A 57,671-nucleotide genomic window follows, 5' to 3' on the forward strand; every position below is an offset into this window, starting at 1 on the left:
ATATAATAGAAGTCACTATAAAAAATTGTTTGTTGACGCTTGTTTGTTTAGTTTTCAAAGAGCAATTTCTTGCATCGTCGCCCAGAAGCGACTTTAATAATATAACATTTACTAACTGTCTAAGTCAATAACTATTTTCAAAAACTCTTTATTAGAATTTCTCGTTTCGTTACTGACTTTGAAGATTATATCAGGCAAATTATCTTTATGCAATACATTTTAACCACTTTCTCAAATCTTTATAGTTTTTACTCATATCCCTTATTCTTAACTCCAAGAGACAGAGGTCTATTCTCCTAAACATTGCTTAATAGATAGAAAAACAAAAGCCGGCATTGTAGCCGGCTTATTGGATGATTTCCTCGATATGCAAGTACCTGTTCTTCTCCAATGCTAGAATCTGGTCTGTTTCTAGCAATTTAACCAACGGTCTTGCCGGATTCTTTTCTTCTACAAAAATGATTTCAGCTGCCTGTCCATCCGAAAGGCGGATTTTAGTACCAACTGAATAATTCATGATTGCAGAACTCAATGCTTTCAGAGCAGTAATGTCGAATTCTCCAAATTGCTCCTCATTGATCATCTCGATCACTTTAAATGGAGAATGTTTCGGCTTATATATTCTTTCCGATGTCATTGCATGGAAAGAATCAGCTACAGCAAGGATTTTTGCAAAAGGATGAATCCTGTTTGCCTTTTCACCAAATGGATAGCCGCTGCCATCCATTCTTTCATGATGATGAAGAATCGCAATTTTTGTGGCTTCCTTCAGCAATGGACTATTTTTCACCATCTGGTAGCTGTAAGTAGGGTGCTTTTTGATTTCCTCAAATTCATCTACTGTCAGAGTCGTGTTTTTATTTAGTAGTGTTGGACTGACCTTTGCCATGCCGCAGTCCGATAAACATCCAGCCAGTGCAATCTGGGTTATATCCCCTTTGCTGTAATTCAGCTTTTTGGCAATGAAGGCGCTGATAATTCCTACAGCCAAAGGATGATCATATATGTATTCAGCCTTGGTTGAATAATGATGAAGATTGAATATATCCGACGAAGTCAATTCAACCTGCTCAATCAATGTGACAATAATGGATCTCAATTTAGCAACGTCTATCTGCATTCCTGATTGCCAGGAGATAAACTCTTTTTTGAAGTTCTGTCTCTCCTGTAAAAACAAGTCGATAAAAGTTTCTCCACCCTCATTTGTCTTCAAGCCCGACTTCTTATCACTGCCTGTCGAAGGTGCAAGGAAAGGCATCCCATTCACTAACGTTTTCTCAACATCCACTTCTTTAACCAAAAAAACTTTCAGTATATCGATTAGATACTCAGATAATACTGTTTTTTTGTTCATGATAGGTCTATTGGTTTTACTTAGAACATCATCAGTAAGGATACAGCCCTCTTTAAGGTTGTCTACGAGTACGCGCAAGGCTTTCCACCCCAGAATTTTAATTTTCTTACAATTATTTTACTTTATTTTACCAAAAAAGAGGAACACATTTTTGTGTTCCTCTCAAAAAGTTTATTCTTCTCCATCTTCAGCTGGTGTTTCAGTCACTTCTGCTTCTTCACTGCCAACTTCTTCAGGATCAATAATTGTTGCTTCAGCATTTTCATCGAGTTCGAGGTCTTCAGGTTTCTCTTCTTCCTTATCGACTTTAGCCACTGTTGCAACATATTCATTTTCCGCTTTATTAAGGCTGATTAATTTTACCCCTTGCGTATTACGCCCTGTCATTGAGATAGAGCTTACAGGAATCCGGATCAGGACACCGCCTGTTGTGATCAGCATGAGGTCTTCCTCACCAGTCACGACTTTCATCGTCACTAGGTCGCCGTTTTTATCGGTGATGTTACAAGTCTTGATGCCTTTACCGCCGCGTCCTTGCCTTCTGTACTCTTCGGAAGGTGTTCTTTTACCGTATCCGTTCTTAGTTACGACGAGGATCTCAGCACTTTCATCAAGTACTTCCATGCCGACAACTTCATCGTCACCAGATAGGGAAATACCCTTTACTCCGGTGGCAGTACGGCCCATGGAGCGGACATCGGTTTCAGGGAAGCGGATCAATAAGCCGTTCTTCGTGCCGATGATCATTTCTTTGCTGCCGTCTGTCATCCGGACAGAAATCAATTCATCACCTTCACGCAGGTTCAGGGCAATCAAACCATTGTTGCGGATATTCGCAAATGATGAAAGTGGTGAACGTTTCGAAATTCCTTCTTTCGTTGTGAAGAACAGGAACCAGTCATCCACGAATTCTGAAACAGGAATGATGGCGTTGACCCATTCACCTTTCTCGATTTCCAACAGGTTAATGATTGGGATTCCCTTCGCTGTTCGGCTGAACTCAGGGATTTCGTAACCCTTCGAACGATATACCTTACCCTTATTCGTAAAGAACAGGATGGTATCGTGCGTTGAAGTGGTGATCAAATGTTCAACGAAATCATCTTCATTCGTTCCCATACCCTGGATACCGCGTCCTCCGCGGCGCTGTGCTCTATATGTCGATACAGGCAGGCGCTTTACGTAGCCGTTATGTGTAAGGGTGATGACGATATTTTCACGAGGAATCAAGTCTTCATCCTCGATCATTTCCAAACCACCCGAAACGATTTCCGTACGGCGCTCATCGTTGAAGCGCTCTTTGATTTCAGTGAGCTCTTCACGGATAATTTCTAGAACTTTTTCCTTATCAGCAAGGATCGCTTTTAATTCTGAGATCAGCTGCATAAGATTTTGGAATTCTTCTTCGATCTTTTCGCGTTCCAGGCCTGTAAGCCTCTGGAGACGCATATCAAGGATCGCCTGTGCTTGCTTTTCGGATAACTTGAACTGTGTCATCAAGCCTTCTCTGGCGATATCCGTCGTGCGTGAGCTTCTGATCAGGCTGATGACCGCATCAAGGTTATCAAGCGCGATTCGCAGCCCTTCTAGAATGTGGGCACGTGCTTCTGCCTTCCTCAGTTCAAACTCTGTGCGGCGTCGTATGACGACTACCTGATGGTCAAGATAATATACTAGGCATTGCTTCAGGTTCAGAACCTTCGGCTGTCCATCCACTAAAGCGAGGAGGTTGATACCAAAGCTTGTCTGCAATGCAGTTTGTTTATAAAGGTTATTTAAAAGGACATTGGCATTCGCATCCTTGCGAACCTCAATGACAACCCTCATACCCTTACGGTCAGATTCATCCCTGAGGTCTGTAATACCGTCAAGCCTTTTGTCGCGGACTAATTCAGCGATCTTTTCAATCAGCTTGGCTTTATTGACCTGGTAAGGAAGTTCCCTGACGATAATGACTTCTTTGCCATTTGATTTCTGTTCGATTTCCACCTTCGCACGCAGGGTAATTGAACCGCGGCCAGTTTCATAAGCTTTGCGGATGCCACTGCGCCCTAATATCAATCCCGCTGTCGGGAAGTCAGGTCCTGTGATGATTTCCATCAATTCCATAATTGTTAGGTCAGGATCCTTACTGATTGCCAATACGCCATCTATCACCTCGCCAAGCTGGTGAGGTGGAATGTTGGTCGCCATACCGACCGCGATACCGGAAGTACCGTTGACGAGCAGGTTCGGGAACCTTGATGGCATGACAATTGGTTCTCTTTCAGAACCGTCATAGTTATCCTGATAGTCGATTGTATCTTTATTGATATCACGTAAAAGCTCCATCGAAATTTTCGACATACGGGCTTCTGTGTAACGCATCGCAGCTGCTGCGTCGCCATCGACAGAACCAAAGTTTCCATGTCCATCGACCAGCATATAACGGTAGTTGAAATCCTGCGCCATACGAACCATTGTGTCGTATACAGCAGAGTCACCGTGCGGGTGATACTTACCGATAACTTCACCGACGATTCTCGCTGATTTTTTATAGGCCTTGTCTGAATGCATGCCAAGGTCATGCATTGCGTAAAGGATCCTTCTATGTACAGGCTTCAGGCCGTCACGGACATCTGGTAACGCACGTGCCACAATAACACTCATGGCATAATCCAGGAAGGATGAACGCATTTCCTGGCTAATATTAATCTCTTTCACACGTGGATTTGGTGTTTCAGCCATTTAAGAGAGACCTCCTTTAGGAACTCTGTTCAGCACGGCCATATAGGGGCAAAGCGCTCTGCGCGGCCCCTTGGCCATTTCAGAAAAAGCAGGATAGAGGCAGAACCTTCTATCCTGAGCATATATTTTTAGATATCCAGGTTCTTTACATATTGCGCATTCTGCTCGATGAAATTGCGTCGTGGCTCTACCTTGTCACCCATAAGGATCTCAAAGGTTTCATCAGATTCAATCGCATCTTCAAGGCTCACCTGAAGAAGCGTTCTCGTTTCAGGATCCATCGTTGTTTCCCATAACTGCTCAGGGTTCATCTCACCAAGCCCCTTATAGCGCTGGATACCTGGCTTCGGCTGCTGTGGAAGCTCCGCGAGAATCTGTTCAAGCTGCTTGTCGTTATAAGCATACTCAATTTTTTTGCCCTGCTGGATTTTGTATAAAGGCGGCTGGGCAATATAAATGTATCCTGCTTCAAGGATCTTTCTCATATATCGGTAGAAGAACGTCAATAATAAAGTTCGGATATGAGCGCCGTCGACATCGGCATCGGTCATGATGACGATTTTTTGGTAACGAGCTTTTGAAAGGTCGAAGTCTTCGCCGATTCCTGTACCAATCGCCGTAATGATTGCTCTTACCTCATTATTGGATAAAATTTTATCAAGACGTGATTTTTCAACGTTCAGTATTTTACCTCGCAGTGGCAAAATCGCCTGGAAGTGACGGTCACGGCCCTGCTTGGCAGATCCGCCTGCAGAGTCACCCTCAACGACATATATTTCACTGATGGCTGGATCCTTTGAAGAACAGTCAGCCAGTTTGCCTGGCAAGCTTGAAATTTCAAGTGCACTCTTTCTTCTAGTCAGTTCACGTGCCTTCTTCGCTGCAAGTCTTGCTCTAGCAGCCATTAGTCCTTTATCGACGATCTTTCTGGCGACATTCGGATTTTCAAGCATGAATTTCTCAAAGTGATCCGAAAAGAGTGTGTCAGTTACCGTACGGACCTCAGAATTCCCAAGCTTTGTTTTCGTTTGGCCTTCGAACTGCGGATCAGGGTGCTTGATCGACACGATTGCAGTCAAGCCTTCTCGAACGTCATCTCCTGAGAGATTGGAATCACTTTCCTTGAAAATCCCGTGCTTACGGGCATAATCGTTAATCACACGAGTCAAAGCTGTTTTAAAGCCAAACTCATGCGTACCACCTTCATAAGTGTGGATATTGTTCGCAAAAGAGTAGATGTTTCCTGTGTAGCTGTCGTTGTATTGGATAGCTACCTCTACAGTAATGCCCTCTTTTTCACCCTCAATATAGATTGGCTCTTCATGAAGGACTTCTCTCGTACGGTTTAAATGCTCAACATAGGACTTAATTCCGCCCTCGTAATAATACTCATTCTTTTTGCCTTCTCCTCGCTTATCCTCAATCGTGATCTTGATTGCTCTGTTCAAGAAGGCAAGCTCACGCAGACGGTTTGCGAGTGTATCATACTCATATTCCAATGTCTCGGTGAAAATCTCCGGGTCAGGCTTGAAGTGGACAGTCGTGCCCGTATGGTCAGTTTCGCCAATGACCTTCAAGGGATCCCCAACTATGCCTCGCTCGAATTTTTGATAATGGACTTTGCCATCACGGTGGACAAATACTTCAAGATAAGTGGACAGGGCATTAACAACGGATGCACCAACACCGTGGAGACCTCCTGAAACCTTATAGCCTCCTCCGCCGAATTTACCGCCGGCGTGAAGTACCGTCATGATGACTTCAACCGCTGGCCTTCCCATCTTTTCATGGATACCGACTGGGATACCACGGCCATTATCCTTGACAGTGATGCTATTGTCTTCCTCGATAATGACATTAATTTCGTCACAGAAGCCGGCAAGTGCTTCATCTATACTATTATCAACGATTTCCCATACAAGATGGTGCAAGCCTTTTCCGCTCGTTGATCCGATATACATCCCTGGACGTTTGCGTACAGCTTCCAGGCCCTCAAGCACTTGTATCTGGTTTTCATCGTACGCTTGTCCTTGCATGGATTGTTCCTCCATTGCCATATCGATCACCTACTCTTTCATTTTCACTTAACTTATTTTAAAATTGGCAATTCCGCATATATCGTTGTTTTTCGACATTTTTTGCGAATACGCCGATCTATTAAAATTCCTGGACGGATAATTTTTGGGAGCGTTTCTTTAATGTTCCTGATGCAAGTGGGGAATAATATATATGATTTCCTGTTACCACGATTGACTTGACCGTTCCTTTGGCCAAATGGACAATCTGCTGGTCCTGGCGCGTTATGAACTCTTCCATGAACGGAGAAGAGCTGGCGCTTTCGATATCTAATATAGCTATAATTTCTTTTGTCCTGACAAGGACTTCTTCACCAACATGCAAATACATCGAGTCCACCTCATTGGATTCTTGACATTTCGCCGGTTTTCACGTTATAAGTCGCTGCTTCCCTTAATGTCTGATGGTCGATCCCATCCACACTTGTTGTGGTGACGAATGTTTGAACTTTGCCCTGGATGGTATTCAATAAATGGGATTGGCGATAATCATCTAACTCAGACAGGACATCATCAAGCAGCAAGATTGGATATTCCCCAATTTCTGAATTGATCAATTCGATTTCTGCCAATTTTACCGAAAGTGCCGTCGTCCTCTGCTGGCCCTGCGAACCAAATGTCTGAACATCGCGCCCATTCACGAAAAATTGGAGGTCATCCCGGTGCGGCCCGAACATGGTGGTACCGCGATCAATTTCCCTTGTCTTTATTTTAGCAAATTTTTCTTCATACACTGCTATCATTTTCGACAAATCATCATCTTCTGATACGTCTGCAGAAGGTTTATACACGATTTTCAAGTCCTCAAGCCCTCTGGATATTCCCTGATGGATCGGCAATGCCCATTGTTCAAGCAAATGAAGGAATTCAAAACGCTTCACAATGATCCTCGCAGCTGCCTGGATAAATTGCTCCGTCAGTATATCTAGCATCGTATGGTCACTTGTTTTTTTGATTTGCAGCTGTTTCAAATAATGATTGCGCTGCTGGAGAATTTTGTTGTACTGTCCCATATCATGCAAATATATCGCGGAAACCTGTCCGATTTCCATATCGACAAATCGTCTTCTTACTTGAGGGCTCCCTTTTACCAGGTTAAGGTCCTCAGGTGCAAACATGACGACATTCATATTGCCGACATACTGGCTAAGCTTCCGCTGTTCAAGATGATTGACTTTGGCCTTCTTGCCTTTTTTCGATATGACAAGCTGCATTGGCAATGATCCGTTGCTTTTTTTAATCCGTCCTTCTATTTTAGCATATTCCTCATCCCAGCGAATCAAATCTTTATCATTGGAGGTCCGGTGCGATTTTGCCATTGCCAATACATAGATGGACTCCATGACATTGGTTTTCCCCTGGGCATTCTCTCCGAGGATGACATTGACCTTATTTTCAAATGTCGCCTCTAATCCCTGGTAATTGCGGTAATTCCTTAACTGCAGTTCCTCTATATACATGAACAGTTCATCCTCTGGATTATTGCGTTATGCTGAACTCACCAAAACCGGGAATCGATACCTGGTCTCCGGAACGAAGCTTCCTTCCTCTTCGCTGATCTTGTTCACCATTGATAAAAACATCATGTTCACTTAAAAACCACTTTGCCATTCCGCCGGATTGAATTACATCGGCAAGTTTCAGGAATTGGCCAAGCGTGATATATTCCGTATCAATTTTTATTTCCTCATTCACGTCTCTCACCCTTTTCTTCCAAAAGGACTTAATACTTTATTTTACTAAATTTTTTCCATAGAAACAAATTTTCTTATATTTTTTAGCCTGTGGCCTTGGCCTGTTGATTTCCGTTCCAGGCGCTTCGCTTTCCGCGGGTGGCTCGTGAAGCCTCCTCGTCGTTTCACTCCTGCGGGGTCTCCACTGACCCATCCTCCCGCAGGAGTCTTCGCGCCTTCCACTCCAATCAACAGGGTGCTAAGCATCATTACCGGCAAAAATAAAATCTATTTTCCATTTATAAGAAAAAAACCACCAGTAAAAACTGGTGGCAATATAGATCTTAGTACGTTCTTACCGGCAGGATTAGCTGCAGGATGGAGTCGTCGTGAAGCGGACGGATGACGAATGGTCTCATTGCGCCTGTGAAGCTGATTTGGATTTCGGTTCCTTCCAGTGCTTTCAGGGCATCCATCATATACTTCGCGCTAAAAGAAATTTTCAGGTCTTCACCATCGATTGATTGGCTTTGAATTTCTTCGACAACAGTACCGATTTCCGGTGTGTTTGACGAAATTTCGATTGCACCGCCTTCGATTGTGGAGAACTTGACGACATTGTTTCGGCCTTCTCTGGCAAGCAGGGATGCACGATCGATCGCATGAAGGAATTCCTTGGTGTTTACAACTACATCCGTTTTGCTCTCATTTGGGATCAATCTTCCTGTATCAGGATAGTTTCCTTCAAGCAGTCTTGAGAAGAATAATAAATGCTTTGCTTTAAACAATACCTGGTTTTCTGTAATGACGATATCCACTGATTCTGAGCTGTCATCAAGAATCTTGCTCAATTCCGTTAAACTTTTACCAGGGATGACCACATTATAGCTGCCAGTGTTGTCAGCCTCGAGTTTCGCTTTTCTCAATGCCAGCCTGTGGCTATCTGTTGCAATACAGATTAGTTCGTTATTTTCGACCTTCCAGTTTACACCTGTCAAGATGGGGCGTGTTTCTGAGGTGGACACTGAAAAGACAGTCTGGCGGATTAGGCCTTTCAATAAGTCTGTGGGGATTTTGAATATATGTTCTTCCGAAATTTGCGGAAGGTGTGGATATTCTTCAGCATCAAGGCCATTCAGATTGAATTCTGATCTCCCAGAGCGGATGACGGTCTGCAGATTGTTATGGACTTCGATTTCTACTGTGTCTGTAGGAAGCTTTTTAACGATTTCACTAAAGAAACGCGCCTGCAAAACAATGGATCCTGGCTGTTTGATTTCAACGATTTCATCCCCAGCTTCTTCTTTAGGGATGAAAGATTCGATGGATATATCAGAATCGCTGCCTGTAAGAGTTACTCCCTCTTCATTCGCAACTATTTTTATACCTGTCAAAATAGGGATTGTTGTTCTGCTGGTCACTGCCTTCATTACGTCCTGGACGCTTTGAAGCAATGAATCACGCTGGATAATAAATCTCATTTTTTAGCCTCCGATTAGGAATATTTTTTTCTTAAAAGCATATATTAATATGTTTTAAAAAAGAGTAGAAGTACTAGTAGGGCCTGTGGATTTGTGGATAAGTGGCTTTGTTCAAAGGAAACACAGCCTATCCACATGTGGATAGGCTGTGCGTAACCAATGGAGAGTTATTCACACTTTCCTAAACCCTTAATTGTTCATTTATATCTTTCAGCTGCCTTTGCAAGTTCGCATCAACTGAAACCATTTTAGAAATTTTTTCATGGGCATGGATGACCGTCGTATGGTCACGGCCCCCGAATTCTTCACCAATCTTAGGCAGAGAGAAATCTGTCAGCTCTCTTGATAAATACATAGCGATTTGCCTAGGATATGCTACGGATTTCGTCCTTTTCTTCGCTTTAAAGTCCTCTAGCTTCACATTGAAGTGCTGTCCGACAACCCTCTGAATGTCGAGAATGGTAATGACCTTCGGCTTGGAGCTCGGGATTATATCCTTTAGCGCTTCAGCTGCCAGGTCTGCATTGATATCCTTATTGATCAGTGAAGAATAAGCGACGACACGGATCAAAGCTCCTTCAAGCTCGCGGATGTTAGAGTCGATTTGGTTCGCGATATAAAGCATAACCTCATTAGGAATATCAAGGCCCTCTGCTTTTGCTTTTTTACGGAGGATCGCAATCCTCGTCTCGAGGTCCGGCGGAGTAATATCAGTAATCAAACCCCATTCAAAGCGGGATCTCAGCCTGTCTTCAAGTGTTGGAATTTCTTTTGGCGGACGGTCACTGGAGATGACAATCTGCTTGCTTTCCTCATGCAAAGTATTGAAAGTATGGAAAAATTCCTCTTGCGTTTGTTCTTTCCCTGCCAGGAATTGAATATCATCAATGAGCAGGACATCGACATTGCGGTATTTATTGCGGAAATCTCCCGCTTTATTGTCCCTGATCGAGTTGATGAATTCATTCGTGAATTTTTCAGATGACAAATAAACCACTTTGGCATTCGGATTATGATCTTGGACGTAATGCCCGATTGCATGCATCAAGTGGGTTTTGCCAAGTCCAACGCCCCCATAAATGAATAATGGGTTGTAGGCTTTTGCCGGCGCTTCAGCTACTGCAAGCGACGCAGCGTGGGCGAAACGGTTGCCTGAACCAATGACAAAAGTATCGAATGTATACTTTGGGTTCAGCATGCTGACAGGCAGATCAGGAATATCATCATCCCTCTTCACTCTTCTTGGCGGCAAGGGAATGTCGAGATCTTCTTCGTTCTGATTCTGGGGAATAATAAATTTTACAGAAAGCTCTTCACCAGTGATTTCATACAATATACCGCTGATTAACTGGGAATAACGTTCCTCCAGCCAGTCACGGGCAAACTCATTCGGGGCTGTAATCGTAAGGACATCACCCTGCAAGGAATGTGCCTTTGTTGATTTAAGCCATGTATCGAAACTAGGCTTGCTGATCTTTTTCTCGATTTTAGCGAGAGCGTTGTTCCAGAGATCTGCAATGTTCTCCAACAATTATCCCTCCTTTTCTCGTCGTTTTTACGCTTTTTTCTCTATATCTGGCTGCATTTGCACTCGCAATTTCAAACAAGTCTTCTGGCCTTCAGGAAAATAGTCTGCTCGAAAAGCATAAAATCAAAGGTTATACATGCTGTACAACCCCTGAATTAATAAATATACAAAACTATTAATGTGGAAAAATATATAATAAGGAAGAAAGGAAGCTTTTCGACAATATCCACTTTCTGTGGACAAAGTTTTACAACAGGCCTGAATAACCTATCCACAGCTTATCCACAATTTGTGGATAAATATATTTTCGGTATCGAATTATTAAGAGTGAAAACACAAATATAATATCAGATAATCTAGCATGGCGCAACGCTTTTTAATACATTATCCACAATACACTATCACTGTGGAGATTAATTGTCCACAGGCACTTGTGTTGTGTAAAAGCTGTCAGTAAGCCTTGTGGATAATAAAAATCATGTCGATTTTTGTCCACAGGGCGCGTCGAGAGAGAAAATAACCAATAAAAATATATCGATTAACATTTCTATTTAAAGCGAAAAATATTCTTAGAAAATTTTTATTGGATGATTACTTAGCAAATTTTTCTTTATTAAATTTTTAAATGAGACTGCCTTCTGGATTTTCTAAATCTTAATAGATCATAAAGTTCGGAAAGGGTTCCGAAAGTTAGAAAAATGGTAATGGTCCAGGTTAGAGAAAACAGAAATATAAAGAGATAGAAGAAATCAAAGTGGAAATGAATTTTAAATTCTGGTAATGCAGCTGATTTCCGAATAGGCACTTGACAATATACGCTGCCCCTCTTTATAATTACAAAGACTGTCTGTAACAGCTATTCCTCAGGGAGGTGTAACATATATGAAACGCACTTATCAACCAAATAAGCGTAAACACAGCAAAGTTCACGGATTCCGTGCCCGCATGAGCAGTGCAAATGGCCGTAAGGTTCTTGCTCGTCGTCGTCGCAAAGGAAGAAAAGTATTATCAGCTTAGGCCACTGAAATGTCAGTGGTCTTTTTTCTCTTTGGGCAATACTATTTTGGGGGCTCTATATGCTGGCAAAGTGGCTTTTTAGGGGATTTATTTTTGGCAATACTGAAAGAATAAATTCCTTTGCCCGCCTTTTTAAAAGAACCCCAAAGAAAAATTCAGATCCATAGAGAATTGAAGGTGCTATAGATGAAAAAAGACTTCAGAGTAAAAAAAAATAAAGAATTCCAAGAGGCTTTCAAAAAAGGAAGATCGGTTGCGAACCGGCAATTTGTTGTCTATATTTTAAAAAAACCTGATCAGGAGAATTTCCGCATCGGGCTTTCCGTCAGCAAAAAAATTGGCAATGCTGTCATGCGCAACCAGATCAAACGATATATCCGGCAGTCATTCCATGAACTGCAGGACCGGGTCCATAACGGAAACGACTATATTATCATTGCCAGAAAACCAACCGCTGAAATGGATATGCATGAAGTGAAGAAAAGCCTGGAGCATGTCTTGAAGGTCGGTAAGGTTTTGAAGAAGCCAAAACATGGAGATAATGATTGAGGCAAAAATATTTGCCGAATTGTAATTTTTAAAAGCGCTTCCCTATAAAAGATGTTAAAATACTCTTGATTGCATTGCCATAATAAGGCTAAATGTACATAAATTTTGGGACAAACTTTTGAAAATAAATGAACGTACGGGAAGTTAGGAGGAAATGAAGCTTGAAAAAAAGAATATTATTGATAATGGGCTTGATTTTAGTGATGACCTTGCTGACAGGCTGTATGGAGTACGACCAGCCAATCACTGAGGAGAGCAAGGGTTTTTGGAATGAATATATCGTTTATCCATTGTCCTTGTTAATCGTCAAGATGGCTGAATGGCTTGGAGGCAGTTTCGGTTTATCGATTATTGCTGTTACATTAATCATCCGTTTGGCAATCTTGCCGCTTATGATAAAGCAAACGAGAAGCTCCAAAGCTATGCAGGCATTGCAGCCGGAAATGGCAAAGTTAAAAGAAAAATACAGTTCAAAAGACCAAAAAACCCAGCAGAAGCTCCAACAGGAAACGATGGCACTTTTCCAGAAGCATGGTGTCAATCCGCTTGCAGGATGTTTCCCGCTGATCGTTCAGATGCCGATCTTGATTGGTTTTTACCACGCGATTTCAAGAACGCGGGAGATTGCGGAGCATAACTTTATGTGGTTTGACCTTGGTTCACCGGATCCATACTATATCCTGCCTTTAGTCGCAGGTGCGACAACCTTCATCCAGCAAAAAATGATGATGGCTGGCCAGGAAGCAAACCCGCAAATGGCAATGATGCTTTGGCTGATGCCAATCATGATCATTGTATTCGCGATCAACTTCCCAGCAGCACTTTCATTGTACTGGGTAGTCGGTAACTTATTCATGATTGTTCAAACTTACTTTATTAAAGGGCCGGATCTTAAGGCAACTGCTGCCGGCAATGCGGGAGGAGCAAAAAAGTGAAACAGGTAACTGCTACAGGACAAAATGTCGACGAAGCAGTAGAATCCGCTTTAGCTCAATTAAAAACAACCAAAGACCGCACAGAAATTGATGTAATTGATGAAGGCAAAAAGGGGATTTTCGGACTTTTCGGCGTACGACCGGCTGTCGTCAAGGTGACAGTGAAAATCGATGCTTTAGAAGAAGCCGTAAATTATTTGAAGTCGGTTGGCTTGCAAATGGGAGCTCCAATTGAAATTGATGTGAAAAAGGAAGGGAAAACAGTACTCTTTACGATGTCTGGTGAGAAAATCGCTTTGCTGATCGGAAAAAGAGGACAAACGCTGAATTCCTTGCAATTTTTAACTCAGCTCGTGGTGAACCGTTATTCTGAACAGTATGCTACTGTGTTGCTTGATGCCAAGGACTATCGCCAGCGCAGGAATGATACACTCGTGCAATTGGCTGAACGCCTTGCGCAAAAAGCAGTCAGAACCGGCCAGACCGTCGCGCTTGAACCTATGCCTTCGTATGAACGCAAAGTGATTCATACTGCATTAATGAAAAATAAGAAAATCAAGACCTATTCCGATGGCACAGAACCACATAGACATATTGTGATCGCGCCTTCGAAGTAATAAGTAATGAAAAACCCCGAACCAGGAGCTGGTTCGGGGTTTTTCATTACTTATTTTAAAGTTTTGAGCTCAACAGTGGCTCAAGAAGAGTAGAAACAATAGTATTTTCCGACCCAGCAATGTTCAATAAATAATTTAATGGCGGTTTTCACAATTTATTGGCGAAAAACCAAATATATTGGAGAAAAAACAGTTTTATTGGCGATAATGAACAGTATATTGGCGAAAATCAAATTTTATTGGCGACTTGGAAATTATCATGTTTTTTTTCCAGTTCACCAGGCAGCAGCTGGCTACCAGTTTATTCAAATCACATTTCTCCATCTATTCCTCCAATTCACTCAAATTACAATTCGTAACCAACTTCCTCTATTAGTTCACTCAACTCTCAATTCTGTTTTCCACAACCTAATTAAAAATCATTTATTTCCTCGTTTGGTTTTATTGTTATTCACATGTGGATAAGTTAAAATTAAATAAGTTTATTTTATCAGTTGTGGATAAATTCTAAGTTCCGAGGATTCCTTTCTTTTTTTCACTAAAGTGATGTGGTATTCTAGTAATTTGTAGAAAACAAACTTTAATCTTTTGATATATATATCTTTTTGCAGAAATGTGGGGTGAGCAAATGGAATTTGATACGATTGCAGCGATTTCTACGCCGATGGGTGAAGGTGCGATTGCGATAGTCCGTTTGAGCGGGGATCAGGCTTTTGAAATAGCAGATCGTCTTTTCAAAGGTGTTGGCAGCAAGAGGCTTAGTGAAGTGGCTTCGCATACAATCCATTACGGCCATCTGATCGATCCGAAAACTGGACAAGTTGCCGAAGAGGTAATGGTCTCTGTTATGAGAGGGCCGAAAACATTCACAAAAGAGGATGTAGTCGAAATCAACTGCCATGGGGGTCTTGTTTCTGTAAACCGTGTGCTTCAGCTTGTTCTGAATCAGGGAGCGAGACTGGCGGAGCCGGGGGAATTTACAAAACGGGCTTTTTTAAATGGCCGAATTGATCTTTCACAGGCTGAGGCAGTCATCGACTTGATCAGGGCGAAAACGGACCGTGCGATGAATCTGGCGCTTGGCCAGATGGAGGGACGCCTATCAAGGCTCATTCAAAAGCTGCGCCAGGAAATTCTCGAAATTCTTGCGCATGTGGAAGTGAACATTGATTATCCGGAGTATGATGATGTAGAGGAAATGACGCATAACATGCTTTTGGAAAAGGCGAAGTATGTAAAAGGGGAGCTGGAAAAGCTTCTGCAAACTTCACAGCAAGGAAAAATCCTTCGTGAAGGTCTGTCAACCGTCATTGTTGGCCGCCCGAATGTCGGGAAGTCTTCATTGCTTAACAGCCTTGTGCATGAAAATAAAGCGATTGTTACTGATATACCAGGAACCACCCGCGATGTCATCGAAGAATATGTGAACGTCCGCGGTGTTCCTTTAAGACTGCTTGATACAGCGGGAATCCGTGAAACGGAAGATATCGTCGAACGGATTGGGGTCGAACGATCTCGCCAGGTTTTGAAGGAAGCGGATTTGATTTTACTGGTTCTGAACTATTCGGATGAGCTTTCGGAAGAGGATCGGAACATTTTCAGAGCGGTGGAAGGCATGGATGTCATTGTCATCGTCAATAAAACCGATCTTCCGAAAAAAATTGATTTGGATGCAGTGAAAGAACTTGCAAAGGATTATTCGCTCGTGACGACCTCCTTGCTAGAGGACGAGGGTGTCGATGAGCTTGAAGAAGCGATTTCGAGCCTGTTCTTCTCAGGTGGTATTGAATCAGGCGACCTGACATATGTATCGAACAGCCGGCATATCGCACTCCTCAACCAGGCTGTTCATTCAATTGAGGAAGCGATCAGCGGTGTCGAAATGGGAACACCAATTGATATTGTCCAAATAGATTTGACTCGTTCCTGGGAGCTGCTTGGCGAAGTAATAGGTGAAAGCGTGCATGAAAGCTTGATTGACCAGTTATTCTCGCAGTTCTGTTTAGGGAAATAAAAAACATAAAAATTATTTTCGAAAAACTTTCTATAATGATACGGAAAATAGAGATGTAGCGCTTTTGGACTAGATAGATGCTTTTTACTTATAGAGATTGATTGCAGCATAAAAAGGAGGCAGCAGGATGGGTTATGAAGCCGGAAATTTTGATGTGGTTGTAGTTGGTGCCGGCCATGCGGGTGTTGAGGCGGCACTTGCGCCGGCACGCATGGGTGCGAAAACTGCGATGATTACCATTAATCTTGATATGATTGCGTTCATGCCGTGCAACCCGTCTATCGGCGGACCTGCAAAGGGAATTGTTGTACGGGAAATTGACGCTTTGGGCGGCGAAATGGGCCGCAATATTGATAAAACATACATCCAGATGAGGATGCTGAATACAGGTAAGGGTCCTGCAGTACGTGCGCTGAGGGCCCAGGCTGATAAGTTCGATTATCAGAATGAAATGAAAAAGACGCTGGAAAATGAAAAGAACCTTACATTGGTGCAGGGAATGGTTGAGCGCCTGGTCGTGGAGGATGGTGAATGTAAGGGGGTCATCACCCAGACAGGAGCCATTTATCGTGCGAAAACAGTCGTGATTACGACTGGAACGTATATGCGCGGGGAAATCATCCTTGGCGAATTGAAATACTCAAGCGGTCCGAACAACCAGCAGCCATCAATCAAGCTTTCGGAACATCTTGAGGAACTTGGCTTTGACCTGGTTCGTTTTAAAACGGGAACACCGCCGCGTGTGCACAGCGACTCGATTGATTATTCTAAAACAGAAATCCAGCCTGGTGATGATGTCCATCGTGCATTTTCCTATGAAACGACGAAATACATCACCGATCAGCTTCCTTGCTGGCTGACATATACGAATGAAAGTACACATCAGCTGATTGATGAAAATCTTCACCGTTCACCGATGTATTCCGGAATGATCAAGGGTACTGGCCCGCGCTACTGCCCATCCATCGAGGATAAGGTCGTCCGCTTCAATGACAAGCCGCGCCACCAAATCTTCCTGGAGCCTGAAGGCAGGAATACTCAAGAGGTTTATGTGCAGGGATTGTCTACGAGCTTGCCGGAAGAGGTCCAGCATAAAATCCTTCAGACAATACCTGGCCTGGAAAAAGTACAAATGATGCGTGCCGGCTATGCGATTGAGTATGATGCTGTCGTGCCGACGCAGCTTTGGCCAACACTGGAAACGAAACTGGTTAAAAATCTTTATACTGCAGGACAAATCAATGGTACTTCTGGCTACGAAGAGGCTGCCGGCCAGGGAATCATGGCTGGAATCAATGCCGGCCGAAGGGCTTTGGACAAGGAAGAAGTCATCCTGAGCCGTGCTGATGCCTATATCGGAGTATTGATTGATGACCTCGTGACTAAAGGAACGAATGAACCGTACCGTTTGTTAACATCAAGAGCGGAATACCGACTGCTTTTGCGCCATGACAATGCAGATCTTCGCTTGACTGAAAAAGGCTACGAAATCGGCTTGATTACCGAAGAGAGGTACCAGAAATTTTTAGCGAAAAAAGAAGCAATCGAAGGTGAGAAAAAACGCCTGCAATCGATTATCATCAAACCGTCCGCGGAGGTTCAGGAGTTGATCCGTTCTCTTGGCGGAAGTGAATTGAAGGACGGCATCCGTGCTTCAGATTTATTGAAGCGTCCTGAGGTTTCTTATGAGCATATCAAGCAGCTCGTTCCTGCAGCTGGCGAACTTGATTTCGAAACAGAGGAACAGACTGAGATTCAAATCAAATATGAGGGATACATCGAGAAATCACTTCAGCAGGTTGAAAGGCTGAAGAAGATGGAAGACAAGAAAATCCCGGAGAATATTGATTACGAAGCCATTTCTGGACTGGCGACAGAGGCTCGCCAAAAATTGAAAGAAGTACGTCCGTTGACATTGGCGCAAGCATCGAGAATATCTGGTGTGAATCCTGCAGATATCTCAATCCTGCTCGTTTATTTGGAACAAGGGCGTATTGCACGGATCAAGTAGTAACCATCAGAAAGGGTTGGCTTATGAATACAGATCAATTTAAAGCATTGCTCGCTGAAAAGGGGATCGAGCTTTCCCTGAAGCAAATGGAGCAATACGAAACGTATTATAAAATGCTCGTCGAGTGGAATGAAAAAATGAATTTGACTGCGATCACAGAAAAACCAGAAGTGTACTTGAAGCACTTCTATGACTCCATTTCTGCCGCATTTTATTTTGATTTTAATAAGCCGCTCAATTTGTGTGATGTTGGTGCCGGTGCCGGCTTCCCGAGCATCCCGATTAAAATTGCATTCCCGGAAATCAAGGTTACAATTGTCGATTCCTTGAATAAGAGAATCACGTTTTTGGAGCAGCTTTCGAAAGAATTGGGACTTGAGGGAACAACATTCATTCATGATCGTGCTGAGACATTCGGACAGAACCCAGCCCATCGTGAAAAATATGAAGTTGTTATGGCCAGGGCTGTTGCCAGAATGTCAGTATTAAGTGAGCTTTGCCTTCCGCTAGTGAAGGTTGGCGGTACATTCATCGCCATGAAGGGCAACCAGGCAGGAGAGGAATTGCAGGTGGGTGAAAAAGCGATCAGTGTTCTAGGCGGAAAGCTAGAATCCGCCCATGCATTCACATTGCCGGTGGAAGAGAGTGAACGAAATATTTTAATCATCAATAAACTAAAACCAACACCAAAGAAGTACCCAAGAAAGCCTGGAACTCCGAATAAAACGCCGATTGAATAGGTATATATTTTAGTCGCACCACCTCTGGTCAAAAGGCCGGAGGTGTGTGATTAAAGATGCCGGCCGTGCTCGCTCATGCTTTTTGGTCTATTTGGAAAAATGAATTTAGTTTATAATAGGATCTATAGGCAGGAATTTGTCATTTTTATAGAGAATATGTAATAGGGAGTTCATAAAGGTGGTGTAGGGTGATGAAGCCTTCTTTTTCGCGCTTTTTTGGCCTTGGAGAAAAGGAAAAAGAACGGGACCAGGCGGAAGAACAGGACCAAGTGGAAGAACAGACTGTTGAGGATATTGACAACATAGAACATGAAGAAATAAAGAAAATTCCGATTGACCATATTATTCCAAACAGATACCAGCCAAGAACTGTTTTTGATGATGAAAAAATTGAAGAATTGGCCCGTACCATTCATATACATGGAGTAATCCAGCCAATCGTCGTCCGCGAATTCGATCAAGATAAGTTTGAAATCATTGCAGGTGAACGCCGCTGGCGCGCAATGAAAAAGCTTGAGTGGGAAGAGGTTCCTGCAATCGTTAAAAACCTATCCGATTCCGAAACGGCATCTGTAGCTTTGATCGAGAACCTCCAGCGTGAGGAGCTTTCACCGATTGAAGAAGCAATGGCATATGGTAAATTACTGGAAATCCATAACCTAACTCAGGAAGCCCTGGCGCAAAGACTGGGAAAAGGTCAATCAACAGTTGCAAATAAACTGCGATTGCTAAAGCTTCCACAAGAAGTACAGGATGCGCTTTTGAACAAGCAAATCACAGAGCGGCATGCCCGTTCGTTAATCCCGTTGAAAAATCCTCAGCTGCAGGTGCAGGTTTTGGCAGAGGTCATTGAGAAATCCCTCAATGTCAAACAAACGGAAGAACGCGTCGTCAAGCTTTTGAGTCAAAATGAAGAAAAACCAAAGCCAAAACGGAAGGCATTCAGCAAAGATATGAGGATTGCGGTTAATACAATCCGCCAGTCGCTGACCATGGTTTCCGACAGCGGCATCAATCTCGATTCGGAAGAAGAAGAGTTTGAAGAGTTCTATCAATTCACGATTCGCATACCAAAGAAAAAATAATAGATTGCTAGCGGGGGACAGGCTGTCTCCCGCTTTTTTGTGGAAAAATCCAACCGCGTCAGTCGCCTGGTAAAGGTGTTTTTTTATTTAATAGACCTGTCATATTACCGGATTATTACTTTTGCATAAAAATTCTATCAACTGTCTTAATTCATGATAAAATAGAATACATGATTGCTTTTTTCGGCATCCGATATTCTTTATGGATGACGGGGAAGGTCTAAATCTCCATTTAAATTTTTCATGTTTACTTCGATATGTGTCTAGCTCCAGCGCCTAGCCCCTCGAGTCGCATGTTTTGTGTCGCCTCCTAGAAACTCCGAAACTTCAACTCCGCCGTCAGAAGCAAAAAGCGCTTCTTTGTCGNNCTTTTCGATTTCAGTCCTGTCAATGAAGTCAAAGTGCGACTTCACTGCCAGGCCTTCCGAGGCACACGATGTGCCAGACCCGCCAGCCACAGGACGTGGCGTCATAGGCGGGCAGCGCTTTTCGGGGCTGATCAAGGCGCTTGCGCTTTTCTAATTATTTTACGGGTTTGAAAGAGGGTGACAATGTGGGAAAAATCATTGCGATTGCGAATCAAAAAGGTGGAGTCGGCAAGACGACTACATCTGTGAATCTCGGTGCGTGCCTGGCATACATAGGAAAAAAAGTGCTGCTTGTCGATACGGATCCTCAAGGAAACGCAACGAGTGGTGTTGGGATTGAAAAAGCGGATGTTGAGCAATGCATATATGATGTTCTTGTTGACGATGTTGAAGCCAAAAATGTCATTCATCCAACAGCGGTAGAAAATTTATATACAATTCCTGCGACGATCCAGCTTGCTGGAGCGGAAATCGAGCTTGTTCCCACGATTTCAAGGGAGGTCCGCCTGAAGAGGGCTCTCGAGGAAGTGAAGGATCAATTTGATTATATTATCATCGACTGTCCGCCATCTCTCGGGTTATTGACACTGAATGCCTTGACGGCTTCAGATGCTGTCATAATCCCTGTCCAATGTGAGTATTATGCACTTGAAGGGCTTAGTCAGCTCTTGAATACTGTTCGCCTCGTACAGAAGCATTTGAACCAGGATTTGAAGATTGAAGGGGTTCTGCTGACCATGCTTGATGCACGTACGAATCTTGGTCTTCAAGTCATCGAAGAAGTGAAGAAGTACTTTCAGGACAAGGTGTACAAGACAGTCATTCCACGGAATGTCCGGCTGAGTGAAGCTCCAAGCCATGGAGAGCCAATTATCATTTATGATCCAAAGTCCCGCGGGGCAGAGGTTTATTTAGATCTTGCAAAGGAAGTGGTTGCAAATGGCTAAAGGCTTAGGTAAAGGATTGAATGCTTTCTTTAACATGGAAGCTGAGAGAGAAGAGAAGGTCCAGGAAATAAGCGTCAAAGAAATAAGGCCAAATCCTTATCAACCACGAAAAGTATTCCAGCCAGAAGCGATAGAAGAATTGAAGTTATCAATCCAGGAACATGGAATACTTCAGCCAATTATCGTCAGAAAAACGATAAAAGGCTTTGAAATCGTTGTTGGGGAAAGGCGTTTCCGGGCAGCAAAAGAAGCAAAGATGGAAACCGTGCCGGCAGTCGTCCGTGAGCTGAATGAACAGCAAATGATGGAGCTTGCTGTACTGGAAAATCTCCAGCGTGAAGACCTGAATCCAATCGAAGAGGGAATTGCCTATCAAACTTTGATTGAAAAACTGAAACTTACACAGGAAGAGTTAGCGAAAAGGCTGGGAAAAAGCAGACCGCATCTGGCCAATCATATCCGTTTGCTATCGCTGCCACCTAAAATCCAGCAACTCATTTCAGATGGCAAGATTTCAATGGGGCATGGGCGTGCGCTTCTAGGATTAAGGAAGAAAGACAAGCTGCCGATCCTTGTGGATAAAATCCTAAAAGATGGAATGAATGTCCGCCAGCTTGAACAACTGATCCAGCAGATGAACGAAGTTGTTCCACGTGAAACAAAAAAAGAGAAAGTAACAAAAGATGTTTTCATTCGAGAGCGTGAAACAACACTTCGGGAACGTTTCGGTACCACTGTTAACATCAAACAATCCAAAAATAAAGGAAAAATTGAAATAGAATTTTTCTCGAAAGATGATTTAGAACGAATTCTGGAACTATTAGATCAGCAAAACTCTTAAGCTATCAAATTGATGGCTTCTTTTTTTACATAGGCTCTTTTCTCAAACTTTGTTGCTATTGACTACAAAATAGGATTGAATTCCTAAGCTTCTTCACAAAAACAACGCATATTATGAGAAAAGAGCTTGCAAACTTAGTACCGACATACAAAATAGCTATTAGCACGTTAAAATCGGCTTTAAGATTTTAACAACAATCTTACGAAAACAGCCTTTACATAAGTGTATTCATACAAAATCTGAAGATAGGTGAACAATATGTTTTTACTTGGCACCATTGTTAATGGGCTATTGATTATCATAGGGACCTTGCTGGGCCGGCTTCTGACGAGAATCCCTGAAAATATGAAAGCCACAGTCATGCATGGCATCGGGCTTGCGGTTATGGTACTGGGACTGCAAATGGGCTTTAAAAGTGCCAATTTCCTGATTGTTATTTTGAGTCTTGTGATTGGTGCAGTCCTAGGTGAAGCTTGGAAGCTGGAGGATAAGCTGAATGCTGTTGGGGACTGGCTCGAAAGAAAGCTTGGGTCAAAAGGGGAAGGCAGTATTTCACAAGGATTTGTGACGGCGACGCTTATTTTCGTCATTGGCGCAATGGCCATTATCGGCGCGCTCGACAGCGGGATTCGCGGTGACCATGACGTCCTCTATACAAAAGCGATTATTGACGGTTTCACGGCATTAATTCTGACTACTACACTAGGTATTGGCGTTTTATTTTCTGCGATTCCCGTCATGTTGTACCAGGGACTGATCGCCTTGTTTGCGACGCAAATAGATAAGTTTATACCGCAGGCATTGATGGACAGCTTTATCCTTGAGCTGACTGCAACCGGCGGTGTCATGATTTTTGCCATCGGCTTGAACCTGATTGGATTGACAAAAATCAGGGTTGCGAACCTGCTGCCAGGTATTCTTGTAACAGGTGTTCTTGTCACGATCTCACATTATATGATCGGGATTTAATGTTGGGGGTGAGTTCGTCGTGAAAGAGTTTTTCTCCAGTCTATTATTTATACTTAGCATTTTGATCTTTGCGATAACTGCTTACTTGCTTTATTGGACGATTGTGATGCCAGGGTGGTTCATTGTTCCTTTTCTTATTTCGTTATTAATCGGCCTGGTTACACTCTTTGTTTCAAAAAGGATAGACAAGCAAAAAGAATAGAAAAATGCCTGGATAGCCTCCAGGCATTTTTAACATTATTCAGCAACTGTAGGCTGCTCAGCTTCAAGATCCCAATTTAACTTTGGCCAATCCTGTTTCTTCGGCAGCTGCTGACTGCTCTCGAAAATACCGTTTGCGATCGTTTTTGCCATTTTTAAAACGAGGTTCAATCTTGTATTTTGCAATACAAAGAATTCCATAAACCCGCTGACATTGACAATGCCGGTAATGTGCATGTTTCCGACTTCAGGCAGCTCCTTATTCACTCCGGCACCCGGCTTGACGGGTCCATCGCCTACCTGGATGGAGCCTACGCTTTTTAAGCGGCCAAGGCAAGCGTCTATGCCAATAATAAAAGGATTGAAGTGTTTTTGTTTGATTTCGGCCAGTTTTGCATCCATATTTACAGCATGAATTGGATCATCAAGTGTACCATATACATGGTATGGTGCAATTTCTTTCTCCTGCAGCAGCGTTCCGATTAGCGGACCCAATGAATCACCGGTAGAGCGGTCAGTTCCAATACAGACAAAAACAATTGGGCGTGTGCTGAAATTAGGCAAATGGTCCAGGATTTCAGAAGCCAGCTTTTCGGCAGCCAGTTCATCTTCATGGTTAATTTTTGCCACATTGTTTTTCCGCTCGAAAAAATGGTTTTTGAGATTCATTGGATCAACTCCTTAAAAAATTCGTACTATCAGTATACGGACTTTTTTTGTAATCTATACATACCTGTAAACAGAAAGATTTAAACAGGGTCTTTTGGAGTGGTGAACTATTTATAAAGGAATAATGACTTATTTTTTTAAAAAGGCTTTATAATGGTTTGGACTCTTTCGGAAAATAATACTATTATATTAGAATAATATTATATTAGAATGACAGCATGCTTTTGAGTACGTTATGGCATCAACTTACAGAAACAGCCTTCTTTAACTACATTATAAAACTTGATAAAATGATTGTGTTTGTATGAAACTTACTAGTTTGTTACATAACGTTTAATAAGGCTGTTTTCGTAAAGATTGTTGTTAAAATCCTAAAGCCGATTTTAACGAATATATACCTATTGCGGAGGTCGGTATAAAGTTTACATGCTCTTTTCTCATAAAAACGTCTTCTTTACAAGGGTAAACAGCTAATTCAATCTAATTTTGTCTTCAATAGCAATAAAGTTTGAGAAAAGAGCATTAAATAAAGAGGTTCTGTTATAGCTTAAAGTAAGCATGAATTTTGCAGGCGGGTGAGAATATGAGTAAAACAGAAGAAAGTCTAACCAAGACACAAGCATTTTTTAATAAAATGAGTCAAAAGCTGATGGATGAGAACCTTTGGTTTGCCATTGGGGAAAGTGTTTTGAAAATCATTGCGATCCTGATTATCACAGGCTTGTTCATTCGAGTTGGAAAGATTGCGATCCGTAATTTCTTCAAGGTCAGGACGAGAGGGCCGCTAAGGATTACGGAACGGCGTGAAGCGACCTTGATGAAATTGCTTGAAAATGTGCTGACGTACGTTGTTTATTTTATTGCGATCATGTCCATTCTTGCGGCGATGGCAATCGATGTCAAAGCTATGCTCGCGGGAGCTGGGATTGTCGGTTTGGCAGTCGGCTTTGGTGCACAAAGTCTTGTGAAGGACATTATTACCGGTTTCTTCATTATTTTTGAAGATCAGTTTTCTGTAGGCGATTATGTACGAATTGGACAATTTGAGGGAACTGTGGAGGAAATCGGGCTGCGGACGACGAAAATAAAGAGCTTTACGGGAGAAATCAATATTCTTCCTAACGGCAGCATTGTTGAAGTCACCAACTTCTCGGTTTATAACAGTGTTTCGGTTCTCGATATAGGAATTGCTTATGAAGGGGATATTGAATACGCGGAAAAAGTACTGCAGCAATATCTTGAGACCACAACTGAGAAGTATCCGGAACTGGTGAAGACACCTGAGCTGTTAGGCGTACAGCAATTTGGTGCATCAGAGGTTGTACTGCGCATTGTCGCAGAAACAGTGCCTATGAAACACTGGTATATTGGAAGACAGCTTCGCAAGGACATCAAGCTTCTTCTGGATGAGCACGGAATTGAGATCCCATTCCCAAGAATGGTCATGTACTCTCGCCAGGAAGGCGGAGAGCAGAAAGAATTCGGTAAATAAACAAGGAGGTTTTACAATTGGAGCATGAATTTCAACTTAATGATGTTGTTGAAATGAAAAAACCACATCCTTGCGGCACCAACAAGTGGAAAATCATCCGCCTTGGCATGGATTTCCGAATCAAATGTGAAGGCTGCGAGCACAGTGTCTTGATTCCCAGAAAAGAATTCACACGAAAAGTAAAGAAGGTTTTATCGAAGCAGGGTGAGTAATCCTGCTTCTTTTTTTTGCCTAATTGTATTATTCTTAAAGATAAAATTAACGTACATATAGAGAGAACGTGGGGAGATGGGGAAGTGGCGACAGTACATCATTCAGCATGCCCATTGAATTGCTGGGACAGCTGCGGGTTCCTTGTTACCGTGGAAGACGGAAAGGTAATCAAGGTCGAAGGCAATCCAGATCATCCGATTACACAGGGGAAAATTTGCGGCCGCGGCAGGATGCTTGAGAACAGGGCGAATTCGGAAGACAGACTGCTTTATCCTCTGAAAAAAATCGATGGCAAATTCCAGCAGGTTTCCTGGGAGCAGGCTCTCGATGAGATTGCTGAAAAACTGGCTTATTATAAAGAGCGTTTTGGCACCACTTCCGTTTTGCACAGCCATGATTATGCCAACGGTGGTTTGCTCACCAATCTCGACAGCCGCTTCTTTAATCTCTATGGCGGTGTGACTGAATTGACCGGTTCTATTTGCTGGGGAGCGGGAATTGAAGCGCAGAACTGGGATTTTGGTGATGCCTACAGCCATGCACCAGAGGATTTGAAAAATAGCAAACATGTTGTCATCTGGGGAAGGAATGTCGCCCGGACGAATATGCATCTTTTCCAAAACCTCCAGGCTGCGAAAAAGAATGGCACGAAAATTTATGTCATTGATCCGATTTTTAACGCAACTGCGAAGATTGCGAATGAATATGTCTCTATCAAGCCAGGTTTTGATGGACTTTTAGCGGCTGGCATTATGAAAGAATTGCTTAGGATGGAACTGCATGATGTGGAGTTTTTGGCGAATCATACAGTCGGGTTTGGGGATTTGAAAGAAACGCTGGATAGCCTAACACTGGAATATATCAGTGAAGTGACCGAAGTACCGATTGAGGTCATCACTCATCTTGCTGAAGTATATGCTGACCGGCCGGTGTCAACGATCATGGGTCTTGGGATGCAGCGTTATGAAAATGGAGGCAATACGATCAGGCTGCTGGATGCGCTGGTTGCTGTCAGCGGCAATATTGGCATTCCTGGCGGCGGAGCCAACTATGCGAACAAGCAGGTAGGGCAGAGTTTTGACTATCAGAACATGACGATGGCTGAGCAGAAAAGTTCTTCACGCACTTTTACAATGATGAGGCAGGCAGAGGGGATTCTGTCAGCTATTGATCCTCAGATAAAAATGGGCATTGTCACATGCGGCAATCCACTTACTCAAGTTCCGGATACGAACAGAGTACGAGAGGCTTTTGAGTCGCTAGAAACCCTAGTGGTGATTGACCACTTCATGACGGATACAGCTGAACTGGCTGATTATGTTTTGCCAGCTGCCACGGCCTTTGAGGTAGAAGATGTTTACTATTCATCAATGTACCACCATTATGTGAATCACGGTCCGAAGCTGGTTGAACCACCGGGAGAAGCAAAGCCAGACGCCTGGATTTGGGCGGAACTGGCGTCCAGATTGGGCTTCGGGGACGAATTTGATTTTACGAGAGAAGAATTCTTGAAAATGGGACTCGTTTCTTTGCTGAAGAAGGGCATCACGCTCGAAAAAATACGTGATGATAAATTTGCCGAACTGCCAGTGGATAGGATTCCATGGGCTGATCGGGAATTCAAGACAGCAAGCGGCAAATATGAATTCACTTCTTCCGCAGTCACTGACGGCCGGATCAAGCTGTCACTGCCAAACGAAACAAAATGGACCAATCCCGAGCTGGCGGAGAAATATCCTTACACATTGCTGACAATCCACCCGCTACGCTCCAACCACTCGCAGCATTTCCACCTGTTCCAGCCGGAGCCTTATGTGAAAGTGGAGATTGCAGGCAGTGTGGCTGTCGAAAAGGGACTGAAAGACCAGGACCATGTCCGTGTCTGGAATGACAGAGGCGAAATTCATGGAACAGTTTCGATCCTCAAGGCTGCCCACCCGGGAACTGTTAACATCGATGAAGGATTGAGCGCCCGTTTTGGCGGCTCCGTCAACCAGCTGACCTCAAGCAGGGAATCAGATAACGGACTCGGAAGCACGCTATACGATTGCCTGGTTAATATAGAAAAAGTGGAAAAAGAATAATGGATGTAGTGCCGCACTTGAATTGAGGGTGCGGTTTTTCTATTGGGTGACTAGGGCGGAAAGATACCCTTATGCGAGCAAATTCCCATCTATAAGGGCACCATTCGAGCAGAAAGATACCCTTATACAAGCAGTTTCACCTTTATAAGGGCACTATTCGAGCGGAAAGATACCCTTATGTAAAGCATTTAACAATCATAAGGGCACCATTCAGGCGAAAAGATACCCTTATGCAAGCAAATCCCTCTCCATAAGGTCACCATTCGAGTGGAAAGATACCCTTATGCAAGCAGATTCGCCTCTATAAGGGAACCATTCGAGCGGAAAGATACCCTTATGCAAAGCATTTAACAATCATAAGGGCACCATTCAACCAGAAAGAGTAAATTCCCCCTCCACAAAGGCACCAAGAAGCTTACCTCCTTTTACAAGCTTGTCTTTTCCTTTCGTAATCTCTATAATTGTGAGAGGAAAAAATCGTTTAGGTGATTCTTGCTTGAATAGATACATTTTTAAATAGAGGAGTGACATGGATGGCCTTAACAGCAGGTATTGTTGGACTTCCTAACGTTGGGAAATCTACATTGTTTAATGCGATCACACAGGCTGGTGCTGAATCAGCCAACTATCCGTTCTGTACGATTGACCCGAATGTAGGAATCGTTGAGGTTCCTGATCATCGTTTAACTAAATTGACTGAGCTAGTACAGCCGAAAAAGACTGTACCAACAGCTTTTGAATTCACTGACATCGCTGGGATTGTTAAAGGTGCGAGCAAGGGTGAAGGACTTGGAAACAAATTCCTTTCCCATATTCGCCAGGTGGATGCGATTTGTCAGGTTGTCCGCTGTTTTGCAGATGACAATATCACACACGTTGCCGGTAAAGTGGATCCTATTTCGGATATTGAGGTCATTAACCTCGAATTGATTCTGGCTGACCTGGAATCTGTTGAAAAAAGAATCAGCCGCGTCGAGAAGTTGGCGAAGCAAAAGGATAAGGAAGCATCTATTGAGTTTCCAATACTAGCTCGCCTGCGAGATGCATTTGAAGCTGAACAACCAGCACGCGCAGTTGAATTCACTGACGAAGAAATGAAAATCGTTAAACATCTTCATTTGCTCACAATCAAGCCAATGCTATATGTAGCTAATGTAGGTGAAGAAGATGTCGCAGATCCAAGCGGAAATGAATACGTCCAGAAAGTCCGCGAATTTGCACAAAAAGACAATGCGGAAGTCATCGTCATCAGTGCCAGGATAGAAGAAGAAATCGCTGAGCTTGAAGGCGAAGAAAAGCAAATGTTCCTAGAGGAACTAGGCATTGAAGAATCCGGTTTGGACCAGTTAATCCGTGCAGCTTACAGCCTGCTTGGTCTGGCAACTTACTTCACAGCTGGCGTCCAGGAAGTCCGTGCATGGACATTCCGCCACGGAATGAAAGCACCTCAGTGTGCAGGTGTCATTCACTCTGATTTCGAACGTGGATTCATCCGTGCAGAAACAGTCCACTACGATGACCTTCTTGCAGCAGGATCAATGACTGCAGCCAAGGAAGCCGGAAAAGTCCGCCTGGAAGGTAAAGAATACGAAGTAAAAGACGGAGACATCATCCACTTCCGCTTCAATGTATAAACCGTTTTTGCCCTGCTCATATAGCAGGGCATTATTTTTTATTTTCAAATAACTAAGCATGGACAGAAACGCGAACATATGTTAGTATTTTGTTATAGAAATATATCACATAGAAACAGGCAAAGTAGATTCTCCATACATATCGTTGCCTTTGAATATATTCTGTGATATAATTTCATCTTGTGAGTAATTAATCAATTACTCCTTGCCCTGTAATGGGGCCGTTTAGACCAAAAGGAGGTGACAGTGATGAGAAAGTACGAAATTATGTACATCATCCGCCCAAACATTGAAGAGGACGCTAAAAAGGCTCTTACTGAGCGTTTCAGCACAATCCTTACAGAAAACGGTGCGGAAGTTGCAGAAGCTAAGGAATGGGGCAAACGCCGCCTAGCTTACGAAATCAATGATTTCCGTGATGGCTACTACCAGCTTGTTAAGGTAAACGCTACTCCGGCAGCAGTTGAGGAATTCTCTCGTCTTGCTAAGATCAACGAAGATATCCTTCGCCACATCGTAATCAGAGAAGAAGAATAATTAACGATATAAATAATAACTTTCAGCGGAAAATGTTTCACATGGAACATTCAGGCTGGGGGAAGGAGTTGATTCTGATGATGAATCGTGTCATTCTTGTTGGCCGTTTGACCAAGGATCCTGAATTACGTTTCACACCGAATGGAGTTGCGGTGGCTACTTTCACTCTTGCGGTAAATCGTTCATTTACCAACCAGCAGGGGGAAAGAGAAGCTGACTTCATCAACTGTGTGGTATGGCGCCGTCCAGCTGAAAACGTTGCTAACTTCTTGAAGAAGGGCAGCCTTGCAGGTGTTGATGGACGCGTTCAAACTCGCAGCTACGAAGGACAAGATGGTAAGCGTGTATACGTTACAGAAGTTCTTGCTGAGAGTGTTCAGTTCCTTGAGCCAAAAGGTCAAGGTCAAGGTCAAACTTCAGACAGAGGGGATAACAACTATTCCCGCCAAAATGATCAGGGTTCCCCATTCGGGAATCAGAATCAACGCCAGAACCAAGGTTATACAAAAGTAGATGAAGATCCATTTGCAGGTGGCGGCCAAATCGACATTTCAGATGATGATCTTCCATTCTAATATAATTCGGACGTAAAATATAATACACGAGGAGGGAAATGACCATGGCAATGGGTGGACGCAGAGGCGGACGTGCAAAACGCCGTAAAGTTTGCTACTTCACAGCAAACGGAATCACTAAGATTGATTACAAAGACACAGATCTTTTGAAAAAATTCATCTCTGAGCGCGGTAAGATTTTACCACGCCGTGTAACCGGAACAAGCGCTAAATATCAGCGTAAATTGACAGTTGCAATCAAACGTTCTCGTCAAATGGCATTACTGCCATACGTTTCAGGCGAATAATGATCGGATTTTAAAAGGCAGCGGGGCAACCCCGCTGCCTTTTATATTATCTATTAGACACTTCGTTTGCTTGTCAGAGTTTTAGAAGATAAAATAGTTCTTATCGGTTATTTTAAAAATGGCTGCTACTTTGGTTCAGTTATAATACCTTGCTGAAACCTTAAGGCAGACCAAGGCGCTTACGCATTTCTGTGAGGTGGATTATGAAGAATACATACAAGCTGACGGAAGGAGCCATTCTGTTAGCGATTTTTGCGGTTTTATTGTTGATCACTTTTTACATACCTGGCCTGGGGTTAATTGTGAACCTCTTTCTTTCTTTGCCATTCATGTTTTTCGGTGCTAAGTATGACGCCAAAAGTACGGCTGTGTTTACGATTGCCGCTGTATTATTATCGATGATTCTAGGGTCACTTCTGGCAATCCCGCTTGCATTGGCATATGGGACGACTGGTGCAGTGATGGGATACATGGTAAGGAAAGGGAAAAGCAGGTTTACAGCATACATAGCAGGTTCCCTCGTGTTTCTTTTGAATTTAGTGGCACAATATGCATTGTCGGTCATTTTCTTTAAAATTAATATTATCGAAGAACTGATGGAGGCTTTTCGGGTCTCTACCGACCAGGCAATCAAAATGCTGGAACAAATGGGGCAGACTCCTGATGAGAAACTCATCAAGCAATTTGAAACAATGATTGATATGATGGAAGTGCTTATGCCAAGCATGTTCGTCATGGCTTCATTTTTGATTGTGTTCCTGCTTCAGCTTGTCTCATTCCCATTCTTGAAGCGTTTTGGGATCAAGGTGCCATCCTGGCCTCCATTCAGGGAATTGAATCTGCCAAAAAGTATCTTATGGTACTATCTCATCGCGATGATTGCAGCATTGATTATGCAGCCGGAAAAAGGGACTTACTGGTTCTGGGCGATTTCCAATCTTACATTCATATTGCAGATGCTGATGGTTCTCCAAGGTTTATCATTAGTTTTTTATGTCACACATATAAAACGGTATCCTAAAGCTGTTCCAATCATCGTCATTATCCTGACCTTCCTCCTGCCATTTGTTCTTTATATTGTCAGGATATTAGGTATAATTGATTTAGGGTTTGACTTAAGAAAACGTCTTGGGGAGAAGAAGTAATCAGAAACTAACGCTTTAGGAGCTGAGCACATGCCTTCTTATTTAGAGAGGCGGCAAATACGTTATCCATTGTATGGATTGATGGCCGTAACACTGGTGCTAATTGGATTTCTGTCTTACTATAACTGGATTATAGGAGCGGCAGGATTCATTCTCACTGGCCTGTTGATATATCTCATTTTTCAAGTGAACCATAGAATGAGGCAGGAGACGGAAGAATACATTTCCACGCTGTCTTATCGGGTAAAAAAAGTCGGCGAGGAAGCATTGATGGAAATGCCGATTGGAATCATGCTGATCAATGACGACTATTATATTGAATGGACGAATCCTTTTATTGCTGCTAGTTTCAATGAAGACTCGCTTGTCGGCAAATCGCTTTATGATGTAGCCGATGCGGTCATTCCATTGATTAAGAAAGAGGTAGAAACCGAAATCATTACTCTTCATGACCGGAAGTTCAGGATCATTCACAAACCTGATGAAAGGCTTCTCTACTTTTTCGATGTGACCGAACAGGCAGAAATTGAAAAAATGTACCATGATGAGCGCACAGTCATTTCAATTATTTATCTTGATAACTATGAGGAACTGACTCAGGGAATGGATGACCAGACAAAAAGCAGCTTGAACAGTCTTGTTACTTCCATTTTAAATAAATGGGCTACCAATAATGGAGTATTCCTCAAGAGGGTTTCTTCGGAACGATTCATCGCTGTTTTTAGTGAACATATTCTCCAGCTGCTTGAAAAAGGGAAGTTCACGATTCTCGATGAAGTAAGGGAAACAACATCGAAACAGAATGTCCCATTAACTTTGAGCATTGGTGTTGGTACGGGTTATTCCTCGCTTCCTGAACTCGGAAGTCAGGCGCAGTCCAGTCTGGACTTGGCTTTGGGACGCGGCGGCGATCAGGTAGCGATCAAACAGCCTAACGGCAAAGTTAAGTTTTATGGCGGCAAGACAAATCCTGTTGAAAAGCGTACAAGGGTAAGGGCGCGAGTCATTTCTCATGCATTGAAGGAATTGGTTGTCGAAAGTGATAAGGTCTTGATCATGGGACACAAGAATCCGGATATGGACGCAATTGGTTCGTCAATCGGTATCCTTAAAGTAGCACAAATGAACAAGCGTGAAGGCTTTATTGTGTATAATAAAAATGAGATCGATACAGGTGTACAGCGCTTGATGGATGAGATTAAGGAAAACGAATCTCTATACTCAAGATTCATTTCACCAGAACAGGCGTATGAAATTGCTTCTGACGACACTTTGCTTGTCGTTGTCGATACTCATAAACCTTCACTTGTCATCGATGAAAGACTACTGAACCGGATTGAGAACGTCATCGTGATCGATCACCATCGCCGCGGTGAGGAATTTATTAAAAATCCGCTGCTCGTCTATATGGAGCCTTACGCTTCATCAACGGCTGAGCTTGTAACGGAACTTCTGGAATATCAACCGAAGAATGGAAAAATCCAGATGCTTGAGGCTACTGCTTTATTGGCAGGAATCATCGTCGACACGAAAAGCTTCACCTTAAGGACAGGGGCCCGTACTTTCGACGCTGCCTCATACCTGCGAAGCCATGGTGCGGATACTATTCTTGTACAGAAGTTCTTAAAAGAAGATATTAATACTTATGTAAAAAGAGCAAAAATTATAGAGAATGTTTATTTTTACCGGGATGGCATTGTCATTTCAAAGGGTGAAAACGATGTTTACTGTGACCAGGTGCTGATTGCACAGGCAGCGGATACACTCCTGACGATGGACGGTGTGTCAGCATCATTCGTGATCTCCAAACGATCAGAAGACACGGTAGGTATCAGCGCAAGATCGCTTGGGGAAATCAATGTCCAGGTGGTCATGGAAAATCTCGAAGGTGGCGGGCATTTAACCAATGCTGCGACGCAAATGTATGATATCTCTACGGATGAGGCAGAAACACTTTTACAAAATGCGATAGAGGATTATTTAGAAGGGGGACAAAAAGAATGAAAGTAATCTTTTTGAAGGACGTTAAAGGAAAAGGCAAAAAAGGCGAAATCAAAAATGTGGCAGATGGCTATGCACACAATTTCCTTATTAAACAGGGTCTTGCAGTTGAAGCAAATCAGGCTGCTATGAGTTCCCTTGATGCGCAACAGAAGAAAGAAGAGAAAATGGCACAGCAGGAGCTAGAAGATGCGAAAGCTTTGAAGGAAAAGCTGGAAAAAGTTACAGTTGAATTATCGGCGAAATCTGGAGAAGATGGCCGTCTTTTCGGCTCAATCACAAGTAAGCAGATTGCTGATGAACTGCAAAAAGCTAATGGCATCAAGCTTGATAAGCGAAAAATTGAACTTCAGGATGCTATTCGCACACTTGGATACACAAAGGTTCCAGTAAAGCTTCATAAGGATGTTCAGGCAACTTTGAATGTCCATGTTAAAGAAGGTAAATAATTTACAGTTCCATATAGCCGTAAACATGATAAACTAATATAGTTACAGAAAATAGGTGATCGGTCCTGCTGATCACTTTTTTCAGTTCGAAGAGAGAGAATTACGTAAGGGGGCTGGCAGATGAGTGAATTATTCGCGGATCGACTTCCGCCACAAAACATGGAAGCGGAACAAGCCGTACTTGGCGCAATATTTTTAGAGCCATCAGCTTTAACTCTTGCTTCAGAAATTCTATTACCCGAAGACTTTTATCGTGTTGCGCACCAGAAAATCTTCAACGTTATGCTGGATTTAAATGATAAAGGCAAAGCTATCGACCTGGTGACCGTTACTGAAGAATTGGCATCATCCAAGCTGATTGAAGATGTTGGAGGCGTCAGTTATTTAAGTGAATTGGCGGCATCCGTTCCGACGGCTGCTAATATAGAGTATTATGCTAGAATCGTAGAAGAAAAGTCATTGCTGAGAAGGCTGATCCGGACAGCATCAGGCATCGCTGAAGATGGCTATATGCGTGAGGATGAAGTTGAAGCATTACTTGCCGAAGCAGAAAAGAACATCATGGAGGTTGCCCAGCGCAAAGGCGGAGGAGCCTTCCATAATATAAAAGATGTCCTTGTCAGGACATACGATAATATCGAGGAAATGCATAACCGTCAAGGTGATATCACCGGCCTTGAGACTGGCTTTACCGAACTTGACCGAATAACCGCTGGCTTTCAGCGAAACGATTTGATTATCGTTGGCGCCCGTCCATCTGTTGGTAAAACAGCATTCGCCTTGAATATCGCCCAGAACGTTGCGAAAAAAACAGGAGAGAATGTCGCGATCTTTAGTTTGGAGATGGGTGCAGAACAGCTTGTCATGCGTGTCCTTTGTGCAGAAGGAAATATCGATGCCCAGAGGCTTCGTACAGGTTCCCTGACTGATGAGGACTGGGGCAAGTTGACGATGGCAATGGGAAGCCTGTCGAATACAGGAATCTTCATTGACGATACTCCAGGTGTCAAAATTACCGATATCAGGTCAAAATGCCGACGTTTAAAGCAGGAGCAGGGACTTGGCATGATCATGATCGATTACTTGCAGCTGATCCTCGGGAGCGGACGTGCCGGCGAAAACCGTCAGCAGGAAGTATCCGAAATATCCCGTTCCCTCAAGCAACTGGCGCGTGAATTGCAGGTCCCTGTCATCGCACTGTCCCAGCTTTCCCGTGGAGTGGAACAGCGACAGGACAAGCGTCCGATGATGTCTGATATCCGTGAATCAGGTTCGATCGAGCAGGATGCCGATATCGTAGCCTTCCTTTACCGTGATGACTATTATGATAAGGAATCCGAAGACAAGAACATCATTGAGATCATCATTGCGAAGCAGCGTAACGGCCCGGTGGGAACCGTAAAGCTGGCATTCGTAAAAGAATACAATAAATTCGTCAACATTGAAAACAGGTATGACGAATCGTACGCTCCACCTGGGGCATAATGAGAATTGATCCTTTTGGATTGATTCTCTTTTTTTGCTGATATTATATTTAGTATTTTAGGATGCAGGTTTTTACGAACGAAATAAATATAATATAAAATTAATGTTCGTGTTTAGTTGACTTTATACTATTATTGCTGGTAAACTTTATATGTTTGAAGCGAAAAAAAATTAACCGTATACCTTTGGAGGTGCTTTTTATATGTCATCCGTAGTAGTAGTTGGTACACAATGGGGAGACGAAGGAAAAGGGAAGATTACTGACTTCCTTTCAGAAAATGCTGAAGTGATTGCCCGTTACCAGGGAGGGAACAACGCAGGACATACAATAAAGTTCAATGGTGAAACATATAAATTGCATTTGATTCCATCAGGAATTTTCTATAATGATAAAATCAGTGTTATCGGAAACGGCATGGTTGTGGATCCAAAAGCGCTCGTGAAGGAACTAGCCTATCTTAACGATAAAAACGTTAAGACAGACAACCTGCGAATCAGCAACCGTGCACATGTCATTCTTCCGTATCACTTGAAACTTGATGAGGTGGAAGAAGCAAGCAAGGGCGCCAATAAAATTGGAACAACCAAGAAGGGGATAGGTCCTGCATACATGGACAAGGCTGCGAGAACAGGTATCAGGATTGCAGACCTTCTTGACAGGGAAGTCTTCGAGGAGAAGCTAACCCGCAATCTCGAGGAGAAGAACCGACTGCTAGAGCGCATCTATGAAACTGAAGGATTTAAGCTAGAGGATATTTTAGACGAGTATTACGAGTATGGTCAGCAAGTCAAAGATTATGTGGTCGACACATCTGTCGTTTTGAACGATGCTTTGGATGAAGGACGACGTGTCCTATTTGAAGGTGCACAGGGCGTCATGCTCGATATCGACCAGGGAACATATCCATTTGTTACATCATCCAATCCAGTAGCTGGCGGTGTCACCATTGGTTCAGGTGTAGGACCAACGAAAATTACCCATATCGTTGGAGTTTCAAAAGCTTATACGACTCGTGTCGGTGACGGACCATTCCCTACAGAGTTAGATAACGAAATCGGCCACCAAATCCGCGAAGTAGGACGAGAATACGGCACGACAACAGGCCGCCCGCGCCGCGTCGGCTGGTTCGACAGCGTCGTTGTTCGTCATGCCCGCCGTGTCAGCGGCATCACTGACTTATCGTTGAACTCTATCGATGTATTAACAGGAATTGAAACGCTCAAAATCTGTGTGGCATACCGCTACAAGGGTGAGTTAATCGAAGAATTCCCTGCAAGCCTTAAGACACTCGCTGAATGTGAGCCAGTATACGAGGAGCTGCCAGGCTGGACAGAAGACATCACAGGTGTGAAATCACTAGACCAACTGCCAGAAAACGCAAGACACTATCTTGAGCGCATCTCACAACTGACAGGCATCCCATTATCCATCTTCTCAGTCGGCCCGGACCGCACCCAGACAAATGTCGTCCGCAGCCCTTGGAGATCATAATAATTATTGAACAAAGCCCCCGATCATGTGATTGGGGGCTTGTTTTTATAGAGAAACTCCCAGTGGTTTCCAGTTAGCGGAATTAGCCTGTTTTTAGTAAATTTCTATTTATAGAATTTAAAATATCTAAGGAAAATAGAATGAGCTACGAAGAAAAACATGAAAAAGCTAAAAATATTTTAAAAAGATATATACAAACAATAAAATGCTATGGTAATATAAACAACGTTGTCACTAATTCGACAAAAAGTGATAAAGTTTGATACGAGCCATTAGCTCAGTCAGTTGCTTGCATCGAGGAGTTCACTTCAGCGGCAACTTGCGAGAAAGGCCGAAGGTATTTTGAGCACTGTATCAAGTAAGTCTTCATTTAGGGTTGAATTTTTCATACGAGCCATTAGCTCAGTCGGTAGAGCATCTGACTTTTAATCAGAGGGTCGAAGGTTCGAGTCCTTCATGGCTCACTTAGATTTTTATATCCGGCCCCTTGGTCAAGCGGTTAAGACACCGCCCTTTCACGGCGGTAACACGGGTTCGAATCCCGTAGGGGTCACTTTATTACATATTTAATTGAATATTATCTTGGCTCAGTAGCTCAGTCAGTTGCTTGCTTCTTCGAATAATCATCAGCGGCAACTTGCGAGAAAAACCGAGAGGTTTTTTGAGCACAGTATTCAAATATAACAAAGTTTAGGAAACAACATTTTATCTTGGCTCAGTAGCTCAGTCGGTAGAGCAAAGGACTGAAAATCCTTGTGTCGGCGGTTCGATTCCGTCCTGAGCCATTAAAAAAGGGAGCGTGTCATATGACATGCTCTCTTTTTTTGTAACATTTATGTAACATAACGATAAAATTCCTATTTTTAACATGTTTGTGTTACTATTAACAACATTGTTCAATAATACTCCTTCGAAAGTAGGAGTATACCCTGATATTACTAGGTTTTTAGCTCATTTATATTATGCTGGATAGGTAAATGTTCTGATATTGAATTCCATTTTACTGACAAAAATCGTAATAAAATGTCAGCTATTATACATTTTTGTTACATAATGAAGACTAGTCTTCCTAGCGATACATTATATGGTAAAGTATAAAGGTACAATTATCAGATAATAGTTATTTAGAACTAGACTAATAGTGTTTGACCGTGGTAGGAGGATCAGGATGAATAATTTAAAACATAGGCTGTCCAATCTTGCCGGCAAAACATCTAGAGAGATGAAGCCAGCAATTAAAAAGTCAATCATGGCAGCGGTAACTGTAGCTGTATTGTCTTTTGGTGCAGGAAATGCTGCACTTGCGGCGAAGTCTGAATTAACAACAGTGTATTATGTATATGTTAATGATAAATTTGTAGGAACTGTAACAGATAAAGCACAAGTAGAACAACTGGTAGAAGATAAGTTGACATCCGTGAAAAAGGAATACGCGGATCTTGATGTCGAACTTGGGTTAGACGTATCTTTTATTCCTGAGCAAGTGTTCAGCTCGGCTGCAAATGCAAATACAAGTGAAGTAATAGAAGTACTTAAAGACGAGATGACTGTCCAAGCGGAAGCGACAGCCCTTGTAATTGCTGATCAGCCAGTAGCATATGTGAAAGATGCAGAATCAGCAAATGAAGTCCTCAGGACATTAATGCTAGAATACGTTACTGAAGAAGAATTAGCTGAGGTGGAGAATCGAAAGAATTCTTCTAGTCTACCATTACCCGAAGTTAAAGAAAATGAAACTCGTTTATTAGACGTTCGCGTCACTCAGGAAGTTTCACAATCAGATGAGAAAGTTGATCCTAAATTAGTACTTTCTGTAGAGGAAGCTGTCCAAATCCTGAAAAAAGGAACTTTGGAAGAACAGAAATACCAGGTTAGAGACGGGGATGTGTTAGGAAGCATTGCGAATTCACATAACCTGAAGCTTGCTGAATTGCTTTCTTTAAACGAAGGTCTTACTGAAGATGCTGTTCTAAAACCAGGTCAGGAATTGAATGTAACAGTATTAAAACCTTTTGTAGAAGTTGTAGTCGATCGCCAGATCTATTCTGAGGAAGAAGTTGCTTACGAAAGAGAAGTAATAGAAGATTCCTCAATGCCTAAGGGCGATACGAAAACGAAGCAGGAAGGCCAGGTCGGTATGAAGGGCGTCACCTTATCGCTGACTGAGCAAAATGGCAGGGTGATCAAGAAGGAAATCATCAAAGAAGCCTTACTTAAAGAGCCTGTGAAGGAAATCATAGTCAAAGGAACAAAGGTTGTTCCTTCACGCGGAGATGGTACTTTCGTATGGCCGACAAATGGCGGATATGTATCCAGCCGCCAGGGCTACCGCTGGAGCAGGATGCATAAAGGAATTGATATCGCACGGCCAAGCAACTACACAATCAAGGCTGCTGATAATGGAACAGTCGTATATGCTGGTAACAAGGGCGATGGATATGGCAATAAAATCATGATCGACCACAATAACGGCTACCGCACTATGTATGCCCACCTTGCATCAATCTCAGTAAGCGTAGGCCAGACAGTTTCCCGCGGTTCGAGTATTGGGGTCATGGGAAGAACGGGTAATTCCACTGGAATCCATCTGCATTTTGAAGTTTATCAAAACGGCAGGATTATAGATCCAATGTCAAAATTAAAATAAACTTATAAAAAAAGTCTCTAGCTAAACTAGAGACTTTTTTCATTAGAGATTTGACTTTAAAATGAAAGCGCCAAATCATTAAAAGCCAGTTATTTTTATGTTATGGGCAGGATTGGTACAATTGGGAAGAGAAGAATAGAAGTTGTATAACAGAAAAATTCAGTTTTTCTCTGATTTACAGTAAAATAGGTAAGATAGCTTTTGTAATAAGAGAAGATTATTCTAGCCGATAGATAAATTTGCACTTTAAAGGAGAATTGGTATGGAGAAAAAAATTCTGGTAGTAGACGATGAAAAACCAATTGCAGATATTCTACAGTTCAACTTGAAAAAAGAGGGTTATGATGTTTACTGTGCTTATGATGGAAACCAGGCAGTTGAAATGGTGGAGGAAGTCCAGCCAGATTTAATCCTGCTGGATATCATGCTGCCGATGCGTGATGGCATGGAGGTTTGCCGCGAAGTCCGCAAAAAACACGAGATGCCGATCATCATGCTGACGGCTAAAGACTCTGAAATTGATAAGGTACTCGGACTTGAACTAGGAGCCGACGACTATGTCACGAAGCCATTCAGCACAAGGGAATTGATTGCAAGGGTAAAAGCAAACTTGCGACGCCATCAGCAGAATGCAATTAAAGAAGATGAACAAGAAGAATCAAATGAAATTGCTGTAGGCTCGTTGACAATCCACCCTGACGCTTATGTTGTCTCCAAAAGAGGAGAAACAATCGAATTGACGCATCGTGAATTCGAGCTTCTTCACTACCTTGCCAAGCATATTGGACAAGTCATGACAAGGGAGCATCTGCTGCAAACCGTTTGGGGCTATGACTATTATGGAGATGTCCGTACAGTAGACGTAACTGTAAGGCGTTTGCGTGAAAAGATCGAGGACAACCCAAGCCACCCGACGTGGATCGTGACAAGACGAGGAGTAGGCTATTATTTAAGAAACTCTGAGCAGGAGTAAGGGCAGGAATGAAAAAGGTAGGTTTTTTTCGTTCAATACACCTTAAATTTGTGCTTATATATGTCCTGCTTATTCTAGTTGCCATGCAAATCATAGGCGTTTACTTTGTCCGCAAACTTGAGACGACATTGATGACGAATTACCAGGAATCTGTAAAATCTCGGGTGGACCTGCTGGTTTATGATATACAGGAAGAGCTGGTGAAGGAGCGCGGGAAGGAAGACCCCACGAAAGAGGAAGCCATTAGGCGGATATTAATGGACTATAAGCCCAATGATATTTCTGAAATCCGGGTAGTTGACGGGAGCAGCTTTAAAATACTGGGGACATCAAGCCTTAGCAATCAGGGGATGGTGGGTCAGAGGACTCCTGACGTCAAGATTAAGCGTTCGATCATCACTGGAGAAGATGAAGACGTCATCCAGTTGAAAGCGAACGAAAGAGTTTGGGTTCTTTCAACACCTATCATGCATAACGGTGAAGCGATAGCAGCTGTCTATCTGGTTGCCAATATTAATGATATCTTTGACCAGATGAATGATATCAATAAAATCCTCGCTACCGGAACAGCCATTGCCCTGATTTTTACAGCCATTTTGGGAGTCTTGCTTGCACAGACGATTACGAGGCCGATTTCAGATATGCGTAAACAGGCACTGGCGATGACGCGCGGCAATTTTTCCAGGAAGGTTAAGGTCTATGGTTACGATGAAATCGGTCAACTGGCGATCACCTTTAACAATCTGACGAAAAAACTGCAGGAAGCACAGGCCACAACAGAAGGAGAGAAAAGGAAGCTTTCCTCAGTCATTTCCTATATGACCGACGGTGTCATATCGACAGATCGGAAAGGACGCATCATCCTGATCAATGACCCTGCGACACAGATGCTTGGTGTTCCACGTGAAACAGTGCTTTCGCAGCCATTAGTTTCTGTACTTGGGCTGGATGAGAATTATACTTTTGATGATTTGCTTCAGGAGAAAGACTCAATTGTTCTGGATTACAGTACGAAAAGCAAGCCATTCATCCTTCGGGCAAACTTTTCGGTCATACAAAAGGAAAGCGGCTTTGTAAATGGATTGATTGCAGTCCTGTATGATATTACAGAACAAGAAAAAATTGATATGGAGAGACGGGAATTCGTTGCGAATGTTTCCCATGAATTGCGGACTCCGCTGACAACGATGCGCAGCTATCTGGAGGCGCTGGCTGAAGGAGCGTGGAGGGATGAGGAAATCGCTCCAAACTTCCTTGAGACAACCAGAGGTGAAACAGAGCGGATGATCCGGCTTGTCAATGATTTGCTGCAGCTATCAAAACTTGACAGTGTGGATTATCGTCTATCAAAGGAATGGGTCAACTTCCCGGTCTTTTTTAACAGGATCATTGACCGATTCGAAATGACGAAGGAACAAAATGTTTCTTTCAAAAGGGAAATCACGGAGAATGCGATTTTTGTTGAAATAGATGAAGACAAAATAACGCAAGTGCTCGATAATATCATTTCTAATGCCATGAAATATTCACCAGAGGGCGGCACGATTACATTCAAAGTGAAAGAACTGGATGATCAGATTGTTGCAAGCATTTCTGATGAAGGCGTTGGCATCCCGAAAGATAACCTTGATAAAATTTTCGATCGTTTCTACCGTGTCGATAAAGCCAGGACCCGCAAACTAGGCGGTACAGGGTTAGGGCTGGCTATTGCCAGGGAAATGGTCAATGCCCACGGGGGAAGGATATGGGCAGAAAGCGTGGAAGGCAAAGGAACAACTGTTCAATTTACACTTCCTTATGACCGAAGTGCAGAGGATGATTGGTCATGACATATGAAAATATTAAAACAGGTATATTAACATTTCTTGTTATTCTAAGTGGCTTTTTAACGTGGAATATTTGGACGTATCAACCAGATTATGAGGTTGTTAACAATCAAAAGACTTTTGAAGATATAAGCATAGCAACACAGAAGGAAATTAAAAAAATAGTCAAGCCCCATCAGGTGATCTACCATGTGAATGGTAAACAGTTTGGTTCGGTAGACAATGACTATATTGATGATATAATCGGAGTTATTTCAAAATGGAAGTATTTTGATATCGAAAAGTATCCTGGGCGAATCAGTGAATTTAATGACAAGATTGCTCAGGGGGAGAATACCGAAGTTATTTTCCCGGATGAGGTGCCAATTGAACTTTATAAAAGGGTCCTGAATATCGATGAAAAGGATATGCCAAAATTTGATTTTGACCGGATCATCATTAATTCAGAGACCCAGCAAAAGCAGGAAGGGATTATCTATTTCTATTCGCAGAAAAATCAGGAAGCATATGTCAGCAATGTCAGTCCTTCTTATATCAATGATTTTACGAATACATTTTATGATTCTGCAAAAAGGCTGACGCCGTATTTCCTTCATACTGTTTCCGATATCAAGAAGATTTACCTTCCAATTGAAAAAGTAAAAATGGTGCTGCACACTTACTACCAGAATCCCCTTGAATCTGAACAATTTAAAGATGCTTTGTTCCCAGACCCGAGCTTTGTACAGCGAAGTATAGTCGATGGAATTGAGGAATATACGGATGATGCCAGTAAGATGATCGTTGACACCGATACAAATATGATTAACTACGTGAATCCTGTCAGGAGTGGCGATTCAGTCATCGGCACCAACAATGTTCTTCAGAAGAGTATCGAATTTGTTAATAACCATGGTGGCTGGACGGAACCTTATCGTTATGTTTATAAAGATGATTTTAACCAGAACGTTCTTTTCCGTCTTTATAGCAAGGAAGGTTATCCTGTTTTCAATCAGATAGGGATGTCAGAGATCTATCAGCAGTGGAGACAATCGGAAATCAGCAGATATGTACGCCCGGGATTCCATCTCGAGCTGCCTTTGAATCCGGATGTTGTCACCAAGACGTTGCCGTCTGGATATGAAGCGCTGGAATACCTGCAAAGTAAGAAGGATTTTAAGCCTGAGTTGCTGCAAAATCTTATGCCTGGCTATTATATGACCCAGGGACCAGAAAACTCATTAATCCTGTTGGAGCCAGGCTGGTTCTATTTATACGATCAGGAGTGGCGTCAGCTTATATGGGAGGAGGAATTGAATAATGGATTGGAGTAGAATCAAGACAATCTTTATTCTTACCTTCCTCGTCCTGGATATATATCTTGTGTACCAGTTCATGAACACCAGGGATGCGACTCAGTATGAAATTCTAAAGGAAGCGACCCTTGAGGAAAAGCTGAAAAATGACGATATCACCTATGGTGAACTCCCTGAGACAAAACAGAAAGAACAGTATCTTAGTGTAAGAGCCAAGGTATTCACCTCCGAGGAAACGGAGAAGGTCAAGGGACAGTCCGTCAGTCTGGGAGACGGCACGTCGATTGAAGTCAAGCTTGAAAAGCCGTTCAAACTGACGAGCAAGTTCCAGCCGGCTGAACTGTCTGATTTCATAAAAGCGAATATTTTTTCCGGTGAACAGTATAAGTTCTGGAGCAAAAATAATGAGGCAGGGACCATTACGTATTATCAAGAGCATGATAGTAAAACGTTCTACTATAACAGCAATGCGAAACTGACTTTCTTTTTCAATGAAGATAATGAAGTGACTTCGTATAAGCAAACGTATTTGGAAATCATCGATGAACTGTCGGATGCTGAAGAGTTGCTGCCGCCATTAAGGGCGCTGGAAACTCTTTATAAAAAAGGTTTGCTCAAGCCGAAGAGTAAAATCACTGATTTTGAACTGGGCTATTCCACTCTTGTATCATTGACTTCATCCCTTGTAGTAACACCAACTTGGAGGATAGAAGTCAACGGCAAGGAAAACCTTTTTGTCCATGCAATTGAAGGCCGGGTCATCCCGTTGTCTGACGGAGAAAATAAAATTACGGAGTGAAGAGATATGAGTTTGCATTTTAGTGTTCTCGCCAGCGGGAGTACGGGAAATGCGATCTATGTGGAGACGGAGGGCCAGTCCTTTTTGGTGGATGCCGGATTGAGCGGCAAACAAATGGATGCTTTATTCAAGCAAATTGGCCGGGAAATGAAAGACCTCTCTGGAATATTAGTGACGCATGAACATAGCGATCATATAAAAGGCATAGGAATCGTTGCCCGTAAATACAAACTGCCAATCTATGCAAATGAAAAGACATGGAAAGCGATGGACGGCTTGATTGGAGAAGTCCCGCTTGATCAGAAGTTCTCTTTTGACATGGAAACCGTGAAAACCTTCCGCGGTCTGGATATCGAATCCTTCGGTGTCTCACATGACGCGGCTGAGCCGATGTTCTACGTGTTCCATAAAGACGGCAAGAAGCTGGTGCTCATCACAGACACAGGCTATGTCAGCGACCGTATGAAGGGAATCATTTCTAATGCGGACGCTTATGTTTTCGAAAGCAATCATGACGTCCAGATGCTGAGGATGGGAAGATATCCTTGGAGCGTCAAGCGCCGGATCCTGAGCGATTACGGCCATGTTTCAAATGAGGATGCCGCTGTCGCGATGAGTGAGGTGGCAGGAGATAATACGAAACGTATTTACCTTGCTCATTTAAGCGCTGATAACAATATGAAGGACCTTGCAAGGATGTCAGTATCCCAGACTCTCGAAAGCAGGGGCATCTTAGTAGGAGATCAGTTCGATTTGATAGATACAGATCCGAAGACTCCGACACCTTTGACAGCAATTTAGCTTGTTTATGGCATGAATTTATAGGTAAAGGAGTAAAGGCATCTATTTTGGATGCATTTGCTCCTTTTTATTTTCCAGGGGATTAAAGGAGCTTATGTTTTAGAAATTAGCATTACTGATAGTATAATAATCTGTATAAGAATAACTAAAGTATCTATTGGTCAATGAAGGGATTGGTGGACATTGGGTTATTATGATCAGGATTATCAAAGCCGGTATAAACCGCAAAACAGCAGGAAAGGCGGCTTTTTTTGGGCCAGCCTGGCAGGTGCAATCATAGGTGCATTATTGGTGATCTTCTCGATTCCTATATTGTCTAACCTGGATGTGCTGCCATATAAAATTGAACCTCATAATCAGACAGCAGCAACAGACGAAGAGCAAGCTGAAGAGAGTGAAGAAGGCAATACCACTAATAAAAATGTATCGATTGATGTTTACTCCCAAATTACTGAAGCAGTCGACAAGGCTGGAGATGCAGTAGTCGGTATTACGAATATCCAGGAGAGTACGAGCTTCTGGGGGCAATCCCAGGAATCAGGCGGAACAGGCTCTGGCGTCGTTTATAAAAAGGCAGGAGATAAAGCCTATATTGTCACAAATCACCATGTGGTGGCGGAAGCCTCTGAACTTGAGGTCAGCCTGAGTGATGGTACGAAAATTCCTGCCAAGCTTTTAGGAAGTGATATCTGGACTGATCTGGCTGTGTTGGAAATACCGGCTGACGAAATTCAAGTTGTAGCCGAATTTGGCAACTCTGACAAGCTGAAGCCTGGTGAGCCAGTTATCGCAATTGGTAATCCGCTCGGACTTACTTTTTCAGGTTCTGTTACACAGGGAATTATCTCTGGTTTAGAACGTGCGATTCCAGTGGACATCAATCAGGATGGAACTCCCGATTGGCAGGCAGAAGTTTTACAGACTGATGCAGCGATTAACCCTGGCAATAGCGGAGGGGCGTTGATCAATATAGAAGGCCAGGTGATCGGCATTAACTCGATGAAAATCGCCCAGAGTGCTGTAGAAGGAATCGGACTTTCTATTCCCATTAATTATGCGGCACCAATTATTGAAGACTTAGAGAAGACTGGAGAAGTAAAACGTCCATTCATGGGTGTCGAATTAGCTTCCGTAAATGAAATTTCAGCCTACCACCAGGAAAACACGTTGAAGCTGCCGAAGGAAATTAACTATGGTGTCGCAGTTAGAGGCGTACAGCCCAATTCTCCTGCATCCCAGGCAGGATTGAAGGAGTATGACGTCATTGTCGAAATGGATGGCGCGGAAATCAGGGATGTTGTTGATCTGCGCAAGCACCTTTACAATAAAAAGAAGGTTGGCGATGACATGCAGGTCAAGTATTATCGAAATGGCCAGCTGGAAGAAACAACAATGAAGCTAGGCGGAGAAACATTATAGGCGTTGTGGATAATGACAGGAGGCGAAATGCTTCCTGTTTTTTTGTGTTAAAATGGACTTTGTGGATAAATTTAAAAGTGAACTTAAGCAAATGATAATCATATAAAAAGAAGCTGAAAGGATGAGTGTTATGAAGTATTGCTGCGGTGAACATGTAGAATTGGCGCTGGATGAAGCTGTTGATGAGTTTGAGGTAGCACCACAATTAACAAAGCTTGAGCCTGTTGATAAGTCGGAGTTTACCTGTGGATACTGTGGACAACCAGCTATATATATTGTGGCGAACGAATGATCGCCTACTAAATGTGGATAGCGATGTGAATATGTGGATAACTTTTGTGGATATCTTGTTTGTAAACTGTTTGTAATCTGTTTGTAAAGTGGGGATGGCTGTGAATATCTCGATCGTGACGGTTGGAAAATTAAAAGAAAAATACCTGAAACAGGGGATTGAGGAGTACTTAAAACGCCTGGGAAGCTATGCAAAAGTAGAAGTCATCGAGGTGCCTGACGAAAAAGCACCCGAGGAATTGAGCGATACTGAGATGATCCAGGTCAAGCAAAAAGAAGGCGAACGGATCCTCACGAAAATTGGACCCGATACCTATGTTATCGCTCTGGCCATTAACGGCAAGCTCAAATCATCAGAAGAACTCGCAGACACACTCGATAAACTGGCGACGTACGGAAAAAGTAAAATCGCGTTTGTTATCGGTGGATCACTTGGTTTGAGTGATGAAGTACTGAAAAGATCCGATGAACAACTATCCTTTTCCAAAATGACATTCCCTCACCAATTAATGCGGTTGATCCTCGTTGAGCAGATTTATCGGGCTTTCAGGATCAACCGCGGTGAACCGTATCATAAGTGATGATGGTAGTGAAAGTTTGTTCACTATTTATTGAGACCCTTAGCATTTTTCTGAGTTATCTAAATAAGAATATTAATCCAGATGTTTAAAACTGATTAATAAATGGATACACAAAGATTGGAGGGATGAAGATGAAAATACTGATTATTGGCGGCGATGCAGCGGGTATGAGTGCTGCGATGCAAATGGTACGTAACAGCTCTGGGCATGAAATCACTGTGTTAGAAAAGGGAGGCGTGTATTCATATGGGCAATGTGGCCTGCCTTATGTAATCAGTGGGAAGATTGAGTCCACAGATGAGTTAATCGCTCGCACTCCGTCTACTTTTAAAGAGAAATATGGTATTGATGCACGTGTATTTCATGAAGCCCAGAAGGTAGACGTGGTAAATAAAATGGTAAATGGAATAAACCATAGTAATGGAGAAACGTTCAGCCTTCCTTATGACCGCCTTCTGATCGCGACTGGTGTAAGCTCGGTCGTTCCAAAGTGGGAGGGTGTGACACTTCCAGGTATTTTCTCATTAAAAACCATCCCTGATGCAAAAGCAATCTTGGATTATCTGGAAAAAGATATAAAGAATGTGACCGTGATTGGCGGCGGATACATTGGGCTTGAAATGGCCGAAAGTTTTGCGGAGCTCGGCAAGAAGGTAACGATCATTGAAAGAAATGAGCAATTAGCCAAGATATTTGATCCCGACATGGCCGAACTGATTCATGAAGAAGCAGTAAAGCATGACATTATGTTGAAAATGGGTGAATCCGTGGAAGCATTCGGTGGAAGTGACCATGTGGAATCTGTGAAAACCGATAAAGGAGAGTATGAAACAGATTTGGTGCTAGTCGCTGTTGGTGTGAAGCCGAATACTTCCTTTTTAGAAGGAACAGGAATTAAAACCATTGGAAATGGTGCAATCCAGGTAAATGCCTATATGCAAACCAGTGTGGAGGATATCTACGGTGCAGGAGATTGTGCCACGCAATATCACCGGGTAAAAGAGAAGGATGACCATGTCCCATTGGGAACACATGCCAATAAGCAAGGACAAATCGCCGGATTGAACATGGTTGATGTACATAAAACGTTTAAAGGAATTGTCGGCACTTCAATCATTAAGTTTTTCAATTTAACCCTGGGGAGAACAGGGATATCAGAAACAGAGGCAAAAATGCTGAACATTCCCTATGGTTCTGTAACTATTACAGCAAATGATATTGCTGGTTATTATCCGGATGATAAAAAAATGAAGTTAAAACTTGTCTATCATAAAGAGACACATAAGGTCCTTGGCGGGCAAATTATTGGGGAAAATGGAGTCGATAAACGAATCGATGTACTAGCGACGGCAATATTCCATTCTATGACGACCGATGAGCTGCTTGATTTAGATCTGGCGTATGCTCCCCCGTATAATGGTGTGTGGGATCCTGTTCAGCAGGCAGCCAGGAGAGTAAAGTAACTGGAAACTGCATAGATAAATATTGTCGGCAAGCTCAGTTTTCTTGGAGTTTGCCGACTTTTTAGTGCTTTTCAGAGGTGAAACAACTGTTACGGAAAAGTGCCTAAAAAAATAGGTATTAACTTGAGCTGCGGTTGGGTTAAGATAAGGGTAGTTGCTTACCTTGGAGGATAGAAATGATTAAAATTTTGGCTGATTCAACTTGTGATTTATCGAAGGAAGTACTTGAATTATATGACATTAGCTTAGCTCCATTGACAATAAATATAGATGGTAAACTTTAGGAAAAACCAATGCCTTAACCATGTAATAATGGATTTAAGACATTGGTTTTGTTTTTTGCGAACTTCTGAATGGACTTCTCCCTTTTTTACTATGGAAAAATAGTTTATAATAATCAGTAAATAGTAGATATTTTAATGTATAAGTCATTATAATAGATTATGTTATGGTTTGAACAAGGACGGAAAAGGTGTGCTCCTAGGTGAGATGTAAGCAGGCGCACTTCCTCAAATATAAGCGATAAGGAAGGGTATAATGAGCAACGTACAGAAAGCAACAGACGTAATCTTAATTGGTGCCGGAGTCATGAGTGCGACGTTGGGATCCTTACTGAAAGAGTTAGCACCAGAATGGAACATTAAAGTGTTTGAAAAACTAGCTTCTGCAGGTGAAGAGAGCTCCAATGAGTGGAATAATGCGGGTACTGGGCACGCTGCTCTGTGTGAGTTGAATTATACACCTGAAAAACCCGACGGATCGATAGATATTAGCAAGGCAATTAACGTAAACGAGCAGTTTCAAATTTCAAGACAATTCTGGTCTTATCTTGTAAAAAGCAATTTGATCCGTAATCCAGAAGAATTTATCAGGCCGCTGCCTCATATGAGTTTAGTAGAAGGCGAAAAAAATGTCGAGTTTTTGAAAAAACGATTTAAAGCGCTTTCAGGTGTTCCTATGTTTCAGGGAATGGAATACTCCGAAGACCCCGACAAACTGAAGGAATGGATTCCATTAGTCATGGAAGGCCGTACCTCTAATGATCCAATAGCGGCAACTAAAATTGATTCAGGAACGGATGTCAACTTTGGCGCGTTAACTCGTATGTTGTTTGGTCATCTGGAGAGTAAAAATGTCGAGATTAACTATAACCATAGTGTTAAAGATATCAATCGTACAAGTGATGGATTATGGGAACTGAAAGTGCAAAACCTTGAAAGCGGTAAAACTGAATATCATACTGCTAAATTCATTTTTATCGGCGGCGGTGGCGGAAGTCTGCCATTACTGCAAAAGACCGGTATTCCTGAATCAAAGCGTATTGGCGGATTCCCTGTTAGTGGACTGTTCATGGTCTGCAACAATCCAGAAGTAGTAGAACAGCACCATGCAAAGGTGTACGGAAAAGCCAAGGTAGGCGCACCTCCGATGTCTGTTCCGCATCTTGATACTAGATTTATCGATAATAAGAAAAGCTTACTGTTTGGACCGTTTGCCGGTTTCTCACCAAAGTTCCTGAAAACAGGTTCGAATTTGGATTTGATTGGTTCAGTGAAACCGAATAATGTGATTACTATGTTGGCAGCGGGTATGAAAGAAATGGCATTAACGAAGTACCTGATCGAGCAAGTGATGCTCTCTCATGAAAAACGAATGGATGAACTACGTGAGTTCATTCCTAATGCTAAGAGCGAGGATTGGGGCATCGTGGTGGCAGGACAGCGTGTGCAGGTCATCAAGGATACCGACACTGGCAAAGGGACACTACAGTTCGGTACAGAGGTTGTAAGCTCCTCTGATGGCTCAGTAGCAGCATTGCTAGGTGCATCCCCTGGTGCGTCCACTGCCGTAAACGTCATGCTGGAAGTGTTAGAAAAATGCTTCCCTGAGCAAATGTTCAATTGGAAGGATAAAATCAAGGAAATGGTCCCTACCTATGGCGTGTCATTAGTGAACAACCCAGAGCTGTTCCATGATATCCATGAATCAACTGCCAAGGTGCTGGGATTGAGTGATAAAGAGAGAGTCTATAGCTGATTTGTTTACGCGATCTGATAAAAAAACCTTTGATCCCCGTTGAGGATTGAAGTTTTTTTTGTTGGGGCAATAATTGGGGCGGTTCGTTTTAAGACCAAGCGTATTATTGTGACAGCTTTCAGGTGAAAGAGTCCAAAGCTGTCAAGAAAAAGCCGTTATTGTGACAGGTTTCAGGTGGAAGAGGCCAAAGCTGTCAAGAAAGAGCTGTTATTGTGACAGGTTACAGGTGAAAGAGCTCAAAGCTGTCAAGAAAACCCGGTTATTGTGACAGCTTTCAGGTGAAAGAGGCCAAAGCTGTCAAGAAAAAGCCGTTATTGTGACAGGTTTCAGGCGGAAGAGTCCAAAGCTGTCAAGAAAACCCCGTTATTGTGACAGCTTTCAGGTGAAAGAGTCCAAAGCTGTCAAGAAAACCCCGTTATTGTGACAGGTTTCAGATGAAAGAGTCTAAAGCTGTCAAGAAAACCCCGTTATTGTGACAGCTTTCAGGTAGAAGAGCTCAAAGCTGTCAAGAAACCCCCGTTATTGTGACAGCTTTCAGGCGGAAGTGGCCAAAGCTGTCAAGAAACCCTCGTTATTGTGAAAGGGTTTTCAGACGAAAGAGTCCAAAGCTGTCAAGAAAACATCGTTATTGTGACAGCTTTCAGGTGAAAGAGGCCAAAGCTGTCAAGAAAACCCCGTTATTGTGACAGCTTTCAGGTAGAAGAGCTCAAAGCTGTCAAGAAACCCCCGTTATTGTGACAGCTTTCAGGCGGAAGTGGCCAAAGCTGTCAAGAAACCCTCGTTATTGTGAAGGGGTTTCAGACGAAAGAGTCCAAAGCTGTCAAGAAACCCCCATTATTATGACAGCTTTCAGGTGAAAGAGGCCCAAAACTGTCAAGTATCGCCCACGCAATCCCAAGGATCACAAAAAAACCGCTCTACTGCATTCGAGCAGCAAAGCGGTTTTACTGTTAGTTTCGAATCAAGTAATCAAACGCACCTAATGCTGCGGTTGCACCTGATCCCATTGAAATTATGATTTGTTTGTATGCACTGTCCGTGCAGTCGCCTGCAGCGAAGACGCCAGGAAGGTCTGTGGCACCCTGCTTGTCTACGACGATCTCACCGAAGCGAGTGCGTTCAAGCGTGTCGCCAAGCCATTCTGTGTTCGGCACAAGGCCGATCTGGACGAATACACCTTGTAATTCAACATGGTGTTCTTCACCTGATGCACGGTCAATGTAGGTGATACCGTTCACTTTGTCAGTTCCGGTAATTTCACTTGTTTGTGCGTTAGTCACAACAGTGACGTTCGGAAGGCTATGCAGACGGTCTTGCAAAACTGCATCAGCTTTGAGCTCTGGGTTGAACTCAATCACTGTTACATGCTTTACGATACCTGCAAGGTCGATTGCTGCTTCAACACCGGAGTTTCCTCCGCCGATAACGGCAACATCTTTTCCTTCGAACAATGGTCCGTCACAGTGAGGACAGTAGGCAACACCTTTGTTCTTGAACTCAGCTTCTCCTGGTACGTTGACATTGCGCCAGCGGGCACCAGTTGAGATGATGACAGTCTTACTCTTAAGAACTGCACCATTTTCCAATTCAAGTTCAATCATGTCCTTCTTTTCCAAACGCTTTGCACGCTGAAGGTTCATGATATCAACGCCATACTCTTTAACATGTTCCTCAAGGCTGGCAACAAGTTTTGGACCTTCTGTGTGCTTCACGCTGATGAAGTTCTCAATCCCCAATGTATCCATTACCTGTCCGCCGAAACGCTCAGCTACGATACCTGTACGGATGCCTTTACGAGCTGCGTAGATGGCCGCACTTGAACCAGCTGGTCCGCCGCCGATAACAAGGACATCATAAGGGTCTTTGTCGTTCATTTCAGATGCATCAGGGTCTGAACCCATTTTTGCAAGGATTTCTTCCAATGACATACGTCCGCTTCCGAATGGCTCGCCATTCAAAAGAACCGTCGGCACTGCCATGATTTGTTTGCTCTCCACTTCATCTTTAAAAGCTGCACCGTCAATCATGGTATGTGTAATGCCAGGATTCAGGGTACTCATCACGTTAAGAGCTTGTACAACGTCAGGACAGTTATGGCAGCTCAGGCTGACATAAGTTTCAAAACGGTATTCGTCTTTAATCGCTTTAACCTGATCGATGACTTTCTGGTCTACCTTAGGAGCTCTTCCGCTAACCTGCAGCAAGGCAAGAACTAATGAAGTGAATTCATGTCCTAAAGGAATGCCTGCGAAAGTCACTCCAGTGTCTTCGCCAGGGCGGTTGACACTGAAGCTAGGTGTTCTTTCCAGTTCGGCATGCTCCACTTTAATACGGGATGACATTGTTGCCAATTCATCGACTAAAGCCAGCATGTCTCGAGATACATCATCCGATCCAGCGCTAACTTTAAGCAGCACATCGCCCTCCATCATTTGAAGATATTGGGCTAATTGTGCTTTTATATCTGCATCTAATAACATGGGAATGTACCCTTAAATCTTTCCTACAAGATCAAGGCTTGGCTTAAGTGTTGCTTCGCCTTCTTTCCATTTAGCAGGGCAAACTTCGCCTGGGTTGTTACGTACATATTGTGCTGCTTTTAGCTTGCTTACTACTTGGCTAGCGTCACGGCCGATTCCGCCTGCGTTGATTTCAACAGTCTGGATAACGCCGTCTGGATCAATGATGAAAGTTCCGCGCTCTGCAAGTCCATCTTCTTCATTTAATACATCGAAGTTGCGAGAAATCTTCTGAGAAGGGTCTCCGATCATGATGTACTCGATTTTGCCGATTGCTTCAGAGTGGTCATGCCATGCTTTGTGAGTGAAGTGTGTATCAGTTGATACAGAGTATACTTCTGCTCCCATTTCTTTTAAAGTAGCGTATTCGTTTTGCATGTCTTCAAGCTCTGTAGGGCAAACGAATGTGAAGTCCGCTGGATAAAAAATAACTACGCTCCACTTGCCTTTAAGGTTTTCTTCAGAAACAGTGATGAATTCTCCCTTATGGAATGCATTTGCTGTGAATGGTAAAACTTGAGTACCGATTAATGCCATGATTAATTTCCTCCTTGAATGGTTGAGTTATTTTTTGAAATAGTTTCACTGAAAAGTTCAGTTAACTATTCGGTAAACTAGAATAATTCTAATACAGTAAGAATTATTATATAAAACTTATTAACTGTCAAGTAATAACCACCAGGTTTTAATTTCTTCATCATTATTTCAGAAAAAGGACACAATTATACCGTGGTTTAAAACCTGCCATCTATAAGCTTGTCCAACTTTCCCCCATGTAATGAATTCATCAGCCAACTTCTGTATAGTATTAAGTAGATGAAAAATTCTGAAAAGGAGTGATTGAATGGTCTCAATTGAGAAAATCCGCTCATTTCCTTATCCATTTGGTGAATATAATGCCTATAGATATTCTAACAATGCAATTCCATTAAATCCACCAATTGGAATCGAAGTGACGGATTCTTATATAGAAGAAATGGATTTAAAAAGAGAACTGCTGAAAAAGCATCACGAACGCTGTTATCATTCAGAGTCCCATACAATGAATGCCCAGTGGGAAGCATTGGATTTAATTCTGAATCAATTGGTGGAATGTTATCCTGATCAATTCGAACTTGTTACGAAAGATGATCATTGGATATTTTCCAACCTGCAGACGGGTGAAAAGCAATCATTCACATTTGGGGATCACGAGTCACTGGCCCTGGAGCCGCTCGATTTTGTAGGGCGACATGTCCAGGAGGATTTAATTTTGATGATGCAGAGAGATGGGGACCTATTTTTAGATGCAGGCCAGCTCTGTTTTCCTGCAAATTGGTCATTATTTTTTGATGCGGGGATGTCATTTAAAGAAATACACAAGCCGATTCCAGGGTTCCAATCAGACTCTCTTGATGACCGCATCCTTCAGTTCTTGATGAGAATCGAGGCAGGAAGTCCATGGTGGAGGAAAAACTGGTCCCTGATGGCAGGAAACCAGCTGGATACATCGCTTGAGACCTTTGCTGAATGGGGGCAGTCTCGTAAAAAGGTAACGAATGAAAATGTTGGCGAGTTTGTGCATCTACGGGTGGAGGTCCAAAAATTATTCCGCCTTCCAAAAAGCAATGGAATTTTATTTACGATCCACTCCCATATGCTTCCGCTTGAAAAATTCATTCAACATACACCGTGGCTGGAGCAATTTTCGGCAATCCTCCATGAGCTTCCAGAATTTATTGCAGATTATAAAGGCATATCACTGTACCGCGAAGTGGTCCTTGAATATCTAGAGAAGGAATTGGAAAAAAGGTGATTCAAGATATGTTTTCTTATGCTAGAGGTAAAAGGAAGTTCTTATTTTGTACGGATTCAGAAGGCGTTAGAAATCTCAATTTTCTCGTTTGCGAGGCATTGAATGAGAATATGCCATTTGATTTTCATATTTTCCAAGATGAGAGGGAAGAAAGCTTTTTGAACGATTGGTTTACCAAACAGAAAATGGGTACGTATTTATACATTTCGGGGTCATCTGATTTTGTAAAAAGGATACAAGGAGCAGCGATGGAGGCAGGCTTTTCACAATATGACATGCAATCACATACTATCGGTCCTGCCAGGAAGAAACTGATTTGCTGCACCTGCCACGGGGAAAATGAAGTGCTGAATCAGTCGGATATCGTTTGCGGACACTGCGGAGAGAAGCTGGAAGTCTCGGACCACTATTCACGGCGTTTGGATGCCTTTTTGGGTTATGTAAATATCAAATAGAATAGGAGGAACTTATGATTGCATCAGAAACCTACCCTTGAAGTACGTGTAAAATCAATTATAAAAGAAACGGCGACAATTAAAAGATTTACCCTTCAGGCGCTGAATGTATTGAAGCTGCCTCCATTCAGCGGTGGCTCACATATCACCACATATTTGCCGAAAGCTTCGGGGACATTGGAAAGATCTTATTCAGTTTTTAATATATCGGAACCTGGCTCTATCGAAATAGCTGTCCGACTGGCAGAGCCTTCGACTGGGGGGTCTGAGTACTGGCACAATCATATTTCTGAAGGGGATATTTTGAAAGTCAGCTATCCGAAAAACCATTTTCCTTTAAGTTTTCAGGCCAAGCATCATGTTTTTTATGCAGCAGGTATTGGGATTACCCCATTTTTATCGATGATGGCTGAGCTTACTGAAAAAAACCAATCCTTTGAGCTTCATTATGCTGCAAAGTCAAAAGAGCAATGCGCATTTTTTGATTACCTTACCAAGACCTATCCTGGCCAGTGCCATTTTTATTTTTCTGAAGGGGAGAATAAGCAACGTCTGTCAGCAAAGCTGCTTATGGATCATCGAATCGGCACACATGTTTATTTTTGCGGGCCGGAAAAAATGATTCAAGAGTTTTCTAGTGCAGCTAAGAGCTATGGCTACCCCGACTTCAATGTCCATTTTGAACGGTTCGCACCACCTATGAAAAAGGACGCGGTCCCGTTTAGAATTACATTGAAACAGAGCGGTAAACAACTTGAAGTACCTGCGGAAAGCTCCCTGCTTGACGTACTTCGTCAAAATGAAATTGATATCCCTTACTCCTGCAGAGTTGGCGGCTGCGGTACATGTGAGGTGAAGGTGGCTGAAGGGGAGATTAACCACTACGATTCCTTCCTGACAGATGAACAGCGGCACTCCAATCGAACCATGCTTAGCTGTGTTTCACGCGGGAAGGGGAATGTGGTGCTGGATTTATAAATGTCAAAAAAGACCGCATCTAAAGCAGATGCGGTCTTTACGTGTTATGATCCAGCCATTTCAGCTTTCTTTTCGGATTGGTCGACCACTGCTGCACCAACGACGTCTCCTACTACGTTAGAGGCTGTTCCGGCCATCCCGATTATCGCATCGACGCCGGCAATCAGTGCAACGACCTCAAGCGGCAAATCAAACATTGTCAGCACGACTGACAGGGTCACCAGCCCAGCCGTAGGGATGCCTGCTGTGCCAATCGAAAGAAGAGTGCCAATAAGGACGATCGTAATGAAATCAGTCAGCGAGAAGCTGATCCCTGTTACATTGGCGGCAAAGACGATTGAGGCGCCCATCCGGAGCGCTCCGCCATCGGAATTGAAGACCGCCCCCAAAGGTAGACTGAAATTCACCATTTTCTCGCTTATGCCAGCCTTCTTCGCACTTTCAATCGCTACTGGCAATGAAGCAATGCTGCTGGAAGTGAAAAACGCTGTCGTGTAGGCATCCTTTGTGTTAGCAAAGAAGCTTTTGACCGGAATCTTGAAGAGTTTCAATGTTCCGCTGTAAACAAAGATCCATAGAATGATGACCCCGATATAA

At 42.9% G+C, this 57,671-nt stretch carries 51 protein-coding genes and 3 tRNA genes (1 of these 54 running past the window's edge); 42 read left to right on the top strand and 12 right to left on the bottom strand.

Annotated elements, in window-relative coordinates; all coding sequences use genetic code 11:
• Positions 1-346 precede the first annotated feature (346 nt).
• The 8 genes from J7E32_RS04075 to dnaA all read right to left on the bottom strand — a co-directional run bounded on the left by J7E32_RS04075 (position 347) and on the right by dnaA (position 10,838).
• The gene (locus tag J7E32_RS04075) at positions 347-1,354 is read right to left on the bottom strand and encodes an HD-GYP domain-containing protein (protein WP_286182681.1); all 1,008 of its coding nucleotides are present in this window, start codon (positions 1,352-1,354) and stop codon (positions 347-349) included.
• 171 nt (positions 1,355-1,525) lie between these two features.
• On the bottom strand, positions 1,526-4,081 hold the full coding sequence (gene gyrA / locus J7E32_RS04080) for a DNA gyrase subunit A (protein ID WP_214903994.1): 2,556 nt from the start codon (positions 4,079-4,081) through the stop codon (positions 1,526-1,528).
• Between the two features lie 128 nt (positions 4,082-4,209).
• Positions 4,210-6,132 carry a DNA topoisomerase (ATP-hydrolyzing) subunit B gene (gene gyrB / locus J7E32_RS04085; RefSeq protein ID WP_214904505.1) on the bottom strand — a complete coding sequence of 641 codons (1,923 nt, stop codon included), beginning with the start codon at positions 6,130-6,132 and terminating at the stop codon, positions 4,210-4,212.
• A 106-nt stretch (positions 6,133-6,238) separates the two neighbouring features.
• Entirely contained in the window at positions 6,239-6,487 is a 249-nt protein-coding gene (remB, locus tag J7E32_RS04090) for an extracellular matrix regulator RemB (protein ID WP_214903997.1), read from the bottom strand.
• A gap of 10 nt (positions 6,488-6,497) precedes the next feature.
• Positions 6,498-7,616 carry a DNA replication/repair protein RecF gene (gene recF, locus J7E32_RS04095; RefSeq protein WP_214904000.1) on the bottom strand — a complete coding sequence of 373 codons (1,119 nt, stop codon included), beginning with the start codon at positions 7,614-7,616 and terminating at the stop codon, positions 6,498-6,500.
• 19 nt (positions 7,617-7,635) lie between these two features.
• Positions 7,636-7,851 carry a S4 domain-containing protein YaaA gene (yaaA, locus tag J7E32_RS04100; protein ID WP_023613365.1) on the bottom strand — a complete coding sequence of 72 codons (216 nt, stop codon included), beginning with the start codon at positions 7,849-7,851 and terminating at the stop codon, positions 7,636-7,638.
• 322 nt (positions 7,852-8,173) lie between these two features.
• Entirely contained in the window at positions 8,174-9,310 is a 1,137-nt protein-coding gene (gene dnaN, locus J7E32_RS04105) for a DNA polymerase III subunit beta (RefSeq protein WP_214904003.1), read from the bottom strand.
• A gap of 181 nt (positions 9,311-9,491) precedes the next feature.
• Entirely contained in the window at positions 9,492-10,838 is a 1,347-nt protein-coding gene (gene dnaA, locus J7E32_RS04110; RefSeq protein ID WP_214904006.1) for a chromosomal replication initiator protein DnaA, read from the bottom strand.
• A gap of 882 nt (positions 10,839-11,720) precedes the next feature.
• Here dnaA and rpmH point away from each other — a divergent pair.
• The 12 genes from rpmH (at position 11,721) to J7E32_RS04170 (ending at position 23,133) form a co-directional block, all read left to right on the top strand.
• Entirely contained in the window at positions 11,721-11,855 is a 135-nt protein-coding gene (rpmH, locus tag J7E32_RS04115; protein ID WP_013059930.1) for a 50S ribosomal protein L34, read from the top strand.
• Between the two features lie 186 nt (positions 11,856-12,041).
• Complete coding sequence (gene rnpA / locus J7E32_RS04120; RefSeq protein ID WP_214904009.1) at positions 12,042-12,404, top strand: ribonuclease P protein component; 363 nt, start codon at positions 12,042-12,044, stop codon at positions 12,402-12,404.
• 161 nt (positions 12,405-12,565) lie between these two features.
• Positions 12,566-13,339, top strand: coding sequence for a YidC family membrane integrase SpoIIIJ (gene spoIIIJ / locus J7E32_RS04125; RefSeq protein WP_214904012.1), 774 nt, complete (start codon positions 12,566-12,568; stop codon positions 13,337-13,339).
• On the top strand, positions 13,336-13,956 hold the full coding sequence (jag, locus tag J7E32_RS04130; protein ID WP_214904015.1) for an RNA-binding cell elongation regulator Jag/EloR: 621 nt from the start codon (positions 13,336-13,338) through the stop codon (positions 13,954-13,956). The genes spoIIIJ and jag overlap by 4 nt, the downstream gene beginning before the upstream one ends.
• 628 nt (positions 13,957-14,584) lie before the next feature.
• Positions 14,585-15,970 carry a tRNA uridine-5-carboxymethylaminomethyl(34) synthesis GTPase MnmE gene (gene mnmE / locus J7E32_RS04135; RefSeq protein WP_214904018.1) on the top strand — a complete coding sequence of 462 codons (1,386 nt, stop codon included), beginning with the start codon at positions 14,585-14,587 and terminating at the stop codon, positions 15,968-15,970.
• 127 nt (positions 15,971-16,097) lie between these two features.
• Positions 16,098-17,981: a tRNA uridine-5-carboxymethylaminomethyl(34) synthesis enzyme MnmG gene (gene mnmG, locus J7E32_RS04140; RefSeq protein WP_214904020.1), complete on the top strand. Its 1,884-nt coding sequence runs from the start codon at positions 16,098-16,100 to the stop codon at positions 17,979-17,981.
• Positions 17,982-18,004: 23 nt separating this feature from the next.
• A complete protein-coding gene (gene rsmG / locus J7E32_RS04145; RefSeq protein ID WP_214904022.1) occupies positions 18,005-18,721 on the top strand; it encodes a 16S rRNA (guanine(527)-N(7))-methyltransferase RsmG in 717 nt (238 codons plus the stop codon).
• Between the two features lie 191 nt (positions 18,722-18,912).
• Entirely contained in the window at positions 18,913-19,806 is an 894-nt protein-coding gene (gene noc, locus J7E32_RS04150) for a nucleoid occlusion protein (protein WP_214904024.1), read from the top strand.
• A gap of 553 nt (positions 19,807-20,359) precedes the next feature.
• The gene (locus tag J7E32_RS04155; protein ID WP_041965152.1) at positions 20,360-21,121 is read left to right on the top strand and encodes a ParA family protein; all 762 of its coding nucleotides are present in this window, start codon (positions 20,360-20,362) and stop codon (positions 21,119-21,121) included.
• Positions 21,114-21,962, top strand: a complete 849-nt coding sequence (locus J7E32_RS04160) for a ParB/RepB/Spo0J family partition protein (protein ID WP_214904036.1) — start codon at positions 21,114-21,116, stop codon at positions 21,960-21,962. The genes J7E32_RS04155 and J7E32_RS04160 overlap by 8 nt, the downstream gene beginning before the upstream one ends.
• Positions 21,963-22,220: 258 nt before the next feature.
• Positions 22,221-22,931 carry a DUF554 domain-containing protein gene (locus tag J7E32_RS04165; protein WP_214904039.1) on the top strand — a complete coding sequence of 237 codons (711 nt, stop codon included), beginning with the start codon at positions 22,221-22,223 and terminating at the stop codon, positions 22,929-22,931.
• A 19-nt stretch (positions 22,932-22,950) separates the two neighbouring features.
• Positions 22,951-23,133, top strand: coding sequence for a hypothetical protein (locus tag J7E32_RS04170; protein ID WP_214904042.1), 183 nt, complete (start codon positions 22,951-22,953; stop codon positions 23,131-23,133).
• Between the two features lie 35 nt (positions 23,134-23,168).
• Here the strand turns inward: J7E32_RS04170 and yyaC are convergent, their stop codons facing one another.
• Positions 23,169-23,801, bottom strand: a complete 633-nt coding sequence (yyaC, locus tag J7E32_RS04175) for a spore protease YyaC (protein ID WP_214904044.1) — start codon at positions 23,799-23,801, stop codon at positions 23,169-23,171.
• Between the two features lie 583 nt (positions 23,802-24,384).
• On the opposite strand from yyaC, the gene J7E32_RS04180 reads away from it, so the two are divergent.
• The 27 genes from J7E32_RS04180 to J7E32_RS04310 all read left to right on the top strand — a co-directional run bounded on the left by J7E32_RS04180 (position 24,385) and on the right by J7E32_RS04310 (position 51,327).
• Positions 24,385-25,293, top strand: coding sequence for a mechanosensitive ion channel family protein (locus tag J7E32_RS04180; protein WP_214904047.1), 909 nt, complete (start codon positions 24,385-24,387; stop codon positions 25,291-25,293).
• A 17-nt stretch (positions 25,294-25,310) separates the two neighbouring features.
• Positions 25,311-25,505: a DUF951 domain-containing protein gene (locus tag J7E32_RS04185; protein ID WP_167830963.1), complete on the top strand. Its 195-nt coding sequence runs from the start codon at positions 25,311-25,313 to the stop codon at positions 25,503-25,505.
• Positions 25,506-25,589: 84 nt separating this feature from the next.
• The gene (locus J7E32_RS04190) at positions 25,590-27,590 is read left to right on the top strand and encodes a molybdopterin-dependent oxidoreductase (protein ID WP_214904050.1); all 2,001 of its coding nucleotides are present in this window, start codon (positions 25,590-25,592) and stop codon (positions 27,588-27,590) included.
• Positions 27,591-28,123: 533 nt separating this feature from the next.
• A complete protein-coding gene (gene ychF / locus J7E32_RS04195; RefSeq protein WP_214904066.1) occupies positions 28,124-29,224 on the top strand; it encodes a redox-regulated ATPase YchF in 1,101 nt (366 codons plus the stop codon).
• Between the two features lie 249 nt (positions 29,225-29,473).
• Positions 29,474-29,761: a 30S ribosomal protein S6 gene (gene rpsF / locus J7E32_RS04200; protein ID WP_214904069.1), complete on the top strand. Its 288-nt coding sequence runs from the start codon at positions 29,474-29,476 to the stop codon at positions 29,759-29,761.
• 77 nt (positions 29,762-29,838) lie between these two features.
• Positions 29,839-30,336, top strand: coding sequence for a single-stranded DNA-binding protein (gene ssb, locus J7E32_RS04205; protein ID WP_214904072.1), 498 nt, complete (start codon positions 29,839-29,841; stop codon positions 30,334-30,336).
• 50 nt (positions 30,337-30,386) lie between these two features.
• On the top strand, positions 30,387-30,623 hold the full coding sequence (rpsR, locus tag J7E32_RS04210; protein ID WP_031307629.1) for a 30S ribosomal protein S18: 237 nt from the start codon (positions 30,387-30,389) through the stop codon (positions 30,621-30,623).
• Between the two features lie 203 nt (positions 30,624-30,826).
• A complete protein-coding gene (locus J7E32_RS04215) occupies positions 30,827-31,768 on the top strand; it encodes a YybS family protein (protein WP_214904075.1) in 942 nt (313 codons plus the stop codon).
• Between the two features lie 30 nt (positions 31,769-31,798).
• Complete coding sequence (locus J7E32_RS04220) at positions 31,799-33,772, top strand: DHH family phosphoesterase (RefSeq protein WP_214904078.1); 1,974 nt, start codon at positions 31,799-31,801, stop codon at positions 33,770-33,772.
• Positions 33,769-34,218, top strand: coding sequence for a 50S ribosomal protein L9 (gene rplI, locus J7E32_RS04225; RefSeq protein ID WP_214904081.1), 450 nt, complete (start codon positions 33,769-33,771; stop codon positions 34,216-34,218). The genes J7E32_RS04220 and rplI overlap by 4 nt, the downstream gene beginning before the upstream one ends.
• A gap of 120 nt (positions 34,219-34,338) precedes the next feature.
• Positions 34,339-35,703, top strand: coding sequence for a replicative DNA helicase (gene dnaB / locus J7E32_RS04230; protein WP_214904084.1), 1,365 nt, complete (start codon positions 34,339-34,341; stop codon positions 35,701-35,703).
• A gap of 202 nt (positions 35,704-35,905) precedes the next feature.
• The gene (locus J7E32_RS04235) at positions 35,906-37,195 is read left to right on the top strand and encodes an adenylosuccinate synthase (protein ID WP_214904087.1); all 1,290 of its coding nucleotides are present in this window, start codon (positions 35,906-35,908) and stop codon (positions 37,193-37,195) included.
• A 391-nt stretch (positions 37,196-37,586) separates the two neighbouring features.
• Positions 37,587-37,659: transfer RNA gene (locus tag J7E32_RS04240), tRNA-Lys, on the top strand.
• Between the two features lie 17 nt (positions 37,660-37,676).
• Positions 37,677-37,748: transfer RNA gene (locus J7E32_RS04245), tRNA-Glu, on the top strand.
• 159 nt (positions 37,749-37,907) lie between these two features.
• Positions 37,908-37,980, top strand: a tRNA-Phe gene (locus tag J7E32_RS04250).
• A 383-nt stretch (positions 37,981-38,363) separates the two neighbouring features.
• Positions 38,364-39,842 carry a M23 family metallopeptidase gene (locus J7E32_RS04255; RefSeq protein ID WP_214904090.1) on the top strand — a complete coding sequence of 493 codons (1,479 nt, stop codon included), beginning with the start codon at positions 38,364-38,366 and terminating at the stop codon, positions 39,840-39,842.
• Between the two features lie 262 nt (positions 39,843-40,104).
• Positions 40,105-40,815: a response regulator YycF gene (yycF, locus tag J7E32_RS04260; protein ID WP_214904093.1), complete on the top strand. Its 711-nt coding sequence runs from the start codon at positions 40,105-40,107 to the stop codon at positions 40,813-40,815.
• Between the two features lie 8 nt (positions 40,816-40,823).
• Positions 40,824-42,644, top strand: coding sequence for a cell wall metabolism sensor histidine kinase WalK (gene walK, locus J7E32_RS04265; RefSeq protein ID WP_214904096.1), 1,821 nt, complete (start codon positions 40,824-40,826; stop codon positions 42,642-42,644).
• Entirely contained in the window at positions 42,641-43,954 is a 1,314-nt protein-coding gene (locus J7E32_RS04270; RefSeq protein ID WP_214904098.1) for a YycH family regulatory protein, read from the top strand. Before walK ends, J7E32_RS04270 begins: the two co-directional genes overlap by 4 nt.
• Positions 43,941-44,735 (top strand): two-component system regulatory protein YycI, encoded by a 795-nt coding sequence (locus J7E32_RS04275; RefSeq protein ID WP_214904101.1) that lies wholly within the window; start codon positions 43,941-43,943, stop codon positions 44,733-44,735. Before J7E32_RS04270 ends, J7E32_RS04275 begins: the two co-directional genes overlap by 14 nt.
• Positions 44,736-44,741: 6 nt before the next feature.
• Positions 44,742-45,536 carry an MBL fold metallo-hydrolase gene (locus J7E32_RS04280; protein WP_214904104.1) on the top strand — a complete coding sequence of 265 codons (795 nt, stop codon included), beginning with the start codon at positions 44,742-44,744 and terminating at the stop codon, positions 45,534-45,536.
• Between the two features lie 183 nt (positions 45,537-45,719).
• Positions 45,720-46,955, top strand: a complete 1,236-nt coding sequence (locus J7E32_RS04285) for a S1C family serine protease (RefSeq protein ID WP_214904107.1) — start codon at positions 45,720-45,722, stop codon at positions 46,953-46,955.
• 121 nt (positions 46,956-47,076) lie between these two features.
• Positions 47,077-47,247, top strand: coding sequence for a CxxH/CxxC protein (locus J7E32_RS04290; RefSeq protein WP_483297596.1), 171 nt, complete (start codon positions 47,077-47,079; stop codon positions 47,245-47,247).
• A gap of 100 nt (positions 47,248-47,347) precedes the next feature.
• Positions 47,348-47,827 carry a 23S rRNA (pseudouridine(1915)-N(3))-methyltransferase RlmH gene (gene rlmH, locus J7E32_RS04295; protein ID WP_214904110.1) on the top strand — a complete coding sequence of 160 codons (480 nt, stop codon included), beginning with the start codon at positions 47,348-47,350 and terminating at the stop codon, positions 47,825-47,827.
• Between the two features lie 131 nt (positions 47,828-47,958).
• Entirely contained in the window at positions 47,959-49,290 is a 1,332-nt protein-coding gene (locus J7E32_RS04300) for a CoA-disulfide reductase (protein ID WP_214904113.1), read from the top strand.
• Between the two features lie 176 nt (positions 49,291-49,466).
• On the top strand, positions 49,467-49,574 hold the full coding sequence (locus tag J7E32_RS04305; protein WP_286182689.1) for a DegV family protein: 108 nt from the start codon (positions 49,467-49,469) through the stop codon (positions 49,572-49,574).
• 253 nt (positions 49,575-49,827) lie between these two features.
• Entirely contained in the window at positions 49,828-51,327 is a 1,500-nt protein-coding gene (locus J7E32_RS04310) for a malate:quinone oxidoreductase (RefSeq protein ID WP_214904116.1), read from the top strand.
• A gap of 950 nt (positions 51,328-52,277) precedes the next feature.
• Here the strand turns inward: J7E32_RS04310 and ahpF are convergent.
• Together ahpF and ahpC are read right to left on the bottom strand one after the other, a co-directional pair.
• Entirely contained in the window at positions 52,278-53,807 is a 1,530-nt protein-coding gene (gene ahpF / locus J7E32_RS04315; RefSeq protein ID WP_214904119.1) for an alkyl hydroperoxide reductase subunit F, read from the bottom strand.
• 12 nt (positions 53,808-53,819) lie between these two features.
• Positions 53,820-54,383: an alkyl hydroperoxide reductase subunit C gene (gene ahpC, locus J7E32_RS04320; RefSeq protein ID WP_214904122.1), complete on the bottom strand. Its 564-nt coding sequence runs from the start codon at positions 54,381-54,383 to the stop codon at positions 53,820-53,822.
• A 307-nt stretch (positions 54,384-54,690) separates the two neighbouring features.
• Here ahpC and J7E32_RS04325 point away from each other — a divergent pair, with 307 nt between their 5' ends.
• From J7E32_RS04325 to J7E32_RS04335, 3 genes are all read left to right on the top strand, one after another.
• Complete coding sequence (locus J7E32_RS04325) at positions 54,691-55,641, top strand: heme-dependent oxidative N-demethylase family protein (protein ID WP_214904125.1); 951 nt, start codon at positions 54,691-54,693, stop codon at positions 55,639-55,641.
• 110 nt (positions 55,642-55,751) lie between these two features.
• The gene (locus tag J7E32_RS04330; RefSeq protein WP_286182719.1) at positions 55,752-56,096 is read left to right on the top strand and encodes a dimethylamine monooxygenase subunit DmmA family protein; all 345 of its coding nucleotides are present in this window, start codon (positions 55,752-55,754) and stop codon (positions 56,094-56,096) included.
• An 18-nt stretch (positions 56,097-56,114) separates the two neighbouring features.
• A complete protein-coding gene (locus J7E32_RS04335) occupies positions 56,115-57,074 on the top strand; it encodes a PDR/VanB family oxidoreductase (RefSeq protein WP_214904131.1) in 960 nt (319 codons plus the stop codon).
• Between the two features lie 44 nt (positions 57,075-57,118).
• Here the strand turns inward: J7E32_RS04335 and J7E32_RS04340 are convergent, their stop codons facing one another.
• Positions 57,119-57,671: the final stretch of a dicarboxylate/amino acid:cation symporter gene (locus J7E32_RS04340; protein WP_214904134.1), read on the bottom strand. It continues 680 nt past the right edge of the window; only the last 553 of its 1,233 coding nucleotides appear in the window; its start codon lies off the right edge, out of view — the gene reads right to left on this strand; it ends in the stop codon at positions 57,119-57,121.

Source organism: Bacillus sp. ISL-55, assembly GCF_018613155.1.
Lineage (GTDB): Bacteria > Bacillota > Bacilli > Bacillales > Cytobacillaceae > Mesobacillus.

What these genes read in the sequence shown, in the direction of transcription:
- J7E32_RS04075 (WP_286182681.1), bottom strand. Translation starts at nt 1,354, where the DNA reads ATGAACAAAAAAACAGTATTATCTGAGTATCTAATCGATATACTGAAA.
- gyrA (WP_214903994.1), bottom strand. Translation starts at nt 4,081, where the DNA reads ATGGCTGAAACACCAAATCCACGTGTGAAAGAGATTAATATTAGCCAG.
- gyrB (WP_214904505.1), bottom strand. Translation starts at nt 6,132, where the DNA reads ATGGAGGAACAATCCATGCAAGGACAAGCGTACGATGAAAACCAGATA.
- remB (WP_214903997.1), bottom strand. Translation starts at nt 6,487, where the DNA reads ATGTATTTGCATGTTGGTGAAGAAGTCCTTGTCAGGACAAAAGAAATT.
- recF (WP_214904000.1), bottom strand. Translation starts at nt 7,616, where the DNA reads ATGTATATAGAGGAACTGCAGTTAAGGAATTACCGCAATTACCAGGGA.
- dnaN (WP_214904003.1), bottom strand. Translation starts at nt 9,310, where the DNA reads ATGAGATTTATTATCCAGCGTGATTCATTGCTTCAAAGCGTCCAGGAC.
- rpmH (WP_013059930.1), top strand. Translation starts at nt 11,721, where the DNA reads ATGAAACGCACTTATCAACCAAATAAGCGTAAACACAGCAAAGTTCAC.
- rnpA (WP_214904009.1), top strand. Translation starts at nt 12,042, where the DNA reads ATGAAAAAAGACTTCAGAGTAAAAAAAAATAAAGAATTCCAAGAGGCT.
- mnmE (WP_214904018.1), top strand. Translation starts at nt 14,585, where the DNA reads ATGGAATTTGATACGATTGCAGCGATTTCTACGCCGATGGGTGAAGGT.
- mnmG (WP_214904020.1), top strand. Translation starts at nt 16,098, where the DNA reads ATGGGTTATGAAGCCGGAAATTTTGATGTGGTTGTAGTTGGTGCCGGC.
- rsmG (WP_214904022.1), top strand. Translation starts at nt 18,005, where the DNA reads ATGAATACAGATCAATTTAAAGCATTGCTCGCTGAAAAGGGGATCGAG.
- noc (WP_214904024.1), top strand. Translation starts at nt 18,913, where the DNA reads ATGAAGCCTTCTTTTTCGCGCTTTTTTGGCCTTGGAGAAAAGGAAAAA.
- J7E32_RS04160 (WP_214904036.1), top strand. Translation starts at nt 21,114, where the DNA reads ATGGCTAAAGGCTTAGGTAAAGGATTGAATGCTTTCTTTAACATGGAA.
- J7E32_RS04165 (WP_214904039.1), top strand. Translation starts at nt 22,221, where the DNA reads ATGTTTTTACTTGGCACCATTGTTAATGGGCTATTGATTATCATAGGG.
- yyaC (WP_214904044.1), bottom strand. Translation starts at nt 23,801, where the DNA reads ATGAATCTCAAAAACCATTTTTTCGAGCGGAAAAACAATGTGGCAAAA.
- J7E32_RS04180 (WP_214904047.1), top strand. Translation starts at nt 24,385, where the DNA reads ATGAGTAAAACAGAAGAAAGTCTAACCAAGACACAAGCATTTTTTAAT.
- ychF (WP_214904066.1), top strand. Translation starts at nt 28,124, where the DNA reads ATGGCCTTAACAGCAGGTATTGTTGGACTTCCTAACGTTGGGAAATCT.
- rpsF (WP_214904069.1), top strand. Translation starts at nt 29,474, where the DNA reads ATGAGAAAGTACGAAATTATGTACATCATCCGCCCAAACATTGAAGAG.
- ssb (WP_214904072.1), top strand. Translation starts at nt 29,839, where the DNA reads ATGATGAATCGTGTCATTCTTGTTGGCCGTTTGACCAAGGATCCTGAA.
- rpsR (WP_031307629.1), top strand. Translation starts at nt 30,387, where the DNA reads ATGGGTGGACGCAGAGGCGGACGTGCAAAACGCCGTAAAGTTTGCTAC.
- J7E32_RS04215 (WP_214904075.1), top strand. Translation starts at nt 30,827, where the DNA reads ATGAAGAATACATACAAGCTGACGGAAGGAGCCATTCTGTTAGCGATT.
- J7E32_RS04220 (WP_214904078.1), top strand. Translation starts at nt 31,799, where the DNA reads ATGCCTTCTTATTTAGAGAGGCGGCAAATACGTTATCCATTGTATGGA.
- rplI (WP_214904081.1), top strand. Translation starts at nt 33,769, where the DNA reads ATGAAAGTAATCTTTTTGAAGGACGTTAAAGGAAAAGGCAAAAAAGGC.
- dnaB (WP_214904084.1), top strand. Translation starts at nt 34,339, where the DNA reads ATGAGTGAATTATTCGCGGATCGACTTCCGCCACAAAACATGGAAGCG.
- J7E32_RS04235 (WP_214904087.1), top strand. Translation starts at nt 35,906, where the DNA reads ATGTCATCCGTAGTAGTAGTTGGTACACAATGGGGAGACGAAGGAAAA.
- J7E32_RS04255 (WP_214904090.1), top strand. Translation starts at nt 38,364, where the DNA reads ATGAATAATTTAAAACATAGGCTGTCCAATCTTGCCGGCAAAACATCT.
- yycF (WP_214904093.1), top strand. Translation starts at nt 40,105, where the DNA reads ATGGAGAAAAAAATTCTGGTAGTAGACGATGAAAAACCAATTGCAGAT.
- walK (WP_214904096.1), top strand. Translation starts at nt 40,824, where the DNA reads ATGAAAAAGGTAGGTTTTTTTCGTTCAATACACCTTAAATTTGTGCTT.
- J7E32_RS04270 (WP_214904098.1), top strand. Translation starts at nt 42,641, where the DNA reads ATGACATATGAAAATATTAAAACAGGTATATTAACATTTCTTGTTATT.
- J7E32_RS04275 (WP_214904101.1), top strand. Translation starts at nt 43,941, where the DNA reads ATGGATTGGAGTAGAATCAAGACAATCTTTATTCTTACCTTCCTCGTC.
- J7E32_RS04280 (WP_214904104.1), top strand. Translation starts at nt 44,742, where the DNA reads ATGAGTTTGCATTTTAGTGTTCTCGCCAGCGGGAGTACGGGAAATGCG.
- J7E32_RS04290 (WP_483297596.1), top strand. Translation starts at nt 47,077, where the DNA reads ATGAGTGTTATGAAGTATTGCTGCGGTGAACATGTAGAATTGGCGCTG.
- J7E32_RS04300 (WP_214904113.1), top strand. Translation starts at nt 47,959, where the DNA reads ATGAAAATACTGATTATTGGCGGCGATGCAGCGGGTATGAGTGCTGCG.
- J7E32_RS04305 (WP_286182689.1), top strand. Translation starts at nt 49,467, where the DNA reads ATGATTAAAATTTTGGCTGATTCAACTTGTGATTTATCGAAGGAAGTA.
- J7E32_RS04310 (WP_214904116.1), top strand. Translation starts at nt 49,828, where the DNA reads ATGAGCAACGTACAGAAAGCAACAGACGTAATCTTAATTGGTGCCGGA.
- ahpF (WP_214904119.1), bottom strand. Translation starts at nt 53,807, where the DNA reads ATGTTATTAGATGCAGATATAAAAGCACAATTAGCCCAATATCTTCAA.
- ahpC (WP_214904122.1), bottom strand. Translation starts at nt 54,383, where the DNA reads ATGGCATTAATCGGTACTCAAGTTTTACCATTCACAGCAAATGCATTC.
- J7E32_RS04325 (WP_214904125.1), top strand. Translation starts at nt 54,691, where the DNA reads ATGGTCTCAATTGAGAAAATCCGCTCATTTCCTTATCCATTTGGTGAA.
- J7E32_RS04330 (WP_286182719.1), top strand. Translation starts at nt 55,752, where the DNA reads ATGCCATTTGATTTTCATATTTTCCAAGATGAGAGGGAAGAAAGCTTT.